At 37.6% G+C, this 57,671-nt stretch carries 55 protein-coding genes and 3 pseudogenes (2 of these 58 cut by a window edge); 18 read left to right on the forward strand and 40 right to left on the reverse strand.

What is annotated here, in order from left to right:
• From hisA to hprK, 11 genes are all read right to left on the reverse strand, one after another.
• Positions 1–133, reverse strand: partial view of a 1-(5-phosphoribosyl)-5-[(5-phosphoribosylamino)methylideneamino]imidazole-4-carboxamide isomerase gene (hisA, locus tag C8K15_RS04165; RefSeq protein ID WP_108585176.1) — the start only. It extends 611 nt beyond the left edge of the window; 133 of the gene's 744 nt are visible here — the first part of the coding sequence; its start codon is at positions 131–133; its stop codon lies off the left edge, out of view.
• Positions 130–783, reverse strand: coding sequence for an imidazole glycerol phosphate synthase subunit HisH (gene hisH, locus C8K15_RS04170; protein WP_108585177.1), 654 nt, complete (start codon positions 781–783; stop codon positions 130–132). Before hisH ends, hisA begins: the two co-directional genes overlap by 4 nt.
• Positions 780–1,370: an imidazoleglycerol-phosphate dehydratase HisB gene (gene hisB, locus C8K15_RS04175; protein WP_108585178.1), complete on the reverse strand. Its 591-nt coding sequence runs from the start codon at positions 1,368–1,370 to the stop codon at positions 780–782. Before hisB ends, hisH begins: the two co-directional genes overlap by 4 nt.
• 2 nt (positions 1,371–1,372) lie before the next feature.
• The gene (gene hisD, locus C8K15_RS04180; protein ID WP_108585179.1) at positions 1,373–2,653 is read right to left on the reverse strand and encodes a histidinol dehydrogenase; all 1,281 of its coding nucleotides are present in this window, start codon (positions 2,651–2,653) and stop codon (positions 1,373–1,375) included.
• Positions 2,654–2,669: 16 nt separating this feature from the next.
• A complete protein-coding gene (gene hisG / locus C8K15_RS04185) occupies positions 2,670–3,293 on the reverse strand; it encodes an ATP phosphoribosyltransferase (RefSeq protein WP_108585180.1) in 624 nt (207 codons plus the stop codon).
• The gene (locus C8K15_RS04190) at positions 3,286–4,470 is read right to left on the reverse strand and encodes an ATP phosphoribosyltransferase regulatory subunit (protein ID WP_108585181.1); all 1,185 of its coding nucleotides are present in this window, start codon (positions 4,468–4,470) and stop codon (positions 3,286–3,288) included. The genes hisG and C8K15_RS04190 overlap by 8 nt, the downstream gene beginning before the upstream one ends.
• Positions 4,471–4,622: 152 nt before the next feature.
• Entirely contained in the window at positions 4,623–5,129 is a 507-nt protein-coding gene (locus C8K15_RS04195; RefSeq protein ID WP_108585182.1) for an acyltransferase, read from the reverse strand.
• Positions 5,126–5,782: a pyrophosphatase PpaX gene (gene ppaX / locus C8K15_RS04200; protein ID WP_108585183.1), complete on the reverse strand. Its 657-nt coding sequence runs from the start codon at positions 5,780–5,782 to the stop codon at positions 5,126–5,128. Before ppaX ends, C8K15_RS04195 begins: the two co-directional genes overlap by 4 nt.
• Complete coding sequence (locus C8K15_RS04205) at positions 5,779–6,717, reverse strand: nucleoside recognition domain-containing protein (protein ID WP_108585184.1); 939 nt, start codon at positions 6,715–6,717, stop codon at positions 5,779–5,781. Before C8K15_RS04205 ends, ppaX begins: the two co-directional genes overlap by 4 nt.
• Positions 6,718–6,734: 17 nt before the next feature.
• A complete protein-coding gene (gene lgt, locus C8K15_RS04210) occupies positions 6,735–7,547 on the reverse strand; it encodes a prolipoprotein diacylglyceryl transferase (RefSeq protein WP_108585185.1) in 813 nt (270 codons plus the stop codon).
• Between the two features lie 26 nt (positions 7,548–7,573).
• Positions 7,574–8,509 (reverse strand): HPr(Ser) kinase/phosphatase, encoded by a 936-nt coding sequence (gene hprK / locus C8K15_RS04215; protein WP_108585186.1) that lies wholly within the window; start codon positions 8,507–8,509, stop codon positions 7,574–7,576.
• A 143-nt stretch (positions 8,510–8,652) separates the two neighbouring features.
• On the opposite strand from hprK, the gene C8K15_RS04220 reads away from it, so the two are divergent.
• Positions 8,653–9,198 carry an N-acetylmuramoyl-L-alanine amidase gene (locus tag C8K15_RS04220; protein WP_108585187.1) on the forward strand — a complete coding sequence of 182 codons (546 nt, stop codon included), beginning with the start codon at positions 8,653–8,655 and terminating at the stop codon, positions 9,196–9,198.
• 225 nt (positions 9,199–9,423) lie between these two features.
• Here C8K15_RS04220 and hxlR read toward each other — a convergent pair whose 3' ends face one another.
• A complete protein-coding gene (gene hxlR, locus C8K15_RS04225) occupies positions 9,424–9,789 on the reverse strand; it encodes a transcriptional activator HxlR (RefSeq protein ID WP_108585188.1) in 366 nt (121 codons plus the stop codon).
• Positions 9,790–9,973: 184 nt separating this feature from the next.
• Here hxlR and hxlA point away from each other — a divergent pair, with 184 nt between their 5' ends.
• The 3 genes from hxlA (at position 9,974) to C8K15_RS04240 (ending at position 12,337) form a co-directional block, all read left to right on the forward strand.
• Positions 9,974–10,606 carry a 3-hexulose-6-phosphate synthase gene (gene hxlA, locus C8K15_RS04230; protein WP_108585189.1) on the forward strand — a complete coding sequence of 211 codons (633 nt, stop codon included), beginning with the start codon at positions 9,974–9,976 and terminating at the stop codon, positions 10,604–10,606.
• A gap of 8 nt (positions 10,607–10,614) precedes the next feature.
• On the forward strand, positions 10,615–11,172 hold the full coding sequence (gene hxlB, locus C8K15_RS04235) for a 6-phospho-3-hexuloisomerase (RefSeq protein WP_108585190.1): 558 nt from the start codon (positions 10,615–10,617) through the stop codon (positions 11,170–11,172).
• A 172-nt stretch (positions 11,173–11,344) separates the two neighbouring features.
• A complete protein-coding gene (locus C8K15_RS04240; RefSeq protein ID WP_108585191.1) occupies positions 11,345–12,337 on the forward strand; it encodes a Gfo/Idh/MocA family protein in 993 nt (330 codons plus the stop codon).
• Positions 12,338–12,537: 200 nt separating this feature from the next.
• Here C8K15_RS04240 and C8K15_RS04245 read toward each other — a convergent pair whose 3' ends face one another.
• The 3 genes and pseudogenes from C8K15_RS04245 to zwf all read right to left on the reverse strand — a co-directional run bounded on the left by C8K15_RS04245 (position 12,538) and on the right by zwf (position 16,071).
• Positions 12,538–13,875 (reverse strand): glucose-6-phosphate isomerase, encoded by a 1,338-nt coding sequence (locus tag C8K15_RS04245; protein WP_108585192.1) that lies wholly within the window; start codon positions 13,873–13,875, stop codon positions 12,538–12,540.
• A gap of 140 nt (positions 13,876–14,015) precedes the next feature.
• Positions 14,016–14,424: pseudogene (locus C8K15_RS04250) on the reverse strand (phosphogluconate dehydrogenase (NAD(+)-dependent, decarboxylating)); the annotation flags it as partial.
• Between the two features lie 192 nt (positions 14,425–14,616).
• Positions 14,617–16,071, reverse strand: a complete 1,455-nt coding sequence (gene zwf, locus C8K15_RS04255) for a glucose-6-phosphate dehydrogenase (RefSeq protein ID WP_108585193.1) — start codon at positions 16,069–16,071, stop codon at positions 14,617–14,619.
• 535 nt (positions 16,072–16,606) lie between these two features.
• Between zwf and C8K15_RS04260 the strand changes: the two genes are divergently transcribed.
• Positions 16,607–17,224: a cyclase family protein gene (locus C8K15_RS04260; RefSeq protein ID WP_108585194.1), complete on the forward strand. Its 618-nt coding sequence runs from the start codon at positions 16,607–16,609 to the stop codon at positions 17,222–17,224.
• 21 nt (positions 17,225–17,245) lie between these two features.
• A pseudogene (locus C8K15_RS21310) lies at positions 17,246–17,350 on the forward strand (HAD hydrolase family protein); the annotation flags it as partial.
• Positions 17,351–17,549: 199 nt separating this feature from the next.
• Here C8K15_RS21310 and C8K15_RS04270 read toward each other — a convergent pair.
• From C8K15_RS04270 to C8K15_RS04285, 4 genes are all read right to left on the reverse strand, one after another.
• Positions 17,550–18,710, reverse strand: a complete 1,161-nt coding sequence (locus tag C8K15_RS04270) for a DUF4097 family beta strand repeat-containing protein (protein ID WP_108585195.1) — start codon at positions 18,708–18,710, stop codon at positions 17,550–17,552.
• 79 nt (positions 18,711–18,789) lie between these two features.
• Positions 18,790–21,690 carry an excinuclease ABC subunit UvrA gene (uvrA, locus tag C8K15_RS04275; protein ID WP_108585196.1) on the reverse strand — a complete coding sequence of 967 codons (2,901 nt, stop codon included), beginning with the start codon at positions 21,688–21,690 and terminating at the stop codon, positions 18,790–18,792.
• A 6-nt stretch (positions 21,691–21,696) separates the two neighbouring features.
• Positions 21,697–23,679: an excinuclease ABC subunit UvrB gene (uvrB, locus tag C8K15_RS04280; protein WP_108585197.1), complete on the reverse strand. Its 1,983-nt coding sequence runs from the start codon at positions 23,677–23,679 to the stop codon at positions 21,697–21,699.
• 568 nt (positions 23,680–24,247) lie between these two features.
• Positions 24,248–24,487 (reverse strand): IDEAL domain-containing protein, encoded by a 240-nt coding sequence (locus C8K15_RS04285; protein ID WP_108585198.1) that lies wholly within the window; start codon positions 24,485–24,487, stop codon positions 24,248–24,250.
• A gap of 187 nt (positions 24,488–24,674) precedes the next feature.
• Here C8K15_RS04285 and C8K15_RS04290 point away from each other — a divergent pair, with 187 nt between their 5' ends.
• Positions 24,675–25,223, forward strand: a complete 549-nt coding sequence (locus C8K15_RS04290; RefSeq protein WP_108585199.1) for a competence protein ComK — start codon at positions 24,675–24,677, stop codon at positions 25,221–25,223.
• 63 nt (positions 25,224–25,286) lie between these two features.
• On the opposite strand, the gene C8K15_RS04295 is transcribed toward C8K15_RS04290, so the two are convergent.
• A complete protein-coding gene (locus tag C8K15_RS04295; RefSeq protein WP_108585200.1) occupies positions 25,287–25,652 on the reverse strand; it encodes a YhjD family protein in 366 nt (121 codons plus the stop codon).
• A 199-nt stretch (positions 25,653–25,851) separates the two neighbouring features.
• A complete protein-coding gene (locus C8K15_RS04300) occupies positions 25,852–27,474 on the reverse strand; it encodes an ABC1 kinase family protein (RefSeq protein WP_108585201.1) in 1,623 nt (540 codons plus the stop codon).
• Between the two features lie 116 nt (positions 27,475–27,590).
• Here C8K15_RS04300 and C8K15_RS04305 point away from each other — a divergent pair, with 116 nt between their 5' ends.
• A complete protein-coding gene (locus C8K15_RS04305; protein ID WP_108585202.1) occupies positions 27,591–28,367 on the forward strand; it encodes an enoyl-CoA hydratase-related protein in 777 nt (258 codons plus the stop codon).
• Between the two features lie 39 nt (positions 28,368–28,406).
• On the opposite strand, the gene C8K15_RS04310 is transcribed toward C8K15_RS04305, so the two are convergent.
• The 7 genes from C8K15_RS04310 to C8K15_RS04340 form a co-directional block, all read right to left on the reverse strand.
• On the reverse strand, positions 28,407–28,787 hold the full coding sequence (locus C8K15_RS04310; RefSeq protein ID WP_108585203.1) for a hypothetical protein: 381 nt from the start codon (positions 28,785–28,787) through the stop codon (positions 28,407–28,409).
• Between the two features lie 127 nt (positions 28,788–28,914).
• Positions 28,915–30,048: a bifunctional cystathionine gamma-lyase/homocysteine desulfhydrase gene (locus C8K15_RS04315; RefSeq protein WP_108585204.1), complete on the reverse strand. Its 1,134-nt coding sequence runs from the start codon at positions 30,046–30,048 to the stop codon at positions 28,915–28,917.
• Positions 30,045–30,983: a PLP-dependent cysteine synthase family protein gene (locus C8K15_RS04320; protein ID WP_108585205.1), complete on the reverse strand. Its 939-nt coding sequence runs from the start codon at positions 30,981–30,983 to the stop codon at positions 30,045–30,047. The genes C8K15_RS04315 and C8K15_RS04320 overlap by 4 nt, the downstream gene beginning before the upstream one ends.
• A complete protein-coding gene (locus C8K15_RS04325) occupies positions 30,983–31,453 on the reverse strand; it encodes an S-ribosylhomocysteine lyase (RefSeq protein WP_108585206.1) in 471 nt (156 codons plus the stop codon). Before C8K15_RS04325 ends, C8K15_RS04320 begins: the two co-directional genes overlap by 1 nt.
• Positions 31,454–31,465: 12 nt before the next feature.
• The gene (locus tag C8K15_RS04330; protein WP_108585207.1) at positions 31,466–32,101 is read right to left on the reverse strand and encodes a class I SAM-dependent methyltransferase; all 636 of its coding nucleotides are present in this window, start codon (positions 32,099–32,101) and stop codon (positions 31,466–31,468) included.
• A 146-nt stretch (positions 32,102–32,247) separates the two neighbouring features.
• Positions 32,248–32,790 carry a GNAT family N-acetyltransferase gene (locus C8K15_RS04335; RefSeq protein ID WP_108585208.1) on the reverse strand — a complete coding sequence of 181 codons (543 nt, stop codon included), beginning with the start codon at positions 32,788–32,790 and terminating at the stop codon, positions 32,248–32,250.
• An 11-nt stretch (positions 32,791–32,801) separates the two neighbouring features.
• Positions 32,802–34,778 (reverse strand): S9 family peptidase, encoded by a 1,977-nt coding sequence (locus C8K15_RS04340; protein ID WP_108585209.1) that lies wholly within the window; start codon positions 34,776–34,778, stop codon positions 32,802–32,804.
• Between the two features lie 234 nt (positions 34,779–35,012).
• Between C8K15_RS04340 and C8K15_RS04345 the strand changes: the two genes are divergently transcribed.
• Positions 35,013–36,560 (forward strand): FAD-dependent oxidoreductase, encoded by a 1,548-nt coding sequence (locus C8K15_RS04345; RefSeq protein WP_108585210.1) that lies wholly within the window; start codon positions 35,013–35,015, stop codon positions 36,558–36,560.
• A gap of 152 nt (positions 36,561–36,712) precedes the next feature.
• A pseudogene (locus tag C8K15_RS04350) lies at positions 36,713–36,934 on the forward strand (alcohol dehydrogenase catalytic domain-containing protein); the annotation flags it as partial.
• Between the two features lie 102 nt (positions 36,935–37,036).
• Here the strand turns inward: C8K15_RS04350 and C8K15_RS04355 are convergent.
• Positions 37,037–37,246, reverse strand: coding sequence for a hypothetical protein (locus tag C8K15_RS04355; protein ID WP_108585211.1), 210 nt, complete (start codon positions 37,244–37,246; stop codon positions 37,037–37,039).
• A gap of 237 nt (positions 37,247–37,483) precedes the next feature.
• Between C8K15_RS04355 and C8K15_RS04360 the strand changes: the two genes are divergently transcribed.
• Positions 37,484–38,773, forward strand: coding sequence for a helix-turn-helix domain-containing protein (locus tag C8K15_RS04360; RefSeq protein ID WP_108585212.1), 1,290 nt, complete (start codon positions 37,484–37,486; stop codon positions 38,771–38,773).
• Between the two features lie 100 nt (positions 38,774–38,873).
• Here C8K15_RS04360 and C8K15_RS04365 read toward each other — a convergent pair whose 3' ends face one another.
• Positions 38,874–39,170: a DUF3006 domain-containing protein gene (locus tag C8K15_RS04365; protein ID WP_108585213.1), complete on the reverse strand. Its 297-nt coding sequence runs from the start codon at positions 39,168–39,170 to the stop codon at positions 38,874–38,876.
• A 266-nt stretch (positions 39,171–39,436) separates the two neighbouring features.
• Between C8K15_RS04365 and C8K15_RS04370 the strand changes: the two genes are divergently transcribed.
• Both C8K15_RS04370 and C8K15_RS20200 read left to right on the forward strand, forming a co-directional pair.
• Positions 39,437–40,726: a helix-turn-helix domain-containing protein gene (locus C8K15_RS04370; RefSeq protein WP_108585214.1), complete on the forward strand. Its 1,290-nt coding sequence runs from the start codon at positions 39,437–39,439 to the stop codon at positions 40,724–40,726.
• Positions 40,726–40,866, forward strand: a complete 141-nt coding sequence (locus C8K15_RS20200) for a hypothetical protein (protein ID WP_158268254.1) — start codon at positions 40,726–40,728, stop codon at positions 40,864–40,866. The genes C8K15_RS04370 and C8K15_RS20200 overlap by 1 nt, the downstream gene beginning before the upstream one ends.
• Positions 40,867–41,276: 410 nt before the next feature.
• On the opposite strand, the gene C8K15_RS04375 is transcribed toward C8K15_RS20200, so the two are convergent.
• The gene (locus tag C8K15_RS04375; protein WP_369973704.1) at positions 41,277–42,413 is read right to left on the reverse strand and encodes an IscS subfamily cysteine desulfurase; all 1,137 of its coding nucleotides are present in this window, start codon (positions 42,411–42,413) and stop codon (positions 41,277–41,279) included.
• A 110-nt stretch (positions 42,414–42,523) separates the two neighbouring features.
• Between C8K15_RS04375 and nadB the strand changes: the two genes are divergently transcribed.
• Genes nadB through nadA form a run of 3 tightly spaced genes read left to right on the forward strand, consistent with a single transcriptional unit; the run spans position 42,524 to position 46,007 of the window.
• Complete coding sequence (gene nadB, locus C8K15_RS04380; RefSeq protein WP_108585216.1) at positions 42,524–44,065, forward strand: L-aspartate oxidase; 1,542 nt, start codon at positions 42,524–42,526, stop codon at positions 44,063–44,065.
• On the forward strand, positions 44,062–44,916 hold the full coding sequence (gene nadC / locus C8K15_RS04385; protein ID WP_108585217.1) for a carboxylating nicotinate-nucleotide diphosphorylase: 855 nt from the start codon (positions 44,062–44,064) through the stop codon (positions 44,914–44,916). The genes nadB and nadC overlap by 4 nt, the downstream gene beginning before the upstream one ends.
• Complete coding sequence (gene nadA / locus C8K15_RS04390; RefSeq protein ID WP_108585218.1) at positions 44,913–46,007, forward strand: quinolinate synthase NadA; 1,095 nt, start codon at positions 44,913–44,915, stop codon at positions 46,005–46,007. Before nadC ends, nadA begins: the two co-directional genes overlap by 4 nt.
• Positions 46,008–46,195: 188 nt before the next feature.
• Here the strand turns inward: nadA and C8K15_RS04395 are convergent, their stop codons facing one another.
• From C8K15_RS04395 to lplA, 6 genes are all read right to left on the reverse strand, one after another.
• Entirely contained in the window at positions 46,196–47,749 is a 1,554-nt protein-coding gene (locus C8K15_RS04395) for a fatty acid--CoA ligase family protein (protein WP_108585219.1), read from the reverse strand.
• A 163-nt stretch (positions 47,750–47,912) separates the two neighbouring features.
• Positions 47,913–49,850 carry an FtsX-like permease family protein gene (locus C8K15_RS04400; RefSeq protein WP_108585220.1) on the reverse strand — a complete coding sequence of 646 codons (1,938 nt, stop codon included), beginning with the start codon at positions 49,848–49,850 and terminating at the stop codon, positions 47,913–47,915.
• Complete coding sequence (locus C8K15_RS04405) at positions 49,822–50,595, reverse strand: ABC transporter ATP-binding protein (protein ID WP_108585283.1); 774 nt, start codon at positions 50,593–50,595, stop codon at positions 49,822–49,824. The genes C8K15_RS04400 and C8K15_RS04405 overlap by 29 nt, the downstream gene beginning before the upstream one ends.
• A complete protein-coding gene (locus C8K15_RS04410; protein WP_108585221.1) occupies positions 50,573–51,616 on the reverse strand; it encodes a sensor histidine kinase in 1,044 nt (347 codons plus the stop codon). The genes C8K15_RS04405 and C8K15_RS04410 overlap by 23 nt, the downstream gene beginning before the upstream one ends.
• Complete coding sequence (locus tag C8K15_RS04415) at positions 51,616–52,320, reverse strand: response regulator transcription factor (protein ID WP_108585222.1); 705 nt, start codon at positions 52,318–52,320, stop codon at positions 51,616–51,618. Before C8K15_RS04415 ends, C8K15_RS04410 begins: the two co-directional genes overlap by 1 nt.
• A 225-nt stretch (positions 52,321–52,545) precedes the next feature.
• Positions 52,546–53,538, reverse strand: coding sequence for a lipoate--protein ligase (lplA, locus tag C8K15_RS04420; protein WP_108585223.1), 993 nt, complete (start codon positions 53,536–53,538; stop codon positions 52,546–52,548).
• A gap of 139 nt (positions 53,539–53,677) precedes the next feature.
• Here lplA and yhfH point away from each other — a divergent pair, with 139 nt between their 5' ends.
• Positions 53,678–53,803 carry a protein YhfH gene (yhfH, locus tag C8K15_RS04425; protein WP_108585224.1) on the forward strand — a complete coding sequence of 42 codons (126 nt, stop codon included), beginning with the start codon at positions 53,678–53,680 and terminating at the stop codon, positions 53,801–53,803.
• A gap of 76 nt (positions 53,804–53,879) precedes the next feature.
• Here yhfH and C8K15_RS04430 read toward each other — a convergent pair whose 3' ends face one another.
• From C8K15_RS04430 to C8K15_RS04440, 3 genes are all read right to left on the reverse strand, one after another.
• A complete protein-coding gene (locus C8K15_RS04430) occupies positions 53,880–56,066 on the reverse strand; it encodes a YhgE/Pip domain-containing protein (RefSeq protein WP_108585225.1) in 2,187 nt (728 codons plus the stop codon).
• Positions 56,067–56,147: 81 nt separating this feature from the next.
• Positions 56,148–56,717, reverse strand: coding sequence for a TetR/AcrR family transcriptional regulator (locus tag C8K15_RS04435; protein ID WP_108585226.1), 570 nt, complete (start codon positions 56,715–56,717; stop codon positions 56,148–56,150).
• Positions 56,718–56,821: 104 nt separating this feature from the next.
• Positions 56,822–56,998 (reverse strand): hypothetical protein, encoded by a 177-nt coding sequence (locus C8K15_RS04440; RefSeq protein WP_233260374.1) that lies wholly within the window; start codon positions 56,996–56,998, stop codon positions 56,822–56,824.
• A 264-nt stretch (positions 56,999–57,262) separates the two neighbouring features.
• Here C8K15_RS04440 and C8K15_RS04445 point away from each other — a divergent pair, with 264 nt between their 5' ends.
• Positions 57,263–57,671 carry the beginning of an NAD-dependent epimerase/dehydratase family protein gene (locus C8K15_RS04445; protein WP_108585228.1) on the forward strand. The gene runs 509 nt beyond the window's last position, so the window shows 409 of its 918 coding nt (coding positions 1–409); the start codon lies at positions 57,263–57,265; its stop codon lies off the right edge, out of view.

Genomic DNA, 57,671 nt, shown 5'->3' on the forward strand with positions numbered 1-57,671 from the left:
GCTTTGCAAAGGACTCAGCCATTTCAAAAGGAGAGTCTGCATAAATGGTTTCTTGATTGTAATCACCCTTAAACAATCGTACACACTTGCCTCCACGCATATCAATTGCTGGATATATGTCAATCGATGTCATAATCGATCTCTCCTCTCCTGAACTTGTTGAACCCATTTAGCCAACAAGTATTTACCAAACGGTCCTGACTTTTCCGGATGAAACTGCATGCCTGTGAAATTGTCTTTTTGAACGAGACCAGGTACGAAATGACCAGCATATGTACTGCTTGCAACTACTTCATTTTGTCGTGTATTTTGAGCTAAATAAGAGTGCACGAAGTATACATGTGTTGAGTCTTCTTTTTCAAGACCATTTAGCCATTCTGGTTGATGTGCAAAAGATAGTGGATTCCAACCCATATGAGGAATTCTCACTTGATGTTGTTGTGAATCCAGTGCATCAAACTTTTGAATATTGCCCTTAAAAATGCCTAACCCTTTAGTTAAGCCATTTTCTTTACTATCTTCATACAGCAGTTGCATACCTAAACAAATACCTAGCAGTGGTTTATTCGTTTTTGCAAGATCTTTAATATAATCATCCAAACCAAATTCACTTAATTTATTCATTGCATCGGGATATGCCCCTACACCTGGTAACAGGTAGCCATCCATTTGATCTAGCGTATTAATATCGGCCGTAATGAATACTTCACATTCGAGTCGAAGCAAGGCCTGTTCGACGCTATATAAGTTACCCATCCCATAATCAATTACACCAATCTTCATGTCAATAACCCTTTCGTAGAAGGCACGCCTTTTACACGTGGGTCGATTGAGACAGCTTCATCAAGTGCTCTGGCTAAAGCTTTGAAAATAGCTTCAATTATATGATGAGTATTGTGACCGTAGTGTACAATAACATGCACATTCATTCGTGCTTCAAGTGCAAACTTCCAGAGAAACTCATGAACAAGTTCAGTGTCGAAATTGCCGACTTTTTCATTTGGAAGAACAGCTCTATACTCAAGGTGTGGACGGTTTGAACAATCTATCACTACTTGAGCCAACGCATCATCCATAGGAACAAACGCATTCCCATATCGACGAATTCCTTTTTTATCACCTAGTGCTTCTTTTATTACTTGTCCTAATACAATTCCAATATCTTCAGTTGTATGATGATCATCTATATGTGTATCTCCAGAAGCTTGAATGGTCGCATCAAAGAAGCCGTGTTTGACAAATAAATCGAGCATATGGTCCATAAAAGGAACGCCTGTATCTATCGTCGCTTGTCCTTCTCCGTCAAGTTTAAGTGTGATATTCACTTGTGTTTCATTTGTTTTTCTATTAATAGTTGCTTCACGTGACATGATTAGTCCATCTCCTTTGTCCATCCTCGGGATTCTACTGCTCGTGCATGACCTTCTAAACCTTCCATTCTTGCAAGACGGGCTATTTTTGGTGCGTGCTGCTGCCAAGTCTTTTCTGTGTAATAAATGATACTTGTCTTTTTAATAAAATCATCTACTGAAAGCGGACTTGAAAAACGAGCTGTGCTATTCGTCGGTAAGACATGATTTGTTCCAGCAAAGTAATCTCCAATTGGTTCTGAACTGTAGCGTCCAATGAAAATCGCCCCAGCATGACGAATTTGTTGGGCAACTTCTTTAGAGTTTTTCGTCATGATTTCTAAATGCTCAGGTGCTAATTTATTTACTGCTTCCACAATATCTTCTAGTGTCTCAGCAACATATATTTTTCCGAAATTTTCAATTGAAGCACGAGCAATTTTTTCACGCGGGAGCTTTGTAAGTTGTTTTTCAACTTCATGTGCAACTTCATGTGCGAAAAAATCACTTGTTGTTAGTAATATTGGACAAGCCATTGGATCATGTTCTGCTTGAGATAATAAATCTGCCGCTACTTCATCTGCATATGCTGTTTCATCAGCAATGATTGCTATCTCACTAGGACCAGCAATCATATCAATAGCAACTACTCCATAAACTTCGCGTTTAGCAAGTGCTACAAAAACATTCCCCGGACCGGTTATTTTATCCACTGCCTTGATTGACTCTGTGCCATATGCCAATGCCGCAATTGCCTGAGCACCACCAATTTTATAAATTTCTTTAACCCCTAAAATTGACGCGGCAACTAACACCGCATTAGGCAAGGCACCTTGATTGTTCGGAGGAGAAACAATGACAATCCGTTCCACACCGGCCACTTGAGCCGGAATTACATTCATTAACACCGATGATGGGTAAGCCGCGGAACCTCCTGGAACATATAAACCTACAGCATCTAGAGGGCTCACACGCTGTCCGATAAACGAGTCATTTTCCACATCCACCTCATAAGATGAACGCTTTTGTTTTTCATGAAAAACTCGAATATTATGGGCAGCTTCTTCTAAATCCTTTTGAAGGTCAGGGTCAAAATTAGCCTTTGCATGATTGATTTCTTCTATAGAAACGCGGAAATCCTGTAATTTAACGCCGTCCCACTTCTCGCTGTATTCTGCAATAGCTACGTCACCACGATTGTGTACATCAGCTAATACCGATTTAACCGTCTGCAATTGTTCTGCGTTACCCATTTCTATTGGTCGTTTTAATGAAATATCTTTTGATAAAGAAACGATTTGCATGTAACATCCTCCTTCCTTACTCCATTGAATCTTTCAGCCGTTTCACCATATCTCGAATTCGTTCACTTTTTAGTCGGTAACTGACTGGATTAGCAATTAATCTAGATGTTACATCCACAATGTGTTCGTATTCAACTAATCCATTTTCCTTCAATGTTCTACCTGTTGATACGATATCTACAATTCGATCGGCAAGGCCAATCATGGGCGCCAATTCAATTGAACCATTCAAACCGATAATTTCGACTTGCTCGCCTTTTTCTTTATAAAAATTAGAAGCAATCTCTGGATATTTCGTTGCTACTCGAGGAGCAATATCATTCATAATCGTATTTGGTAAGCCAGCCGATGCGATATAGCATTGACTAATTTTTAAATCAAGCAATTCATGCACGCTACGTTTTTGCTCTAATAATACATCTTTGCCCGCTATTCCGATATCTGCTACCCCATGTTCTACATAAACGGGGACATCCATTGGTTTTGCTAAAATAAATCGAATTCTTTCATCAGGAACTTCAACGATAAGTTTTCGAGAATCTTCTAAATCATCGGGTAACTGAAAACCTGCTTTTTGAAGCAAAACATACGCTTCTTCAAAAATGCGTCCTTTCGGCATCGCAATTGTCAGTTCACTCATTATTGCCATCTCCTTCTATTAACCACACCACATCCGTAAAGTTTGCTAGAAAAGCTTCCTTGTCTTCAACATTCCCTATAAATTGTATAGTCGTACGAATCCCTTGATTTCTTAATTTTTTCGCTTTATGAACAGCATTCACGTAATTAGCTGAATCAAAAAAGATTAGGGTATGAGGTTCGCGATTCATTGTAGTAGTCATCACTTCAAGCAGTCGATCAACTCGTAATCCAAATCCAGTCGCACCTACATCGGAATTGAATTCTTGTAATAACCCATCATATCGACCACCATTACCAATAGCGAAGCCTGAGCCACTCGCAAAAACCTCGAATAACATCCCTGTGTAATAACTCATTTCACTCGTTAGTGTCAAATCATATGTGACCAACTTTGCAAGTCCTGCATTTTCTAATAACGAGGACAATTCGCTAAGATAAGAATACATTGTGACTTGTGAATCATTCGTTTCATCAATAAATGGACGTAACTGCTGAATTGATTGCACATTAGAAGCCTGTCCAATAAATTCAATAAAACGCTGCTCCTCTTCATTTGAAAGTCCAAATGTTCTCACCGCTTCTTCAAAGCCAACCATATTTTTCTCAACTAGTAATTTACGCAATTCACTCACTTGTTGATCTGATTGAGTAAGCTGTGTCAAAATGGATTGCAATAATCCCGCATGTCCAACTGTTAACCGATACGAATTTATCCCCAATTCCTGAACCAATTCAGAAGCCGTGATAATCATTTCTGCATCTGCAAAAACAGAATCATCGCCGATTAACTCCACTCCCATTTGTTCAAATTCAGCTGGTCTCCCACCTTCATGTTCTTGTGCACGAAAGACATTCGCAAAATAAGCAAGTCGTAATGGGATTTGTTCTTTTAATAGTTTAGATGTTGCGACACGAACTATTGGCGTCGTCATATCTGGTCTTAAAACCAATGTCTCTCCTTGACGATCTACTAATTTAAATAAAGATGAGTCTGGAATGGCGGATGCTTTTCCAACCGTCTCATAATACTCAACTGTGGGCGTTTTAATAAAATCAAAACCACGCAATTGGAAAAATCGTCTACCAATACCACGTACCTTTTCCTTTTTCTCATTAATTAAAGGGAAAGAGTCTCTCATACCAAGTGGTTTTTCAAATTTTCGTATAGGTGTCATTCATTACACACTTCCTAAATAAGGATATTTTACTTTAGTACACTAGCATGCTACTATAATGAAATAAAATTTATTTTAACGTATATGACCAGGTGCGTCAATACAAAAGACCCCATGAAGCATTGGAAATCTCTTCATGAGGTCTTTTCTGATTACAAACGACGGGTCGCCATTTCTTCAGCTGTATAAATTACTTTCATCGGGTTTCCACCGACAAAACTTCCTGCTTGAACATCTTTATGCACTAAAGTTGCTGCCGAAACAATGGCACCATCCCCTATATTTACTCCTGGTAAAATCGTCGAATTTGCCCCAATAAGAACCTGATCTCCAATCACAACGTCTCCAATGCGATATTCATCTATCAAGTACTCATGTGCCAAAAGAGTTGTATTATAGCCAATGATTGAATTTTGTCCTATTTTTATTCTTTCTGGAAACATCACATCTGGCATAACCATTAAAGCGAATGAAGTTTGGTCTCCAATCTTCATATGTAAATAGCGACGATAAAGGAAGTTTTTGAATGGCAATGAAGGACTATATCTCCCTAGTTGTATAACGATAAAATTTTTCATCACTTTCCATAACGACACTGTCTTATAAATATGCCAAAGTGAGTTTGCACCTTCGACAGGAAAACGTTCCGTCCTTCTCATACCGATGGAGCCTCTACAATCTCAAGTAATTCTGAAATATGTTGCAACATATAGTTTGGCTTAAAAGTTGCTAAATATGCTTCTCCCTTAACGGTCCATGAAACCCCAGCAGTACGAACAAAAGCATTTTGACCACCTTCGATATCATGCGAGTTATCACCAATCATTAATGCTTCTTCTGGCTTTGCATTTAATCTATCAAGGGCTAACAAAATGGGTTCAGGATCTGGTTTTGGATTAACCACGTCATCCAAAGCAATTACTACTTCAAATACATCCTCTATCCCCATTAACTTTAAACCACGGCAAATAATATCATGCTTTTTCGTTGAAACAATGGCCAGTTTAACTCCGCGTGCTTTTAATAAGCGAAGTGTTTCACTTACACCATCAAATTCGACCGCCATCTGATCGTGCATTTCAATATTCCATGCACGATATTCCTGAATCAACTCTTCAGTTAAACCTTCGTCAATGTTATCGAATGTTTGTTTCAAAGATGGTCCAATAAAGTGTAGGACATCTTCTCTAGTGAAACGTCCTGGATACCTTTTACCCAAAACACTTAAAAAAGTTTGTATAATGAGCTCATTCGTATCAAGCAAAGTTCCATCAAAATCGAAAAGAAGTGTAGTAATCGGTTGAGTAATCATGCAGTAAATACTTCCTTTCGTTTCGTTTGTTCAGCTCTTTTCCATATCGTCGCAACCACAATCGTTAATACAAATGCTATGCCAAGTCTTAATAAGAATAATGGCCAGATTGGGATCCCAAGTGGAATAAAGATAAGAGTGTCTTCTACAACTGCGTGACAGGCGACTAAAAAGATAAAAACAAGCGTTGCATCTTTTTTACTTACACCGTCATCTTGAACAGCTTGAATCATTACACCTGCACCAAATGCTAAGCCAATGACCAATCCTGAAACAAGTGTCATTGATGCATTAGGTTCAATGCCAAGCACTTTCGTGAAAGGTGCAAGCTTTTGTGAAAACTTTTGTAAATACTGTTTATCTTTTAAGTATTGAATAACAATCATAAGTGGAATAACTACCATTGCAAGCTGTAATACCCCAAAACTAGCTTTTTGTAACCCTAATAAAACAATCTCCATCCAGCCTTCTGGAAGATCAGACACTTTAGGCGCCATACCATACTGCGCAATATCTGAACCACCTGACCAAACTAGGTTAATTACAATTGCTGAAATGGCTGATAGTCCGAAACGTACGAGCAAGACTACCCATAGTTTAACCCCAACTTTTAAGGCCACTCCTGTTTCGATAAAGATATTATGTGAAAAGGACAACATGACAGCTAAAATAAAGACTTCTTTTACCGTTAATTCTAATGATAGAATTCCAGCTATCCCTGCATACAAGTTAAGTACATTTCCTAAAACAAATGGAATCGCAGCATCTCCCCGTAATCCAAATATGCCCATTATAGGTGATACAAATTCGATAATCCATGGCAACACTGGTGTATGCTGCAAAATAACGAGCAACAGTGTTATGGGAAATATAATCTTGCTTAGTGTCCAAGAAGTATTTAATCCAGCTCGTAACCCAGTTTTTAGTGTAGACATCTTTATAACTTCCTCACTTATTCGTCTTTATACCGCACTGGTTCTTTAATCGTCACGCGTCGATATACGATTATGATAACTGCTACAACTAATGCAATAATTGACACTACTTGAGCGGTGCGAATTTCACCAATTAAGTAGAGACTATCAGTACGCAGTCCTTCTATAAAGTATCTTCCGAATGAGTACCAAATGATATAGAATAAAAACATTTCTCCACGTAATAAGTTGACACGACGTAACAAGATTAAGATTATGACGCCTGTAAAGTTCCACAACGATTCATATAAAAATGTGGGGTGATAATAGGTGCCATCAATACGCATTTGATTAATAATCCAATCCGGTAAAAACATATTTTCTAAGAAAGCACGTGAAACTGGGCCACCATGAGCTTCTTGGTTAATAAAGTTACCCCAGCGCCCGATTGTTTGACCAATTAAAATACTAGGCGCCGCAATATCTGCTAATTTCAAAAATGATACATTACGTTTCCTTGTAAATACATAAGCGGTGATAAATGAGACAATTAATGCTCCGTGTATTGCTAGGCCACCTTCCCATACTTGAAGAATTTGACCAGGATTTTGTGAATAATATTCCCATTTCGAGAAAACGTAGTACATTCGGGCACCTAAAATCGCTAATGGTACAGCCCAAATTAATAAATCAGTTAAAAAATCCGGATGAAACTTTCTTTTCACCATTTCTCTTTGTGCTACAAGAAAAGCCAGGACGATCCCACACGCGATAATTACTCCGTACCATCGTACGTCTATCGGTCCTAAAGAAATGGCAATCGGATCAATTGCTCCAAGTAAAAAATTCATGTTATACCCCTTCCATACTGTTGACTTTAATATGTAGCATCTTCGTTTTGACTAATCACATCATTTAAACGGTTGGAGAATTCTTCTGCAGCATTGACACCCATTCGTTTCAAACGGTAATTCATAGCTGCTACTTCAATAATAACTGCTAAGTTTCGACCAGGTCGAACGGGAATTGTCATTTTAGTCAAATCTGTATCGATAATTTTCATTTTCTCTTCTTCGATTCCTAGTCGGTCATATGTCTTGTTTTTATCCCAAATTTCTAAATCAATAACAATTGAAATTCGTTTAAAACTACGCACGGCACTAGCGCCAAATAAAGTCATAATGTCGATAATTCCAATTCCACGAATTTCAAGTAAATGTTCAATAAGTTTTGGGGCATTTCCAATCAGCGTATTTTCTGCTTCTTGTCTAATCTCCACGCAATCATCAGCAACGAGTCGATGGCCCCTTTTCACAAGTTCCAATGCCGTCTCACTTTTACCCACACCGCTTTTCCCAGTAATTAAGATTCCTACACCATAAATATCCACAAGGACACCATGTACTGCTGTCGTAGGTGCTAGTTTACTTTCAAGAAAGTTTGTCAGCAAACTTGAAAAACGAGTGGTGGCCATTTTGGCTGTGAGGACGGGCACATGTTCTTCATTTGAAGCAATCTTTAATTCTTCTGGTACCTTCATATCATGCGAAATGATAATTGCAGGTGTTTCAGGTGAACATAATTTTTTCATTCGATCTATTCGTTCATGAGGCAACAACATATCATAAAATGATAGTTCTGTTTTGCCAAGTAGTTGGACGCGGTTAGCAGGATAGTGTGTAAAATAACCAGCCATTTCTAAACCAGGACGTGAAATATCACTGATGGCGATATGTCTGCCGATGCCCTCTTGACCACTAACAAGTTTTAAATCAAACATTTCCATAACGTCTTTCGTAGTCACTTGCTCCAAAAACATCACCTACTTTCTTCGAAAATCGAATTAACCGATATGTTCTTTATTTTATCATGCGGACTGAAAATTGAAATGAATTTCTCTTTACGTTGTCTCTTTTCCAGTATTTCTTCCTATTTAAGCTGTAGGAGGGATGTACAATGCAGAAAATTATTGTTGATGCAGGACATGGACCACATACAGCTGGCAAACGAACGCCTGATGGAACACTTAGAGAATTCATGTTTAATGAAGCTGTAGCTATTCGAGTCAAGAAACTTTTAACTGCCGAAGGGCTTACGGTCATCTTTTCTCATGATAATAGCCGAGACGTGGCTCTGTCGGAGAGAATTTCTTTAGCAAACAAATTAAAGGTGGATGCATTTATCTCGATTCATGCGAATGCGTATGGAACAGACTGGAATACAGCAAATGGAATTGAAACCTACACATGTTTACAACCTAGTAAAGCTTCAGTAATAATGGCAACCCATGTTCAGCAAGCATTGCAAATGCGCACCTACAGAAAAGATCGCGGAATTAAAAAAGGCAATTTTGCAGTACTGCGTGAAACGACCATGCCGGCTATTTTAATTGAGTGTGGATTTATGACCAATACAGAGGAAGCGAAATTATTAAAGAGTACAGATTATCAACAACAATGTGCACAAGCAATTGCTTTTGGTGTCCTATGTTGTTTGACATAAAATAGCAAGAATCCTTTTTCCGAACATCGGCTATTCACTTACCCGATATTCGGTTTTTTTGTTCATTCTTAAATCATAAGAGCTTAAATAACTTCTATATAAAGTACAACTTCAAATATTTTACGTCTTTAATACAAAAAACACGGCCAGCACCTTTTTAAAAGGGCTAACCGTGTTTTAAAACTGCAGCATGCGTTTTCGAATCTTCAAGAGAACATTCTTTTTCTATTGTATGGAATCCTTGTTTTCCGTTTCCTCTTCCAAAACGTTCTCAATATAATTTTTCCCCCAATCATACATAGCATCCAGAATCGGCATTAGACTTCTTCCCTGCTCAGTAAGTGAGTATTCAACTTTCGGTGGAACAACAGGATAGACTTCACGATGTATGATCAAATGATCTTCCAGTTCGCGTAATTGATTGACAAGCATCCTTTGTGTAATACCCGGAATGAGGGTCTTAAGTTCACCAAACCGTTTCGTTCCTTCCTTACCTAGATGCCACAATATAAGCATTTTCCATTTTCCACCAATAACAGAAAGAGTTAATTCTTTTTCACAATTAAACATTTTCTCCCCTAAATTCGGCATTCACTTCTCCTCCAAATCCTTATGGAATACAATAGTATACTTTTTAGCACTATATATAAAAAAAGTGCGTACTTTCAATGCGATAACATACTAAGTATACTAAACCTAGCATTGGTAGTAAATATCCAGTAACTGGATTCACTAATGTTACGTACAAAAAAATATATTATTGGGAGAGATAAATATGAAACTTCAATTAGCTATAGATCTTGTAGATACTCAAGGAGCAATCGAATTGGTCAAAGAAGTAGGAGAGTACATTGATGTAGTAGAAATTGGCACACCGGTTGTAATAAATGAAGGTCTTAGAGCGGTTAAAGAAATGAAAGCTACATTCCCTAACCTGACTGTTTTGGCTGATCTTAAAATCATGGATGCTGCTGGATATGAAGTAAGCCAAGCTGCTGCTGCAGGCGCTGACATCATTACAATTCTTGGTGCTGCAGAAGACGAGTCCATCAAAGGTGCTGTCGAAGAAGCAAAAAAACAAGGAAAACAAATCCTTGTTGATATGATTGCTGTAAAAGATATTGCAACACGTGCAAAAGAACTTGATGAACTTAATGTAGACTATATCTGTGTTCATACTGGTTATGATCTTCAAGCTGTCGGACAAAATTCTTTCGAAGACCTTGCAACCATCAAGAGTGTTGTTAAAAATGCGAAAACTGCAATTGCAGGCGGAATCAAAATGGAAACACTTCCGGAAGTTATTAAAGCTCAACCGGATCTTATCATCGTAGGTGGCGGGATCACTGGCAAGGAAGATAAAAAAGCTGTAGCAGCTCAAATGCAAAAAATGATTAAACAAGGGTAGTGACCAATATGCAGGCGACTCAATATTTAGCTAAAATCATAAAAGAGTTAAACCAGACAGTCGACTTGATTGCTGATGAAGAGGCTGAAAAACTGGTAAACAAGATTCTTGAATCAAAGAAAGTTTTTCTGGTTGGGGCGGGTCGATCTGGATTTATGGGCAAGTCTTTTGTGATGCGAATGATGCACATGGGGATTGATGCCTATGTAGTCGGTGAAACCGTAACAGCTAATTTAGAAAAAGACGATCTGTTAATCATTGGTTCTGGTTCTGGTGAAACGAAAACCTTGGTCTCAATAGCAGAAAAGGCAAAAGGCTTAGGTGGGACAGTCGCAGCTGTAACGATTTTCCCTGAATCCACGATTGGGAAATCAGCTGACATTATAGTTAAATTGCCTGGTTCACCAAAAGATAAATCAGAAAGTGAATACATGACCATACAACCGATGGGGTCACTTTTTGAGCAAACAATGTTATTATTTTACGATGCATTAATTTTGCGTATCATGGAGAAAAAAGGATTAGACTCTAATAAAATGTATGGCAAACATGCCAATCTCGAGTAGATTTCAATAAAAAAATATGTAGACATGAAGACCGCATTAATTTCTTTTAGAAATTTGTGGTCTTTAATGCATGTCTGCATGAGATTATATTAGATGAAGGATTTCTATATATAATTAAGCAATGGTGAAGTCTATAATAAAAAGTGTGAAACAAAGAAAAGAGGTTGGTTAAATGGTTCGAATCGGCGTAATTGGTACTAATATGATTACAGAAAGATTACTTGAAGCAGCAAGTGCTGTAGAAGGTTCTGAACTAACAGCAGTTTATTCTCGCACTAGTGAGCAGGCAGAAAAATTTGCAAGCAACTACGGAATAACAAAACTATTTACAAACCTAGAAGAAATGGCAGGTAGTGAAGAAATTGACGCGGTGTATATTGCTACTCCCAACTCATTTCACTCTGAACAAGCTATTTTATTTTTACAAAATGGCAAACATGTATTATGTGAAAAACCATTGGCAGCCAATGCAGCCGAAGTAAACAAGATGATCCAAGCTGCAAAAGATCATAATGTCCTATTAATGGAAGCTATGAAATCAACATTACTTCCTGGGTTCAAGGCCATTCAAGACAACTTAAATAAAATTGGTACGATTCGTAGATACTTTGCTAGTTATTGTCAGTATTCTTCTCGTTATGATAAATTCAAAGAAGGAATTGTACTCAATGCTTTTAATCCAAAGTTTGCGAATGGTGCATTAATGGACCTTGGTGTTTATTGTTTGTATCCACTTATCACTTTGTTTGGTGAACCCAATGAAGTAAAAGCAACTGGCATAATGCTTGATTCAGGTGTAGATGGTGAAGGTAGCGTCGTTCTAAGATATGACGATAAAGATGCGGTTGTCATGTATTCTAAAATATCCAATTCTTCTTTACCAAGCGAAATTCAAGGCGAAAACGGCAGCATGATAATTGATAAAATTAGCTCTCCTGAAAAAATAGTAATCCGTTACAATGACGGGACTACCGAACAATTACCTATAGAACAATCACATCCCTCTATGTATTATGAAGTGAAAGAATTTGTTGAGTTAATCAACCAAGGGAAAATGGAATCCGATATAAACTCACATAAAAACTCTTATACCACGATGCTAGTAATAGATAGAGTGCGAGCTGAAATAGGTCTTAAATATCCAAGTGATAAAAAATTAACCTAAAAAGTTAATTGCTTGTAAAAAAAGAAGAATTTCTGCTATACCCTTTTTTCAAAAAAGTAGTTTTTATAGTCCTTATTAAAAAAAGTCATGTTAGCAACAATTGGAAAGTTGCTAACATGACTTTTTCTATTTTAATCTCTTCATTAGTGTTTTATCATGTTCGTCTTCTATATTACTGAATGATATCGAGTATGAAAATGTTATTTGGTTAAACGCTTCATAAGAGCAATTTTCTCAGCTTCAAAACCCGGTTTACCAAGTAAAGCAAACATATTCTTCTTGTATGCCTCGACTCCAGGTTGATCAAACGGGTTCACTCCAAGCAAATATCCGCTTATCCCGCAGGCTTTTTCAAAAAAGTAAACCATCTCACCGTAAGTGTATTCATTCAATTCATCAAATTCAATTACTAGATTAGGAACTCCACCGTCTATATGTGCTAACAATGTACCCTGGAATGCATTTTTGTTGACTTCATCCATCGTCTTACCAGCCAAGAAATTTAATCCATCAGTATCTTCGGGATCCTCTTGAATTATCATTTCAATTCGAGGTTTCTTCACCTGAAGAACCGTCTCTAGAAGGTTCCGTCTACCTTCCTGAACATATTGCCCCATCGAATGCAAATCGGTTGAAAAATCAACCGCAGCAGGAAAAAGACCTTTTTGATCTTTTCCTTCACTTTCGCCAAATAACTGTTTCCACCATTCAGATACATAATGAAGTGAAGGCTCATAGTTAACAAGTAATTCAATGACTTTCCCTTTATTGTAAAGTGCATTTCGAACTGCAGCATACTGATAACTAGCATTAGTAAAGAGATCGGGATTGTTGTATTTAAGAGCAGCAGCTGCTGCCCCTTCCATCATTTGATCAATATTTAGTCCTGCTACAGCAATCGGTAAAAGACCAACTGCTGTAAGAACAGAATATCTTCCGCCTACATCATCAGGAATAACAAAGGTTTCATAGCCTTCTTTATCCGCAAGCTCTTTTAATGCGCCTTTTGACTGATCCGTGGTAGCGAAAATACGATTTTTCGCCTCTTCTTTTCCATATTTTTTCTCCATATAATCACGGAAAATACGGAAAGCAAGGGCTGGTTCTGTAGTTGTTCCTGATTTAGAAATGATATTGACAGAGATATCTTTGCCTTCTAATAACTCAAATAAATGGGTTAGATAAGTAGAGCTGATATTTTGACCAGCAAAATAAACTTGGGTGTTATTATTCATTTGGTTATGAAAACTATGAGACAGAGCCTCAATGGCCGCTCTAGCACCTAGATAAGAACCACCAATACCGATTACAATAAGAGCATCTGATTGGTTCTTGATTCTCTCTGCTGCTTGTTTGATTCTCACAAATTCATCCTTATCATAATTGAGTGGTAAATCAACCCAACCAAGATAATCAGAACCTGGACCTTTCTTTTCATGAAGCATATTATGTGCCACTTTTACAAATTCACTTAGATTATCCACTTCACTTTTTTCCATAAATGATAAAGCATTCGTGTAATCAAAAGAAACAGTCATACATTTTTTCCCCTTTCGAATGAACTAGTTATTATTCTATCTGGTATTTATCCGTTTATTATTTAAATCTTTTCTGGATATAGCTGTTTGTTCAACTAACAGTAGGCGTTATTGACTCATCCCTCATTTGAAGTTTCATATTATGCCTTCTTTTCTACAGCATGTCCGCCAAATTCGTTTCGTAGAGCTGCTACAACTTACCTGTAAAAGTATCGTTTTCCAACGAACGATAATGCATCAATAAGCCATAGCGATTACAGGAGTCGTAGTTTGTAAGTCCAAGGCTGTTTCGACTGTCCATTTACCTTCGCCGGAAGAATGCATAATCCCTTTAATTTCATCTAATTTTGCATCTTTGGAGAACGCATTTTGTGTTAATTCCATTAGCCATGAACAGATTACTGAACCATTATTCCACACGCCTGCAACTTTTTCATAGTCATAGTCGAATTCACTTTTTTCCAAAAGTTCAAATCCTTCACCAATAGCAGCCATCATCCCGTATTCTATTCCATTATGGACCATTTTCAAGAAGTGGCCGCTGCCTGCTTACTACATTATGCTTGCGGTCCAACAAGTTTTGACCTAAATTTAATCCCATTTTCCCAAACCAATTAAGCCGAAATATCTTCATTAACGAAAACTTCTTGATAAAATCATGTGCTTTTTATTGGTTTATAGCTTTTTTTATCCCAACAGCCAATCATTAGACCGGAATGATGTTTTCTATTAATTTGTATTCTACCACCATTTAAATCCGTCCTCTTTCAATAATCTATTAGAAGATTCTGGTCCCATCGAACCTGATTGATATGGATGGAGTGGAAGAATATTTTCCTCAAACGCCTCTAAAATAGGTTGTACCCATTTCCAAGATAATTCAACTTCATTCCAATGGGCGAAGAAGTTAGAGTCTCCACGAAGTGCATCAAAAATTAAAAGTTCATACGCTTCGGGGACATCTTTTTCACTCGCTATAAAGTCAACAATTATTGGTTCTAATTTTCCGTTTACAGGGTTTTTGCTATTTAATTGCATCGATACACCTTCATTTGGACTTATATTGATAACCAATAGATTGGGTTCAGCATTTTGGTTTTCGTTTCTATACAAATTCTTTAATGGATTTTTATATTCAATCACAATCCGTGTTGATTTTTCCTTCATTCTTTTTCCAGTCCGGATATAGAACGGCACGCCATCCCAGAAAGTATTATCAATCCATAAACGAGCAGCCACAAATGTATCGTTTTTGGAAGAAGCATTGACGCCAGGTTCTTCACTATATCCAATTACGGGTTCACCCTGGATTTCTCCTTGATCATATTGTCCGCGAACCACGTGCCCAACTACCTCATTTTTTTGCAATGGTCGGAGAGATTCCATGACTTTTATTTTTTCATAACGAATGTCTGTGGAAATTATCTGTGTCGGGAGGTGCATAGCCGTCATCATCAGAAGTTGTAGCATATGATTTTGAACCATGTCACGAATCGCACCGACTTTGTCATAATAACCAGCTCTGCCTTCTACACCAACCGTCTCACTAGCGGTAATCTGGACATTGGCTATATGCTGATTGTTCCATAATGCTTGAAGAATAGGGTTGGCAAATCCTAAGGCTTCAAGGTTTTGAACCATCGGCTTTCCAAGATAATGATCTATCCGGTAAATTTCGTCTTCTTCAAAAGCATTGCTTAATTTTTCGTTTAAATGTTGTGAAGATTTCAAGTCATGCCCAAATGGTTTTTCGATAATCAATCGTTTCCATCCATTCGTTGAGCTTAATCCACTCTCCTTGATGTTCGATGCAATTACATCAAAAAATTCAGGGGCAACTGATAGATAAAACATTCGATTTTCTGTAATTTTTCTTTCTTTTTCACTTTGTTGAACTAGTTCAAGTAAATTGTTATATTCTTCAGCATTCGTTACATTTAAACGGCTATAACGAAATGCCCTGATAAACTCTTTTATTTGGGATTTGTCATTTATCAAATGTCTAGAGTAAATTATTAACGATTCTTTTACGCGTGTTTGAAAATCATCATCAGTTATTTCGCTTCTTCCCACACCAACAATCAAAAAAGAATCCGGCAATTTTTTATTTAGAAATAAATTAAACAAGGCTGGGTAGATTTTTCTCTTAGCTAAATCCCCTGTAGCCCCAAATAAAACAAAAGTCATAGAATCCACTTTTTTATTCCTCCACTTTTCAAAACATTCCTCAACTCGAAAAATGTTTATATTCTTTTTATTTTATAAAAAACCAGTATTACGACTTTTCGTTAACCTATCCTGAGTCGTATTTTTAGTACAGAAGTAAGTATAATATCTATAATCATTTTTTGTAAGTACGCACTTTATTATCAGCTAGTTACTTTTAACATATATAGTAACTAAAAATATACTGTATTTTCCAAATAGCTATTAAAGGTCATATGTTGTTAATGCTTAAGTATCTCGGGGGAAAATATTATTAAAAAGAATACTCTTATCAAAAGAACATGCGATATTAAAAATTGACTATTACTTGTACAGTCGTAATATACCCAATCAGTGGAGATAAACACTACACTATTCATGCCAAGAGTCAAAAAGCGAGAAACCATTAATATATTACACTGCTTTATTCAATTGACAAAGTAGTTTTACTAGACAGCTTAATAAAGAACATGCGAGGATAACCTTATTGCTTTTGAAGAAAATAAATTTAGGATGTGCTGATAAAATGAAAATGTATGATGTAACAGGAACAATTTATGAAGAAATGACCGTTTACAAAAATAAACCGGAAAAACAACCAAAATTGAATCAAGTAACGACTGGATATGTCACGGAAACTCGGCTTGAGTTAGATGTACATACAGGTACACATATTGATGCACCACTTCACATGGTTGTAGGTGGCGATACGTTTGAAACGATCGCAATGGACGATCTTGTGGGGCAATGTAAAGTTTTCGATTTAACACAAGTGGACGATGGAATTTCGAAAAAGGATTTAGAAAAATTCGAGATTCAAAAAGACGATTTTGTTTTTTTAAAAACGAAAAATTCTTATGAGGAAACATTTAATTTTGATTTCATTTATCTTGCACAAGACGGAGCAGAATATCTTACTCAGTTAGGTGTACGAGGTGTAGGAATAGATACACTTGGTATCGAAAGAAGTCAAGAAGGGCATCCAACCCATAAAACATTATTTGCAAAAAAAATTATTATTATTGAAGGACTTCGCTTAAAGGAAATTAATCAAGGGGAATATTTTATGGTTGCTGCACCACTTAAATTAGTGGGTACAGACGGTTCACCTGCAAGAGTGTTGTTATTTGAGGGATTAAGATAAGCTTCTCTATTCCTTGCACAAAAGCTTGGCATCGATCGATCGGAAATTATCGGTATAGGTGACAACCACAATGATTTCGAACTTATTAAGACTGCCGGTCAAGCATTGCAAAGGGTAATGGGGTAATGGAATTGAAAGAAATCGCTGAATATATCTCCCTCACCAACAACGAAGAGGGCGTACGCCATGTGATAGAAAAATTCATTTTAGAGCCTATGGGCGTGATTATAAAATAAGAGTTCATCATGTTTTCTATTAATGAACGATGGTGTGTAAAAACAAAAAAATAAGCTAATTCCCTTAGAGGAATTAGCTTATTTTCGCATTATTCAGAAGAGATGTAACGAACGAGAACTGAACCGGTTTTGGCTTCACCTTTAATATAGAGAGGAGCAACAGTAGATTCTGCAATTTCTTTTGTAAAACGAATGTTTTTTTGTAAGAAATGCTCTTGTTCATTTACTCGTGTTACATCGGGTAATGCAACATCCATTTTCCCAAAGTTAGAAGCTATTTCGCCTTGTAGACCAACTGTGGAAGGAATATATATTTCTACTGCCCCAGCTACCGCGCGTCCTTCAATTTTACGAGCATCAGGATTTTTCGTCGTAACGACGACATTTCCGTTAACCGATTGAGCCTCAATGTCTACTAAATGACCATCGATATATATTTTCCCATTGATCGTTTCAGCATCAATTTTATTCCCTTTAGCGTCTTTTATCAGAATCGCGCCATTTGCAGTTTGAATTTCTCCATCTTCGAGTTGAACATCTTTCAGTTCAATCTTGCCATTCGCTGTCTTCACTTTCAGACGATCCACTTCTAAATGTTTTCCGATAAATGAACCATTAAATAATCGAACTGAAATTGAATCGTACAGTTTTGTAGGTACATATAAAACAACATTTACAGACGTTGTTTTTAAATCACTAATGATTCGTAATCGTTGTTGATCAACCACAAATACAAACTTCTCAAGAAATTCTTTCTTTGTATCTTCTTCAGAAGATGAACGGTAGACCTTCACATGACATTCTGCACGTACTTGCCCATCTTGTGATGGATATATTTCGAATTTACCATTGGCTATATCAACGGAAATCTCTTTAAAATCAACGTTTTCTTTCGTATCGGTGTGGTGAAATTCATTCGGTTCACCAAATGGCATATCGAAATCAAATGATTTCATTTTCCCAACAGTTGTTTGCATAAACTGCATGAAGCGGTCACTGAATTGAGTGAAATCTCGTTTAATATCGTCCATAAAATCTTCTGCTTGAGAGGAGGTGGATTTCTTGTTGTGTGTTTCTGAATTCGAGTGTGTTGAATGAGTTTTTGATTCAGACTGACCTGTACTAGCAAATGATGATGCTAGTGGTTTCGTCCCCTCATTACCTAGAGCCTCTAGCAATATTAACGCTTCTTGAGCAGATATCGTCCCTTTTTCGACTGAATCTAAAATGCGTTTACGTTCTTCTTGCATATATTTGGCCTCCTTCAAAGCCGCTTTGCGCGGTACTTTGTTCTTCCCTTATACATACGGATAATTAACTAGAAAGGTTTCATTTTAAGGAAACTGTTTCTTTTTTCGTCTTTCTTTTCGATGATGCTTTTGCGATTTTCTCTTCCATTCGCAGGCTGTCACGTTCAAGTATTGGTTTTAAATAGTGACCTGTATAAGAGTTTTCAACTTTCGCAATTTCTTCAGGAGTTCCGATAGCTAAAATCGTTCCACCTTTGTCGCCACCTTCAGGGCCAAGGTCAATAACGTAATCTGATGTTTTGATTACATCTAAATTATGTTCAATAACAAGAACCGTGTCACCGCTCTCTACTAATCGTTGTAAGACTATAAGTAACCGTGCAATATCATGTGCATGTAATCCAGTTGTCGGCTCATCTAAAATATAGAAAGATTTGCCGTTCGAGCGTTTGTGTAACTCAGATGCCAGTTTCACACGTTGTGCTTCACCACCAGATAACGTCGTCGCTGGTTGACCAAGCGTCATATACCCTAGTCCAACATCGACAATCGTCTGAAGTTTACGATTAATCTTTGGTATATTTTCAAAGAATTTTACCGCATCCTCAACAGTCATTTTTAATACATCAGCAATGTTTTCACCTTTGTATTTTACTTCTAATGTTTCACGGTTATAACGTTTGCCGTGACAAATTTCACAAGGTACATAGACGTCTGGCAAGAAATGCATTTCGATTTTAATAATCCCGTCTCCTCGACAAGCTTCACAGCGACCACCTTTGACGTTGAAACTGAAGCGGCCTTTTTTGTAGCCACGGACTTTCGCTTCATTCGTCGATGCATATACATCACGAATATCATCAAAAACTCCTGTATAGGTTGCTGGATTTGATCTAGGCGTTCGTCCTATAGGGGATTGGTCAATATCGATAACCTTTTCAAGCTGTTCAATTCCTGTTACTTCTTTATGTTTTCCAGGCTTTGCCTTTGCACGATTTAATTTCTGTGCAAGTGATTTATGCAAAATTTCATTGATTAACGTACTTTTTCCTGAACCGGATACACCTGTAACAGAAGTAAAGACACCCAATGGGATATCCACCGTCACATTTTTTAAGTTATTTTCTGTTGCCTCTTTTATCGAAATCATTCGACCATCTGGTTTACGACGTTCACTAGGTAGAGGAATAAATTTCTTTCCACTTAAATACTGACCAGTAATCGATTTCGAACTCTTCATGACTTGAGTCGGCGTTCCCGCTGCTACAATCTCACCACCATGAACTCCAGCCCCTGGACCTACATCTATTAAATAATCTGCAGCCATCATTGTGTCTTCATCATGTTCAACTACAATTAACGTGTTGCCAATATCCCGCATATTTTTAAGAGTTTCAATTAAGCGGTTGTTATCTCGTTGATGTAATCCAATCGAAGGCTCATCTAAAATGTATAGGACTCCACTTAAACGTGAACCGATTTGAGTCGCTAAACGAATTCGCTGTGCTTCACCACCGGATAATGTACCCGCAGCTCTATTTAATGTTAAGTAGTCTAAACCTACATTAATAAGGAACCCTAAGCGTTCATGAAGTTCACGTAAAATGAGACGTGCAATTTGCATATCTTTTTCGGATAACTCTAATGATTTGAAAAATGCATCCGCTTCTTCAATAGAAAATGACGTTACTTGACCTATATGAAGTGATGCCACTTTTACAGCTAATGTTTCAGGTTTTAAGCGATACCCTGTACATGTTGGACAGTCTTGTTGTGCCATATATTTTTCCATTTGCTCACGAATATAATCTGAAGACGTTTCTTTATATCGGCGTTCGATATTTTTTAATATTCCTTCAAAATAAATTTGATTATCTCGGACTTGTCCAAAATCATTTTCGTAACGGAATCGAATTTTGTCTGTACCAGATCCATGAAGAATTTTATCCATTTGGTCTTTTGGCAGTTTTGCAACAGGCTTATTCATGTTGATTTTATAATGTTTGCACACAGCCGCTAATAATTGTGGATAGTACTGTGAACTTGTTGGTTCCCATGGAACAATTGCACCTTCACTTAAAGATTTCGACCAATCAGGAATGACGAGGTCTGGGTCAACTTCAAGCTTCGAACCCAGCCCATCACATTCTGGACATGCACCAAAAGGACTGTTGAATGAAAACATACGTGGTTCTAGTTCACCTATAGAAAATCCACAAATCGGACAAGCATGATGTTCACTAAACAGCAATAATTCGTGTTCCATGACATCGATTAAAACACGTCCATCGGCTAGTCTTAGTGCTGCTTCTAAAGAATCTGCCAGCCTCGGGGCAATATCTTCTTTCATGACAACACGGTCAATCACAATTTCAATGTCATGCTTTTTATTTTTATCCAAATTAATATCATCATCTAAATCCATTAAATCTCCGTTTACACGTACACGTACATATCCTTGTTTCTTAACATCTTCAAGCATTTTGGCATGTGTCCCTTTTCGACCAGATACAATAGGAGCTAATATTTGCATACGCGTGCGTTCTGGGAATTCCATCAACCGATCAACCATTTGTTCAATCGTTTGAGAAGAAATTTCGATACCGTGATTTGGACAAATCGGCTTTCCTACACGAGCAAATAACAATCGTAAATAATCGTAAATCTCGGTTACAGTACCCACTGTAGAACGGGGGTTACGACTTGTTGTTTTTTGATCAATCGAAATAGCAGGTGACAAACCTTCTATTACATCCACATCTGGTTTGTCCATTTGTCCTAAAAACTGGCGTGCATAAGATGATAACGACTCTACGTAACGTCGTTGACCTTCTGCATATATAGTATCGAAAGCAAGTGAAGATTTACCAGAACCTGATAAACCTGTCATAACAACAAGTTTATCGCGTGGAATGGTTAAACTGACGTTTTTCAAATTGTGTGCACGTGCACCTTCTATGCGAATTTCTTGATTTTTCAAATGTCTTCATCCTTCCACTTTCAGTTCCAAAATCGTATCACGCAGTTCTGCTGCACGCTCGAAATCGAGTGCCTTCGCTGCATCTTTCATTTCTTTTTCAAGTGTTAACAATAAAGTTTCTTTTTCATCTTTTGTTAATTTCTTACCTTTTGTCACTTTTTCCATATAAGTTGTTGTTTCTTCAGCATTATGAGATGCACGAATAACATCGCGAATTTTCTTTTGAATCGTTTTTGGTGTAATTCCATGTTTTTCGTTATAGGCGATTTGAATGTTGCGGCGACGTTCTGTTTCTCCAATTGCTTTTGTCATTGAATCCGTCATGCGATCAGCATACATTATAACGTGTCCACTGGAGTTTCTCGCTGCTCGCCCGGTGATTTGGATCAGTGAACGTTCTGAACGTAAAAATCCTTCTTTATCCGCATCAAGTATTGCCACGAGTGAAACTTCTGGAATATCTAGACCTTCTCTAAGTAAATTAATTCCTACTAACACATCATACGTTCCCATTCGAAGTTCTCTAATAATTTCTATTCGCTCAAGTGTTTTAATTTCTGAATGTAAGTAGTTAACTTTAATTCCGATTTCTTTTAAGTAATCCGTTAAATCCTCGGACATTTTTTTCGTTAACGTAGTAACAAGCACACGTTCGTTAAGTTCAGCCCGTTGACGAATTTCATCAATTAAATCATCAATTTGCCCTTCAATTGGGCGAACGTCGATTGTTGGATCTATGAGTCCTGTTGGTCGAATTATTTGCTCCACCATCTCTGGTGTGTGCTCCAGTTCATAAGGTCCTGGTGTAGCTGAAACGAAAATCGCTTGTTTCATGTGTCCCTCAAATTCTTGGAATGTTAACGGTCGGTTATCCATTGCAGATGGTAAACGGAAACCATGTTCTACTAACATTTTTTTACGTGCTTGGTCTCCATTGAACATCCCGCGCACTTGAGGTAATGTTACATGGCTTTCATCGACAACCACTAAGAAGTCGTCTGGGAAGTAATCTAATAATGTATAAGGAGTTGCCCCTGCCTCACGGAGTGTTAAATGTCGCGAGTAGTTTTCTATCCCTGAACAAAAGCCCATTTCTCGCATCATCTCTAAGTCGTAGCGAGTCCGTTGTTCTAGTCGCTGCGCTTCTAGTAACTTATCTTCGCCTCGAAGCACTTTTAATTGCTGCTCTAATTCAACTTCAATATTTTCAATCGCTACTAGCAATTTTTCTTCACGTGTTACGAAGTGGGAGTTCGGGAAGATGGCGACGTGTTCCCGTTCACCGATGATTTCACCAGTTAAAGCATCGACTTCACGAATTCGGTCAATTTCGTCTCCGAAAAACTCAACACGAATACAACGTTCATCTCGAGAAGCTGGGAAAATTTCAACGACATCTCCACGCACTCGGAACTTTCCACGCACAAAGTTCATATCATTTCGTTCATATTGAATATCGACTAATTTACGAAGCAACTGATTGCGTTCAATTTCCATTCCCATACGGAGGGACAACACCATATCACGATATTCCTCAGGATTCCCTAAACCATATATACATGAAACAGATGCAACTATTAATACATCATCTCGTTCAAATAAGGCCGAGGTCGCAGAGTGACGCAACTTATCAATTTCTTCATTAATACTTGAATCTTTTTCAATGTACGTATCTGTTTGAGGTACATATGCTTCTGGTTGATAGTAATCGTAGAAACTAACGAAGTACTCCACCGCATTGTTTGGAAAAAATTCTTTAAACTCACTATATAGTTGTCCGGCAAGGGTTTTATTATGAGCCATGACCAATGTCGGCTTTTTAATTTCGGTTACTACATTCGATACGGTAAATGTTTTACCTGTTCCTGTCGCACCAAGCAATGTTTGATATTTCCGACCTTCTTCAATTCCTTTTACCAATTCCCTAATCGCCTGCGGTTGGTCTCCATCTGGTTTATATGGCGCCTGTAAATCAAAAGATTGTTTCATGGTTTCTCTCCTAACTTAAACGCTTAAATCAATTTTTTTTATTCTTTTCGTTTATTTTCAGTATTGTTCATATTTTATCATATTCCCCATTTGAATACGAACAAAAAGCGAACGTATGTTTTTCGAAAGAAAAGTGTAGCGCGCCTAGTTAGCTCGACACCGGTGCTGGAAGAAGCGAATCGGAAACCCGTTTCCGAATGAGTCTCTGAAGCTTAGGTGCGGGCTGACGCTTGAAGCTAGACAAAAAGAAAAGTGGAGCTGGGTGTCTTAAGTTGACGCCGGCGCTGGAAGAACTGAATAGAAAACTCGTTTTCGCATGAGTTATAGGAAGGAAGGCTAACTTCGTGACATCGTGCTCCTGCGGTTACTCATCGCAAAATGCAGTGCTAAGAAATCTTGTCGCGACGCCTTCATGACCCACTTCCCGTGGGCCTAAGCGGAGGTGCGAGCTGTGCTTTGGAACTAGACACTGAAAGGTAAAGAACGCCTTATGAGCAGATTCGACTTGGACATAAAGAAAATCCGCTCTTCGAAAAGAGCGGATGATTCACGATCTATGGAATCAAAATTACACACTATCTTGCTGCAACTGACATAGTTCGTTTGTGTACGCCACAAACGATCCTTTATCTTTTTGATCGAGCGCATTATCAATGAGAGTCAATAAACGGTCTTTTCGTTGTTCTCTATGTACATGGTTTAAAAATAAATCCATGTAGATTTCGTTCAACAGTTTTTCCGCTTCACTAACTGTTTGATTTCGCCCCATCGCTTTTAGAAAATCAGCATATGAATAATACTTATCCATTGCAATCACCTCGGATGCCTTTTTTCTATTATAAGTAATAACGGGTGGAAGTTGCAAATGTTTTTTCTGAAAATTCAACATGTTTTATTTTTTTCTAAATATTTATAATTATTAGGAAATTAGTGTTGATTAATTACCAATTTTCTCTATAATAGGGTTTGTAGTCTAATAATAGGGGAGTGAATACATGGGGGAAAAGTTTTCCGCAACATCTAATTACCTAGTTTCATTCAATACAATTGCACTTGTACCAATTTGGATAGAGAATAATCTCTATACTAGAGTCATCGAAAATCATACTGAATTTCTTGTCAAAATGAAACCTAGTGCAATAATAAAGAAATCACTCGTTTTTTATGGAACTTCTTATAAACACGCTACTTTTTTTTCACGAGAATCCATTGGACGTTTACACAAACTTCCTCTCATGATTTCACATGATTTTGGAGTCCCTTTAATTATGATGCCTACACTTTCCGCTGAATCTGAAGGGAATATTTGGATTTCTTTTTCTGCTGTTGATCGCTATTCCATTAATTCGCACAGTCAATGTTTGGTACATTTCACTAATTCTCAAGTTCTACCAGTAAATGTTTCTCATTCTACGATGTGCAGGCAATTTGTTCTTTCCTATTTCTTGACAAATCATTTTCAAAAAACGCGTGACATGATGAATCATCCCTTTTCCCAATCAAAACTTACATATACGCCAACTCGAAAAAATCCTAAGAGATGATACATAGACTTAAGCCCTTCGCTAAAGGGCTTTTTATTATGACTTGCACCTTCGTTACTTCCCTCAATTCGCTTGTTTGGCAATCGATAAATACACGCCAAGCAATTCCTCCACTCGATTCCGCAATCTTACGTTTAAGTACCGACGATGCTCTTCGTATCCACTGTGGAAGAAAACGTATTCGGTAAAGGTATCGTCGCGATTGCCACGAATGACTTTCATGTTATGTTGGCGCAAATAGAGCTTAGTATCTTTTAGTTCCCGCTGCCCTTCTTTTACTGCATGGTCAATCATCGCAACATAAGGTCTCTTCAGTTTGAACGGGCTTTTTTCAACGATTTCTCGATCACGCTCCAAAATGGTTAATACCATCGGCAAATAAATCATTTTCTCGAAATAAGGTAAACTTTCGGATGGAATGAGTGGCATGTTCTAGCCTCCTTCAAGAACGTTTGTTCGTATTTTATATTGTACGCTTATTTCAAGAAATTACAAGTGGGAATTTAGGGTATTTTTCATTCAAAGCCTTGGTATATCTCACTTCAAGTTAACTTGTATGTGAGATAGCTAGAGTCATCCAGCTTAAAAAGACATCAAAAAAAACCATCTACAAAGAGATGGCTTTTTATTATTTAGGTGATTTCCCTTTAAAAACAAAGATTGCTACGATAAAGAAAAATCCAGATGTGGCAATTAGTGGAATATGTTCATTCCACACTCCAAAGAATGTGGTTGCTAAAGATACCACCGAAACAATTCCTGCAAACATACGTGTTTGCAGTCTAGAGCGCTCTACTTCCAGACCTGCATCTCGGATTTGCATGTATTCCCTCATGCGTGTAGGTTCATCAAGGTAGCTTAGTATTTTTTGAGGGATGGCACGTAATGGGCCAATTGCATTTAAGGCAATGCGCAGTGCATCATCTTTTGAAAATGACGTTTCTCCACCTTTTTGCATCGCTACCCACTCCAAAACGCGAGGACGTGCAATTGCCAGTAAATCCACCTTCGGATCTAACACATGGAGAACACCTACGAACGTAGAAACAGCGCGTCCAAAAAAAGCAAACTCTGCAGGAAGCTGTACCGGTTGTGTCCGTACAATTCTTTTAATATCAGCTAACAATCGGTCAACAACAAAACTGTCCATTTGGGTCAATTCTTGTGACTCATATGCTGCCACCACTCTAGAAATCGCATCAGCAAGTAATCGACGATCCGCATGTGGCAACAAGAATCTCAACTCTTCTAATCCATCGATTACTTGATCAAAGTGTTTGAAAAGGATGCCTTCCACAACTTTTAATACGGAACGTGCTTCTTCTTTACTAATGGACCCAACCATTCCAAAATCGATCAACACGATGGTACCATCTGGTTTAATTAGTATATTTCCACCGTGTGGATCAGCATGGAATTGTCCACCATCCAGTACTTGTTCTAAAAACAACCTGAACAATCGCTCCGATAAGTCACGACGAGTTAATTCATTCGCGTCGATAAATGCTAGATCAGTAATACGTGCACCTTCAATCCATTCCATTACTAGGACACGTCGCGTAGAGAACTCGTCGTAATACACAGGAAAACAGACACCCGGCATCTCTTCAAAACGATCTGCAAAACTGCGTCCATTGCGTAATTCTTGTAAAAAATTAAGCTCCGCACCAATAGTATTAATCATTTCACTATACAAAAGATTAAAATCGATTTGTTTGCCAAAAGCCGTAAAGCGTTTCACTAACCAAATGACGATTTTCATTGCACGGAAATCCGCCCGTAAAATCCGGTCAATATCTGGACGTTGAATTTTAATTGCAACAGGTGTACCGTCTTTAAGTGACCCTTTGTAGACTTCCCCAATAGAAGCAGAAGCGACCGGTTTATCAGAGAGGTTTTCGACATAATCGTTATGTGATGTATTCCATTCTTCTTCTAGTAGAGCAATTGCATCTTTTCTTGGAACAGCCGGGACTCGGTCTGTTAACCCTTCTAGCTCTGCAATAAACGATGGTGGCATAATGTCTGCACGTGTTGATAAGAATTGTCCCATCTTAATCATTAATCCACCTAGTTTAAGAGCGGTACGTTTATATTCTTTCGCTTGTTTTGTAACCAATCGTTCCCATTTTTCGTTTATAACTGGTGTCCATCGGCCTTTATAGCGGCGCTGAAAAAGTGTTACTTGTGAAAAAAACTTTACGGACATCCACACAATGCGATAGATCCGATAAATTGCTAAACGATCCATTTCAAGCGCCTCCTCTGACCTCCATTATAAGGAGTGATGGCAACAACGTCCAAATAGTGATATGTTTTGTATGAGAAAAACTTTCTAAATTGTGAATATTATAAGGGGGATTTATTATGGAAGCGGTCCATTATGAACAAAAGGGGAATTTAGCCATCGTCACATTAAACCGTTCTGAGTCGATGAACGCTTTTAACTATGAAATGTTGAGTGAACTTGGTCAAATAGCAGAGTCCATCCGTATTAACCCAGACATTCGTGTCGTTGTTTTCACTGGGGCTGGGGAAAAAGCCTTCAGCGTGGGTGCCGATTTAAAAGAACGTAAAACACTAACAGAGCAAAAAGTGAAACGTAATATATACAAAATAGGCGAAGTGTTTTCAACAATTGAAAATTTACCACAACCTACTATCGCTATGATGAACGGCTACGCTTTTGGTGGCGGCATGGAACTTGCTCTTGCATGTGATTTCCGTATTGCAGCAGACGATGTTGTCCTAGGGTTAACTGAAACAAGCTTAGCCATCATTCCAGGAGCAGGGGGTACACAACGTTTACCTCGCTTAATCGGTGAAGCTAAAGCATTAGAATTAATCTTAACAGCTCGTCGTTTGAAAGCAGAAGAAGCTTTGGCTTATGGCATGTTAACTAAAGTGGTTTCTCGAGAAAGTTTACTAGACGAGACTGGAAAGTTTGCTGATTTAATGCTTGCAAACGGACCGATTGCTTTGCAACAAGCGAAATTTGCCATTAAACACGGCATGAACGCTGATTTACATACAGGCTTAAACATTGAACGCAAAGCTTATGAAATAACAATTCCGACAGAAGACCGTGTCGAAGCACTTATTGCTTTTGGTGAAAAACGTAAACCGATTTTTAAAGGGAAATAACAAAAAGCGATTGTAGAGCTGAGCTTCTACAATCGCTTTTTATTTTTCACTTGCTTCCATCGGCACATCCCATAAAAAATAATTCCCCGTAAAAAGCTTCGTCTCAACAAAGATGATGTCTTTATCTTTTTGAAAGAAGAGCGCTGCTCCTTCTTGGGTTTTGTAAGTCCAACCTAAGTCGCTCAAGACTTTTTTGATAACATCATATCTCGATTCACCGCTGTTTTCAGAAACGTACCGCGTAACGAAAATTGTTTCATCGAATTTCACAAAGTCACGGGAAGTGGAATCTAGGATAGAGATAGCGGCAACAAGACGAATCGTTCCTTCATCTTTCGTTAATAAATGTCCGTAGCGAAAACCTATAAGTGCAAAGAAAACCACCAATATCGCACAGAGCCACAAAGTAAACTTTTTCATTGCACAGCCCTCCTTCCCGTACTTTAGAATATGTTTCAATAGGTGATAAATAGTATAGGTCTGTCTTTAATAGTTCACACAAAAAAGCCACCCAAAATTATTTTGAGTGACTCATTGTAACCAATATTTAAGCTAACCCTTGCTCTAAATCTTCAATTAAATCTTCAACGTCTTCAATGCCTACCGAAATACGCACCAATCCATCTAAAATACCGAGTTCTTGGCGGCGTTCTGCCGGAATTGACGCATGCGTCATCCGTGCCGGCGTGGAGATCAAGCTTTCCACTGCTCCCAGACTTTCTGCAAGTGTGAAGTATTTCAATTTCTTGATCAAATGATCGGCTTTTTCAGTACTGCCTACATCAAAAGAAATCATGCCTCCGAAACCACTTGCTTGTTTTTTCATGATGTCATACCCAACATGTGATTCCAATCCTGGATAGAACACTTTTCCAACCGCTTCATGCGCAACAAGGTAATCAGCAATGCGCTTCGCATTTGAATTCGTTTCTTCCATGCGGATTCCAAGTGTCTTCAAGCCACGGATCAATAACCATGAATCTTGTGGTCCTAAAATCGCACCTACTGAGTTTTGAACAAAGTGTAGGTCTTTCGCTAACTCTTCTGTCGCAACAACTACCAACCCAGCAACTACATCACTATGGCCTCCGATATACTTCGTTGCACTATGCAAAACGATATCTGCACCAAGAGACAATGGTTGTTGCAAGTATGGTGTCATGAACGTGTTATCAACAATCGTTAACAATCCTTTTGCTTTTGCCAATTTAGCAATTTCCGCAATATCCGTTACTTTTAATAATGGATTGGTTGGAGATTCAATAAAGACTGCTTTTGTGTTTTCTTTAATTGCCGCTTCAAATTCAGCCGCGTTTGAAGAATCTACGAATGTTGATTCAATACCGAAACGATTTAATACTTTTGTCATGACACGGTATGTACCACCGTAAACATCGTCAGTCATAACGATATGATCTCCTGCATTAAAAAGCATCATTACTGAACTGATAGCTGCCATTCCTGAACCAAAAGCAAAGCCAGCATGACCGCCTTCTAAATCACTAATTAAAACTTCAAGTGCATGACGAGTAGGATTGCCTGTACGTGAATATTCGTATCCACGGAAGTCTCCTACAGCATCTTGTTTATATGTGCTTACTTGGTAAATCGGTGTGGAAACGGCACCTGTTGTTTCGTCCCCAACGATACCCGCGTGAATTAATTTTGTTTTTGGTCTCATTGTGCTTCGTCCTCCTTCAATAATTCATAAACATTTTGGCTTAAATAACGTTCGCTTGAATCCGCAAAAATCGTCACGATATGGCTTCCTGGTTCCGCCACTTTCGCTTCTTCAAGTGCCGCATAAAAAGCAGCACCTGAAGAACTGCCGACAAGAAGACCTTCTTCTTTAGCTAATACACGCATTTTTTCAAAAGCATTTTTGTCAGTAACTGTATGAATAGCATTAAAATACGTTTTATCCATATAGCCTGGTAAAAACTCCATACCGATACCTTCTGTGTAATGCGAACCAGGTTCACCACCATTTAAAATCGAGCCTTGTGGTTCAACGATTACTGTTTTAATATCTACATTTTGATTTTTTAAATACTTCGCCGTTCCCATAAATGTTCCACCTGAGCCAGCACCTGCTACAAAGACGTTAATTCTACCATCTAAATCGCGCCATAATTCAGGTCCTAATGTGTGTACATACGTTTCTGGATTTGCAGGATTTGAAAACTGGGAAGGTGAAAAAGCACCTGGCGTTTCTTTTACAAGCTCCTCAGCTTTTGCAATGGCACCTTTCATTCCAAGTTCCGTGGGTGTATTCACGATTTCAGCACCAAGTGCACGCATCAATGTTTGTTTTTCCATACTGAACTTTTGTGGCACAACAAATTTCACCGTGTAGCCTTTGCCAATTGCCGCTAAAGCTACACCGATTCCTGTATTACCAGCTGTTGGTTCGATAATGGTTCCACCTGGTTGTAGCTTTCCAGATTCTACAGCATCTTTTAATAAAGATACACCTAAACGATCTTTCACACTACCACCAGGATTCATGAACTCAAGCTTTGCAAATATGCGACAATTATTCGGAATATCAATATTGTTGATCTCTACGACTGGTGTATTGCCAATCAATTCGTGAACGCTTCCGTAGACATTCATTATACTTCCTCCGCGAATACCGTACGCCATTCATCTTTCTTAGAGAGCATCTCGCGTGCAATCTCTTTGGCGCCTTCTAAACTATGATTGGCAGCCCAGCCACATTGTACTTCATTACAAGCAGGTACTTCAGTTGCTTGCATGACATCTTCAAGCGTTTTTTCTAAAATCATTAAAATTTCGTCGAAGTCATCATGATTAATAACAGCTAAATAAAATCCTGTTTGGCATCCCATAGGGCTCATGTCTACCACTTGATCTGTATGGTTACGAATGTTTTCAGCCATTAAATGCTCAATAGAATGGAGTCCAGCCATTTCCATATGTTCTTTATTCGGTTGCTTAAAACGAATATCATACTTTAAAATTTCGTCTCCATTTGCGCCCATTTTACGTCCAGCTAATCGTACATATGGTGCAACTACCTTAGTATGATCTAAGTTAAAACTTTCTACATTCATTTGTTTCATCTTTTCCACTCCTTATTTTTTAATCGCGTCCATTAACCACACAAAATCATTCATCTGTTCAAACTGAACATCGAATCCTGCTTTTTCAAATGCATGCGTCAATACAGGAATCGTTGTGTAGTACTCCCGTTCTAAGTCGTCCGCCACGTTATTAAAACCACGTGCACGTTCTTTTGAAATCTGTGCTTGTTTCGCTTCCTCTGATGTAAAAACGGTATCTGCAAATACAATTTTGCCACCCACCGGCAATATACTAGCATATGTTAATAATGCTTTTTCTTTCTCACTATCTTTTAAATGGTGAAATACATACGTACTAACGAACGTTTCGACCTTTTGTGGTTTCTCAAAATCTAATAAATCACCGTCTATTAACACTAAGTCAGGAAAACGCTTCGCCGTGACTCGACGCATCGCATCGTTTGGTTCAATTCCAATAACAGAATGACCCGCTTCTAATAACTTCGCCGTTAAGTTGCCAGTTCCTGTTCCGAATTCAACAACTGCCCCTAAAGACTTATTTGTAACTGCAGAAAGTATCTCATCATATTTTTCAAATACATCACGATATTCAGGATCTTGTCCTGAGACTGATGCATCATAAGACTCTACCCATTTATCAAAAATCTCTACGAATTCACGCCCCATAGTAAATTCTCCTTTTTATTTATATATTATTCCTACCTGATTACTTGGCATTAGGTTAACAGACTTATTTATAACATATTTCAAACGTTATTTCTACTCTTGTACCCAAAAAACCCCTTTCGAATTATGCGAAAGGGGTCTTGATTTTATATTTTAGTAGCTTCCCATTCTTCTCGTAAAATACCCATGCGAATGGAGTCATAATATTTACCTTCGTAATAACGAACTTTGCGGATCCGTGCTTCCATTGACATGCCGAGTTTTTCACCGACGCAAATCATTCGATCATTTCCAGACCAAGTGGTAAATCCAACGCGTACGAGAGGCATTGTTTTAAACAAGCGATTCATCCATTGTCTAATTGCTTCTGTACCATAACCCCCGCTCCAATATTCAGGCTTAAATATGACGATTCCCATTTCAAGCCATAAAGAAGGTTCATGTTCCCAATAGTAAGACACCATGCCGACGAGTTCTTCATTTATTTCAATAGCGAAAATATGTTCTTTTCGAAGATAACGATCTTTATTTGATAGAAATTTTTCTAATGTTTGTGGTTTGTATGGATAATAAGGTGCATCCCATTTCTTCCACTCTGGATTTTCTTCTTTCGCACTCATTGCCCAAAGTGTACATAAATCGTCTTCATAAAAAGGTCGCAAATGAACCTTTGTTGATAAATCAGTCAAGAACTATCACCTCATAAATACTTTTTAAACCAACCTGTAATTTGCTCAAGTCGTGCATAACGTAGATTTGGATAGCCAGTACGCGACAAGTTGTGGTCAGCATCTGGGAAACGAACAAAGCCTGTCTCTTTTTTCATTTGTTTTAATGTGATATACAGTTGTTCTGCTTGCTCAATAGGACATCTGAAATCTTTTTCACTATGCAAAATGAGTAACGGTGTTTCAATGTGTTTAGCATATTTTAGAGGAGAATGGTTCCATAGTTTTTCTACATCTGTCATATCTGCTCCAATTTGCCATTCATTAAAATAATAGCCGATATCTGAAACACCAAAGAAACTTACCCAGTTTGAAATGGAGCGTTGTGTCACTGCTGCTTTAAAGCGATTTGAATGACTAACGATCCAGTTAGTCATAAAGCCACCATAACTACCACCAGTTACACCTAGACGATTTTCATCAATCCAGTCATTATCAGAAAGGACTGAGTCAACGGCTGCCATGATGTCTTCATAATCACCACCACCATAATCACCCCGAACTGCGTCGACAAACTGCTGACTGTAACCATGACTACCACGAGGATTAATATACAGAACACCGTAACCTTGTGCGGCCAAAAGCTGAAGCTCATGGAAAAACGTGTTAGCGTACATAGCATGCGGACCACCATGAATCTCCACAATTAATGGATAATTCTGTCCTTCAACAAAGCCTGCTGGTTTCATTAACCATCCATGAACAGCCCACTCTTTAGCTCCTTGAAACATAATCGCTTGTGGTTGAACAAGTTCAACTTCATTTTCAAATGATTCATTGAATGATGTTAGCGCATTGCGTTCACCAGTTGCAATGGTTTGTAAATAAAGTTCACCGATTTTCGTTGAATTTGAAACGGTGACGAGCGCAAACTCTCCAGACTTCGCAACATCATAGCCGTATACATGTTCATCATCTGCAGTGGCTGGATACATCTCCCCTTCTAAAGATGCGGCGTATAAACGAACGTCACCCATTGTAGACACTTGGAAGTACAAAAGATTGTCTTCCGTCCATACCACGCTTGGTGCATTTGCCCCTTGTTGATGGTCTGCAACAACATAATCTCCAACCGGTGCATCGATGCCTTCCGTTAGAATTTCTCGAGAGCCAGACTTTAGATCATAGACATACAAATCTGTATGCGTAGCATTTTTGTAAGCAGAATCACTTCCGACAAATGCTAGCTTTTTATCATCCAAAGAAAAAACTGCACCGCCAAAGTAACCATCTTCGTCAATGATTAACTTCTCTTCTTTCGATTCACTATCAACCAAATATAAAGCTTGTCGGAATTCGAAATCCAAACTTTCAGAACGATTGACACTGAACACTATTTTCTCCCCATTATGAGAAATAGCCTGTAAATCATAAAGATGATTACCTTGAGTAAATTGTTTCACTTCCTCAGTTTCGAGATCAATTACACCAATATGCTTATAGATGTCTTGAGGGAGTAAACCCGCTCCGTCCATTTTGTATTTCATTTTATTTACTATATAAGGTTCAGGATTTTTCTTCTCTTCTTTCTCTGGCTCGTCTGTAAAGTTCTTTCCTTCTTTTACAGGAGCCAAAAACCATATCTTCTTTCCACAAGGAGACCATAAGAAACTGCTGACACCTTTTTCAAACGAAGTAACTTTACGTGCTTCTCCACCTCTTGTGGATAAAACATATAATTGATTTTTGTCATCACGCGTAGATAAAAACGCCAACTGACTTCCATCTTGCGAATAGCATGGACTAGAAATTTTCTCCTTGCCATGTGTCCATTGTGTCAATTTCTTTGTCTCCAAATCTACATGCCATAAATTTGCTTGATAAGTATTATCTTTGTCATTGATTTTCGTTTGCACAAAAACTGCTTCTTGTTGATTGGGTGCTAAAGAAGGCTGAGTAACTGAAATCAACTTACTTAAATCTTCTATTGTTAATTTACGTTTTGTCATGATAATTCCTCCAAATGTTGCCGTATACTATCTATTTCAACAACCGTAAGATTTTCCCTTTAATTATATAGCATAAATTTTCCATCGATTATCATTACATACTCAAGTTGTGGGCTGGAAATCGTTTGAATAAGAACCGATTAATCCACTGTTGGAAATATGAAAACATAGGATGATGATTGTATTTTCTAAAAATGGGTAATAATGAAGGAACTACTGTCGGGAGGAATTCTTATGTGTCCACTTGAACTACCAAAAGTCACAAAATCCTATTGGAGAAAAGAAAGATCTAATAAAACTTATCCACCTTTAACAGAAAACCTTACAACAGATGTATGTATAATTGGGGCTGGAATTGCTGGGGTCACAGCTGCCTATGTGCTCGCAAACGAAGGTGTAACGGTACATGTTATAGAAGGAAGTAAAATCGTCAGCGGTACTACTGGATTTACAACAGCTAAAATAACTGCACAACATGGGGTTATTTATGATGAATTAATTCAGACGTTCGGAAAAAATGAAGCAAGTCAATACTTTGATGCCAACCAAAAGGCAAGAGAGCAAATAAAAAAGTGGATTGATTCACTCTCCATTGATTGCGACTTTGAAGAACGTCACGCTGTTCTCTATGCACAAACTCCTGAAGGTGTTGAAAAATTACATACAGAGAAAGCGGCCTATGATCAACTAGGCATCCTAGGTGAACTGTCAACTTCTAAAGATGAACTTCCATTTTCTGTAAGTGAAACGTTAACAATACCTGACCAAGCTCAATTTCATCCGGTCAAATATATTAACGGGTTAGTTAAAGAAGCACAGAAACTTGGTGTGACTTTTTACGAAGATACCCGTGCTAAATCACTTAGAGAAGATGATGACGAAGTTTTCATCGAAACCATGGAAGGTCATATCATTAAGGCCAAACAAGCATTAGTAACTAGTCACTTCCCCTTTAACGATAAAGAAGGCTTCTATTTTTCACGACTGTCTCCCCAACGTTCCTATGCAGTTTGTGTAAGGGTTCCAAGTGAACAAATGACTGGAATGTATATTAATGTTGAAAAGCCTAGCCGCTCCATTCGTACAGCAAAAGGAGACAAAGGCGAAAGCTATGTGATAGTTGGCGGAGAAGGACATAAAACAGGGCAACATGATGACGATTCTCATGATGAATCCACTGTTCAACGATATGAAACGCTCACCCAATTTGCAAAACAGCATTTCCAAGTTGAATCAATCGATACGCATTGGTCTGCACAAGATTATGAGACACTCGACCGTCTTCCCTATATTGGAGAAATGTCTAGTAGCTCGTCACATGTATTTTTAGCAACCGGTTTTTCCAAATGGGGTATGACGAATGGTACCACTGCTGGATTGTTGCTTGCAGATCTTGCGCAAAATAAATTCAATCCATGTAAAGACTTATACTCACCAACTCGATCAAAAATAAAAAAAGAAGACGCTAAACATTTTGTGAAGATGAATGCCAATGTCGCAAAAGAATTAGTAACCGGTAAATTCGACCGCCCAACAGATTCAGTAGACGATTTAAAAAATGACGAAGGACGCATCGTAATGGTAGATAACCACAAAACCGGTGCATACAAGGATAAAAACGGGCAATTACACTTAGTAAAACCTACTTGTACCCATTTAGGTTGTGACGTGCACTGGAATGATGGAGAACGTACGTGGGATTGTCCATGTCACGGCTCAAGGTTTTCTTACAAAGGTGAAGTGTTAGAAGGACCTGCGGTAAAACCATTGGAACGCAAATAATTGAAGCGCCAATTTCTATGTTAAATAGAGATTGGCCTTCTTCTTTTTAAAAAGCTTAAAGCATGGCATTTAATGTTTCATGTTGAAAAATACGGGTAAATTTCTTAAAACATGTAAAACCATTTTAGGAACTATTCCAAGGAGGATGACCTATTAAGGCAGTTACATTTCAAGGAACGAAAGATATCCAAGTAAAAGAAGTTGCAGATCCCCTACTTCAAAAACGAGATGATATTATCATACGAATAACATCCACAGCCATTTGCGGTTCAGATCTTCACATTTATCAAGGAGCACTTCCAGTTAGAAAAGACTACGTGATTGGACATGAACCAATGGGTATCGAAGAAGTTGGCTCAGAAGTGACCAAAGTTATATTTAACGACCATGAAGATGAAAGCATTAAGTTTGTCTTGAAACCATAGAAAAATCCTCTTTAGCAAGTAATGACGCTAAAGAGGATTTTTTCATTATTGTTAAAAGCGAAACACATCTGTGTTCATATGCTTTTTGACTTCAATTACACCTTCACCCAGTATAGGAAGTACCGAAGTTATGGTGTAGATTAAAAACATCACAAAAAATGTCAAGGCAATAAAGTTTATAGGCTTGTTCACAATTCCAAGCATACGTAATAGCATCCAATCTATTGTGACTTCCATAAACTCTTGTGCAGAATATTTCATGACATCTCACCCTTCTTTTTACGACCTATTTTCAATCATTTATTTCTATAGACTTATTCTACATGAAAAAAACGTCGAAAAATGTCGAAAATGTTGGGAAAGTTTTCACATTTAGAACCTAATAATCGTGAATATATGAAATAAATTTCTTAATTATGCTTTTGTTTATAGTTCTGCCAACGTATAGTAGGATTAAGATTAGAATTGTAAAATGTAGCAAATTAGGAGACTACGCCCATGAATAATTTTGGACACGTCATCAAACTTGAAAGAATTAGAAGGAACATGAAGCAAATAACACTTGCTCAGGGAGTTTGTACGCCCTCATACCTTAGTAAAATCGAAAATAATTCAATCATTCCAAGCCAAGAAGTTATTGATTTACTTTTAAATAGACTTGAACTATCTATCACCCAAAACAAAAATTTGGATGATGATAGTTATCTTGCACATATACGAGAAATTTATTTCAATGCCATTATGAACAAAGATCGAGAACTCGTAGCTCAGCAGCTAAAGAAAATTAATAATGAACATTATTTGTTTAGTGATTCAAGCAACTATTATACATATCAACTTATGGTTTTAAGACTAACTCTTATCGCACAAAAAACGCGTGATGACACAAGTGAGTTGATTTTGGCTTTATCCGAGCTATCAAGTAATTTTAATGACCACCAGACGTTTTTATTTCACACATGTGTAGGTAATTTCTATTATTTTAAACATGATTATGCATTAGCATTAAAAGCTTTTGAGCAAGCTTATAATGCTCATCAAAACGCATCTGCTTTAGATTGGGAAACTGCAGATTTTTATTATATGCTGAGCTTAATTTACCTCAATCAGCAACGACTAGTAATTTGCATTGAATTTATTCAAAAAGCATTATCTTATTTCAAAGATAATTTCTATTATCACAGAGCAATTGAGTGTTATTTAGTATTGTCCGTCGCTCAAAAGAGATCGTTTAAACTTGACGAAGCTCAAGAAACATTACAATTAGCTAAAAGAATTACAATCCAACTTAATTTAGAAAAACACTTTTTTATGATTTTCCATAATCTTGGGTCCATATTGGCACAACGAGGAGATTGGGAAAAAGCAATTGAGCATTATATAGAAAGTATGACTTTAAGTGATGAAGCTGAAGTGAAATTGATGAGTATCATATCAATTGTTCAAGAGTTTTCAAAACAAGGGAATGCCAATAAAGTAATTGAATGGGCTCAAAAGGGAATACAAATATCGTTAGATGAAGAAAATCCAGACTTGCAACTGTATCACCATCACTTAAATATATATATTTCTAAATACTCTGATTACCTAAACTTTGAACAGATTATATTAAAAGCTATTCAATTCTTTAAAAATACAAATGATTACATTTATATTTATAAATACTATACGTTTTTGGCAGAATATTTTTACGAAAAAAATAAATATAAAAATGCAGCTAAGTATTATTCAGCTGCAAATGAATATTTATTCTTAATTAATAATTATTCCTCGTGGGAAGATTTATAAATGCAAAAGCCTGTAACTAGTTCCCGAGGTCGGGGGAACTAATTACAGGCTTTTCTGTGTATGTCAGAGACATTGGCGAAGATGTCTTTGAACGCAATGATTAACTTGCTGTCGTATAGACTAAACAACCATGTTCATAGTCTATATAATAACTGTCAATTTTTTGTGAAGGACAAAGCGATTCTGCGTTCTTGTGTTTATTCGCAGTACGTTTGTTTACCTTCGAAATTATAAATCCTTCTTCTTTTATGTCTACTAATAATATGTCGCCAACTTTCATTCCATGCTTTAAATCATCCGTTGGAACCACTAATACGTTTGAATCACTAGGAAATTCTAAAAGTACTGCTAAATCATCTTCAAACCGATCCAATTTGTACATTCTCCCTGTAAACATAATGAACAGCTCCCTTTTAAAATGATGTTTTGCTTGAAGAAAGTTATTAATTGCTAAATATTCTTAATAAACGTAGAATTTGAAGAATATTAATTGATTAACTAGTTACAATATAATCATAATTCGTTAAGATAGAATAAGAAAGAAAAACAGGTTGGGAAACTTTTTTCCAAAACACGCGTTTTTTTATAGGTATTCCTATAATGTTTCCCAACCTCGTGTAGTAGATATGACTCAATTACTCTAGTAGTATAAAAGGTGGATATATGAATAATATTGGTTTACTAATCAAAATGGCACGTATCCAACAGAATATGAAGCAAGTTAGTCTAGCCAAAGGTATTTGTTCCACATCCTACTTAAGTAAGATTGAGAATAACCAAACAATACCTAGTGAAGATGTACTACAACTTCTTTTGGAAAGACTGGATTTAGATTATGAAGATCTTTCCACTGAACAAGAATTGAAGTTTTTATCTGAACTTTATTCGCTCTATAGAGAAGCAATTATTGAAAGAAATAAAAGCGAGATATTAGAAAGGCTAACTACATATAATAAAAGAAATTTTCTTTTTGTAGATGAAAGTAACTTTTTTACGTATAATCTCTATTTATTTCGACTATATTTAATTACAGAAGCTGATAATGAAACAGTAAAAAATCTGATGAATGCATTAGAACAAATGCAAGAAAAGTTTAACGATCGCCAAAAGTTTATTTTCAATAATAATTGTGGTTTATATCTTTATTTATTGAACGATTATAAAGTTGCTTTAAATCATTTCGAAATTGCCCTCGAAAGCGTTACAAACTTTCATCTAGATGAATGGGAACTTGCTGACTTTTACCATGCTATTAGTATGGCCTATCTTTCTAATAACCACTTATTAAACACAATTGAATATTCTACTAAGTCATTAAATTATTACAAAGACAATTTAATTTTTGCTAGGGCAATTGATTGTTATATCGTTACCGGTGTTGCACAAATGATGACATCCAAATTTAAGAGTGCCGAAGAATGTTTTTTACTCACAAAGAAATTGGCAAAAGATATTAGATTAAATAAATATGAAGGTATTATTACTCAAAACTTGGGAGCTCTGTATTCTTTACAAGGAAATTGTGATAAAGCAATAGAATATTTCATCGAAAGCCTTGATTATTGGCATGATACAGATGGTGAATTAATAACGATTTACTCTATTGTTAAAGAATATTCTAAGAAAGAAAACATTGAAAAGGTTATTGAATGGTGTGATAAAGGGCTTGCTTCAATTGAAGAGAATTCGTCGGAAAAGCATAAGTCATTTTTCTATCATTTTAGTATATATAAAGTCATAAAAGAAATGGATTTAAACTCTGAACAACTGATTCTCTCTGCAATCCAGCATTTTGAAAGTGTTAAGGATTATCGCTATGCTAACAAATATTCAATTTTGTTGGGTAACATTTATAGTGAAAATAGGAAATATAAAAACTCTGCCTTAATTTATCAAAAAGCTGTTTTTTACCAGTTTCAATTGAAATCTATTAATTCATTGGAGGAATTATAATGAAAAAGAAATTATTGGTTACATTTATCGCAGCGGTAATTATTATTGCATTTAGTCAACAAGGTATTACATTAGCTGAAAATGTGCTTCCAAGAATCACAGGCACACCAACAACTACATTTGTCACATTAAGCAACTAGTCAAAAAGCAGCAACGACTTGATTCAATTCAAGTCGCTGCTGCTTTTTTTATTTAATTTGTCTTTTGGATACTCCATCAGAGAGTGAGTGTTCTATTTGGTTGAGTTTATTTTTACGTTTTTTCATTGAAATGAACATAAAGATTAGTAGGCCAATGATGATCAGAGGAATTATGAAAACTATGATTGTGATAATGACAACACTAAGATTCAATTTGATTCACTCCCTTCCCTCTAATTCTATATATGTATATAATACGCAATTGCTTATGTTTCAGTTTCATGAAATATCAAAATTTAGTTTGGCATACATCAACTATTGCCCATTATGAGTTTCGAGTTAAACTTGTTGTGTTAAAGAGCAACGTAACGCAATTATTTAAATGAACAATATAATAAAAGCCACCTAGTTCATAGTGTGGCTTTTATTATGTCATTTAGTGATTGTTTTACGACTTTCAAAAATATCTCTACTTCTTGAGATGTTGTATGTTGGTTAAAAGAAATACGGACAAATTTTCTTGCCTCGTCACTGGCATAGCCAATTGCACTCATTGCAGACATTGCCTCTCCAAATCCAATTTTACAAGCAGTACCTGTCGAAATGGCGATTTGCTGGCGATTACATTCAAGCATCATCCATTGCCCTTCCACGTGAGGCATAATAAGTCCTAAAATAAACGGGGACTTAGTGTATTTATCACCGACCAATTGGACACCTTTTGGTAAGTTCTCCAACACAAAAGTTTGCAATCGTAGTGCCTGTTGAAAAGCTTCTGCTTGATCAGACAATGCATATTTAGCTGCGATTGTTGCCGAAACAATTGCCGGAACGTCGACCGTGCCTGATCGAAATCCATGCTGATGTGTGGTGCCTTCATAAACAGATTCCCAGTGTACCGAAGGATTTATATAAACGATTCCGACACCTTTTGGTCCCCCGATTTTATGCGCTGAGCACACAATAGATGTTACGCCCAGGTCAGTCACATCTAGAGCAATTTTCCCCAATCCTTGGACGATATCACAATGAAAAGGAACGCCTAAATGCTTGGCATAATTGGCACATTCTTTAACTGGTTGAATGGCACCCATTTCCGAGTTAACTAACTGCATGACAATTAACGCGGTTTGATGATTTACAGCTTGTTCAAATGCTTGGATATCTATAACTCCAAAAATATTAACTGGAATGTAATGAATGCGATATCCCTCTTTTTCTAATTCGTGCATCGTGGTTAATACAGAGGCATGTTCTAACTTTGTCGTTACAATGTCCTTGAACTCCGGAGGTCTTCCTCTTAAAAGTGATCGAATCGTTAGTTGATTTCCTTCTGAAGCATTTGCTGTAAAGTAAATTCCTTCTTCACGTCCATTAAAAAAACGTCCCCACATTTGTCTACACGAAGCAACATAGTCAGCTGCAGTACAACCAGCATCATGCAAACTTTGAGTGTTTCCAAAAGCCGAGGTAGCAGCTTCTATATAAGCGGCCAATGCTTCTTTTCTCATAGGAGAGGTGGCAGCGGAGTCTAAGTAAATCATCATCTCATCACCAAATTCCTTCCAAAAATGATTTTCTTCTTGTAATCACTGTATCTTTATGTCATTAATAGTGTCAAGACACTTGTAAACTTTCAGTAAAGTTGGTGTAAAAAATGTTTGATATATGCATAGTTGGTGGTGGTGTTGCAGGGTTGATGTTAGCTTATTCTCTCCCCTCTTCAATGTCTATTGCCATCCTCACAAAAGAAGATCCGTTGACGAGTAATACTGCGCTAGCTCAAGGCGGGATTGCAGCTTCTTTATCTCCCTTTGACTCACCTTCGACACATGCCGTTGACACGATGCTTGCCACTGCTAATCATGCACATTTAGAACGAGTTGACATCCTCGTTCAAGAAGGGAAAATACTCGTCGAGAAACTGATGTCACAAGGACTCCCTTTTGACATGACTACGAGTGGAGCTCCTAATCTAGGTCAAGAAGCCGCACACACTCATAGAAGAATTTTACATGCAGGTGGAGATCAAACCGGAAAGATGCTGATGCAATATCTGCTTAAACATACTCAAGAAAAAGTAACTCGTCTCCCTTTTCATACCGTCTTACAATTACAACTCCAAGAAGGTCGTTGTACAGGGGTAATAGTAGGTGACGAACACGGGAGAAGACATGAAATACAAGCGCGACATATTGTACTAGCGACAGGAGGAATTGGTCAACTTTACAGTCAAACATCCAATTCATCTGTTGCAACTGGCGACGGGTTATCGCTTGCCTATCATGCTGGGGCCGTTTTAGAAGATTTAGAATTTGTTCAATTCCACCCCACTATTTTTACGTTAAAGGGAAAATCTTGTGGTCTTATTTCCGAGGCTGTAAGAGGTGAAGGTGCTTTTCTAGTTAATCAAGACGGGGTACGTGTGATGAAAGACGTTCACCCTTTACTCGAGCTAGCACCAAGAGATATTGTAGCCCGTGTTATTGAGTGGCACTGGCAAAAGAATGATCCGGTATTTTTAGATGCACGACATATTTACCGATTTGATCAAAAGTTTCCATCTATTTTCGCAAATTGCTTAAGTCATGGCCTAAACCCTCTTCATGAATTATTACCAGTACGCCCAGGTACCCACTTTCATATGGGCGGCGTAAAAACGAATGATGTCGGGGAAACTTCTGTTTCACAATTGTATGCGATCGGTGAAATCGCTTCAACTGGTGTCCACGGCGCCAATCGTTTAGCCAGTAATTCATTATTAGAAGGTCTTGTCTTCGCACAAAGATTGGCTAAAAGAATAGAAGGAACAGTGATTCGTCAAGTAAACAAACATTCCATAAGGATTAATTCGAAGTTGTTGAATCAGCACAAATTCACTGAAATGGAACTGCGGATGACCGAGCAAGTTGGGATTATAAGGTCTGAAAAGGGATTAAATGCATTCGTTAACGATTTCCCTCTTTATCCTTTAAATCTTGCTGAATATACGAATCAGGAAATACCATTTATCCATCGTTATACCGCAAGCAGTTTGATTGCAAAATCCGCTTTGCTTCGAACTGAAAGCAGAGGTGGTCACTATCGTCATGATTACCCGACCTCTTCAGATGAATGGACAGGAAAAGTAATTGAACAATCCATCCAAGGGGTGTCGATTGGGACGCGCAAAATTGAACGTAAGGAGACTGTCAAATGAACCGGTTGAAAGTAGAAGAAGCATTAAAACATTTCTTGATTGAAGATATAGGCGATCGTGACGTGTCTTCAGTCATATTCAGAGAAACGGATATTGGAGAAGCAATTGTCCGGTTTAAAGAAGATGGAGTAATTGCCGGTTTGCACTGTTTTAAATGGGGTTACGGCTTACTAGATGAAGGCGTGAAAGTTGAATTATTAAAGTCAGATGGTGATTACGTAAAGTCTGGTGAAGCTATAGTTCGTTTAACTGGTCCTGTAGCGTCATTACTTTCAGGCGAGCGTGTGTTGTTGAATTTGGTTCAACGTATGAGTGCTATAGCGACATTAACAGCACAATGCGTTGAGACTTTAGGTTCTTCCCGAACTCGTATTGTAGATACACGTAAAACAACACCTGGTCTTCGAATGTTCGAAAAATATGCGGTTCGGGCAGGTGGAGGTTTCAACCATCGTATCGGCCTATACGACGCTGTCATGCTAAAAGATAATCATATTGCTGCGGCAGGTTCCATCACGAAGGCTGTAGATAGAGTTCGTGCTTCGCTAGGTCATATGGTGATGATCGAAGTCGAAGTCGAAACGGAACAACAATTACAAGAAGCAATTGCGGCTCAACCACATGTCATTATGTTTGATAACCAGACACCAGAAACAATGACACGTTGGGTAAAACTAGTCCCTTCATCTATTCGAACTGAAGCCTCAGGGGGAATAGATTTAAACAAATTGGCAGCATATCGAAACACAGGAGTCGATGTTATTTCCATTGGTGCATTAACACATAGTGTATCAAATATAGATATCAGTATGAATTTGTCAGTTTCGAGTAAGGAGGCTGTATTCGTTTGACGTCTTTACTAGAAGAATTACAATTAGCTGATGCGATGCCGACTCACTATTTAAACGCATCTACAGAAGAACTTCATAACCGAGCGCTACACGCAAAAAATCTCCTCGGTGATCGATTATATATTCTGGGACACCATTATCAAAAAGATGAAGTGATTACTTATGCAGATGTTACAGGCGACTCTTTACAACTGTCTCAAATCGCGTCAAAACAAACGGCAGACTACATTATTTTTTGTGGCGTTCATTTCATGGCAGAAACTGCAGATATATTATCCACAGTCAAACAAGCAGTCATTCTTCCTGATATGCGTGCAGGTTGTTCGATGGCCGATATGGCGAATATTGATCAAACCGAACGTGCTTGGATCGAATTACAAAAAGACTTTGGAGACACAATCGTCCCGTTAACTTATGTCAATTCGACCGCAGCCATTAAAGCATTTGTCGGCCGCAATGGTGGTGCAACCGTAACTTCTTCCAACGCGCAAGGAATGGTGGAATGGGCATTGACACAAAAACAACGAATGCTATTTTTACCAGATCAACATTTAGGTCGGAATACAGCGGTTAAACTTGGTATTCCCTTAGAACAAATGGCTATTTGGGACCCAATAAAACAAAAGTTAGAACACCAATGTGCTCTTGAAGATGTCCGTGTAATCTTGTGGAAAGGTCATTGTTCTGTACACATGAATTTCTTGCCAAAACATGTCGCGAATTTACGTGACAAAGAACCGGACCGCCAAATTCTCGTTCATCCTGAATGCACGTATGAAGTCGTAAATGCATCTGATTTTGCAGGCTCAACTAAATACATTATCGATATGATTGCCGCATCAGAAGTTGGTTCTAAATGGGCTATAGGTACAGAAATGAATTTAGTAAACCGACTAATCTCAACTTATCCTGATCGTGATATAGTATCCTTGAACCCTTTTATGTGTCCTTGTTTAACGATGAACCGAATTGACTTGCCACATTTAACGTGGGCACTAGAAGAACTTGTTGAAGGTCGGATTATCAATCAAATTATGGTAGATGACAAAACTTCCGAAGAAGCGAAAATGGCTTTGGAGAAAATGTTATAAGTGAAAAACCATTCCGCATTTGCATTTGTGGAGTGGTTTTTTCATGTGGAATTTCAAGGTAAATTCGCGGTAGCTATAAAAAGAAATTGGATACTTGCAAAGAAATCCCCAAGGTACAGTGAGTACTAATATAGAAAGTGATATCTTTGCAATAAAAAACCAGACACTTAAATGTGTCTGGTAATCTATTATTTAGTTAGTGCTAAATCTTTTAACGAGCGACGTAAAATTTTGCCAGTCGTGTTCTTTGGTAATTCAGTTAAAAACTCGAAGTTGCGAGGTACTTTGTATTTCGCTAAATGTTCGGCGCAATATGCACTTAAAGTTTCAGCATCAATGCTCCCATCTTTTACTACTACATACGCATGAATTGCCTCGCCGAAGTTTGCATCTGGCATCCCAATTACAGCAGCCTCAACTATATCTGGATGTGCAAATAATACTTCCTCTATTTCACGAGGGTAAACATTGTAGCCGCCAACTATTACTAAATCTTTTTTACGATCCACTATATAGAAATAACCATCTTCATCGATTTTTGCTAAATCCCCTGTATATAACCAGCCATTGCGAATTGTTGCAGCTGTTTCTTCTGGCATTTTGTAGTAGCCTTTCATCACGTTTGGACCACGTACAATTAGCTCACCCACTTCCCCGATTTGAACATCTTCGCCTAATTCATTTACTATGCGGTTTTCTACATTAAGAATTGACGTTCCAATAGATCCAGCTTTACGTTCCCGATCGAGTGGGTTGAACAATGTAACGGGTGAAGCTTCAGATAGACCATATCCTTCTGAAACTCGCACTTTAAACTTGTTTTCAAAGTTATGTAGCAACGCTACTGGTAAAGAAGACCCTCCTGAAATTGCCAAACGTATCGTTGAAAAATCAGCAACATTCGCTTGCGGAGATTGATATAAGAAATTATACATTGTAGGAACCCCTGCAAAGACAGTAGCTTGTTGATTTTTTGCTATGTCAAAGACATCTTGTGGGCTAAAGCGTGGTACAAGTAAAATCGTTGCTCCTTTTAAAAGTGGTGCATTTACAACAACAGTTAATGCAAAGACATGAAATACTGGCAAGGTTGCTAACACTTTATCTGAATCAGAAAACCCTAAATAATCAGCAGTATCACGCGCATTTGAGAATAAATTCTCATGTGTTAAGATTGCTCCTTTTGGACGGCCTGTTGTTCCAGATGTATACAAGATGATTGCATTGTCATCTGGTGAAATATCGACTGGCAATACGTCTGGTGAAGATGATTTAATTAACTGTGTAAACGGTTTCACTTTTTCGCGAATGCCCTCAGGAAGAGAAGCTATCTTTTCTCCTGCATCTGGAGTTGTTTCACAAATGACATAAGTTAATACAGATGAGAATGCTCCTGCAACTTTTTCAATCAATGGCAATAACATATCAATCGCAATGACGGCTTTAGCATCACTGTTTTGAAGAATATAAGAAATCTCATCAGGTGTATAAATTGGGTTGATCGGAATTGCCGTTGCCCCTAAACGCATAGTTGCGTAAAGTGAAATTAAAAAATGTGGAGTATTACCTAGTAATAAAGCAACATGATCGCCTTTTTCCACACCTAATTCACGTAAGGCTGAAGCGAAGCGTGCAATTGATTGATCAAAATCAGCATAAGACGTATCGCTACCCATAAAATGAAAAGCTGTTTTATTCGGTTGTTCTAAAGCAGTTTCACGAACACAAGACACTAAATTCATATGTACTTCCCCTTCGCATTGAATGAATACTCATTCATTATTCAATGTCTTCATTATATAAGAAATGTTCTGACAATACAAGAAGCACCGTGAAATTCCACGATGCTCCTGCGGTTACTCGTCGCAGATAGGATTGCTCCTGCGGTTACTCGTCGCAGATTTCTTACGATGCTCGGACATGTGAAATATAGCGCCAGCGGATTAAGAAGTAATACACAACTTGAATGAGGGTAAATCCTATTAATACTAAAATCATCTCACTTAAAATAGAAACTTCAGCTAAATTTCTCCAAATTACTTGCAGTGACAAGAATGAAAACGCACTATGCAACATAGCAATTCCCCATGGCAAGAAAAACTGTGGGATGAGTTGACGATTGACTATTTTAATTAATTCTTGATCGGTTAATCCCATTCGTTTTAATAAATCAAATTGCCGTTTATCTCTTTCTAAACCAGTGTACAATTTGAAGTATACAAAACTACCCGCGGCTAATAGTAAGACGGCTGCAACCATTAACCCAGTAAATAACAACAAGGAAAACGTTGCTCGGATAACCGAGTAGTTCAAGCCAGGGTTTTCAAAATAAAACGGCAGATTGGTAAACCCATCATCATCAATTGCATCTGTCACTTGCGATTCAATATCTAATCCAATTGATTTTGTCCGTTCCCATTCTGCTACGTGGAAAGCAAAGAATTTATAGGAAGAATCCTGTTTTCTTTTCCCACTAAACGGTTCGACTATTAGTTGATAATCTTCGTCGCTGACAGCAATAATATTCGAACCAATAATCATAGAAGGAAACAACATTTGTGGGTATACACCGCGTATTTGAATTGGGACATTACTTTCTTCAAGTACTGTTTGAATTTCTCTATTGGTTAAACTATCGACCGATTCCTCTGAATACGGTATAAACATTGCCTCTCCTGTATCTAACTCAATAAGAGGTGATCCAAGTGCGATTGCCAAACTGTTCACATCGGACTCTCTCAAAATATCCACTGAATTCTGTGAAAAAGAAGATGTTTGTTGTTTTATTAAAAATGGCACAAGTGTATAGGACAATCCTTGCTCTTCTAATTCTTTTCGTAAGGTAGTAATATGGTCTGATTCGTATGGATTCGTCATTTCACTTGTATAAATGAGTGACAGTGGATTTAACTGACGAAATTGCCCAGTATAAGATGATAAAGATGTTAGGGTTCCTACAGAAAGAAATGCAACGGTTGAAACAATCGTAACGATAAAATACATTCGTGCATTCTCACGCAGTTTCACAGCAACTTCCGAAACAGCAATCAAACGATAGGGTCGCCAATAGAGTGACTTTCTTTTTCTGATTTGGTGAAGCAAAAAGAGTACGCTGTGGGTAAAGAAAAAGTATGTCCCTAGTGCCGCAAGAGGCGGTAAGACAATGGCAAATGCCAACACGACATTCTTCGAAGTAAAAGCGGCTGCCCCGTATACAAATAACAACATGCCTATCCCAAGATATGCTTTTACCGTTGAATAATTTTGCAGTTCATCTGTTTTCCAATATCCACGAATCAGTTCAATAATTTTTTGTTCACGAATAAACACCACGCTTGTCATCGCTATAATGATGAAAAGGCTAAAAAAGGCGCCTATTGTCAACGCAAACGGTTTATAAGATACATATAAAGGTAAGCTATCTAATTGCAATAATTCACGAACAATCATAAAGAAGAATTTAGAGAAGGCATATCCAAAAAAGATACCTATTGCAATGGATACCGCACCAATCAACATTGACTCAAGAAAAATCAACCGGTTTAATTGTTTCTTTTCCATACCAATTTGAAGAAGTAACCCAAATTCTTTTGAACGTGCTTGCAAAAAAGCGCTCATTGAATAAAACAAGAAAAATAAAGTGAAGATATATAAAATGATTTCCGCAACAATCATCCCGGATGCTGCAAATTCTCTTAAAAACTCGTCTTCAATTTTCGGGTGAAACAATAACATCGAGTACATGAAAAATACCATGACTGAGAAAATACTCGCCATGAAAAAGGCTGCATATATCCGTCTGTTTCGAATGACATTACGGTAAGCGAATTGTCGAAAGGTCATTGACATTGCCTCCAAGTAAAGACAATACATTCAAAATGCGTTGGAAAAAGGTTTGTCTTCGTTCATCACTATAAATTTCATTAAAAAACTCGCCATCTTTTATAAAAATCACACGATCGCAATAGCTTGCCGCAATTGGATCGTGAGTGACCATAAGAATGGTAGTTCTTTGATCTTGATTTACTTTTGAAAGTAGCTCTAGTACATCACGAGATGCCTTGGAATCCAAATTCCCCGTAGGCTCATCTGCTAAAATGAAGTTCGGTTTGTGGATAAGTGCGCGGCCAATTGCTGTACGTTGTGATTGTCCACCTGAAATTTCATTTGGACGTTTTTCAAGAATTTGATTCAAGTCTAATTTCTTAGCAAATTCCTTGATTCTACTTTTCATTTCATCTATAGGAATGCCATCTAATGTTAAGGGGAGCACCAAATTTTCTTCTACTGTTAGCATTTGCAATAAATTAAAGTCTTGAAAGACAAAACCGAGCTGCCTCCGACGAAAAAGAGCCAACTCGGTTTTAGTCATTTCTTCGGGACGCTGCCCATCAATTGTAATAGTACCGGAAGTGGCAGAATCAATAGTTGAAATCAGATTGAGTAGTGTCGTCTTGCCGCTTCCTGAAGGCCCCATCACTGCGACAAACTCTCCTTTATTAACTTCAAAACTTAGTTGGTTGATTGCACGGTGTGTCACTTTTCCCTCGTACACTTTGGTCACTTCATCCATTTTCAATATGGTCATCTTGGTCATCTTCCGTTACACCCCTCTCTATTCCTTCTTGATGTTGAAACAGTACTGAAACAACAGTTCCTTTTCCTCGTTCAGAAGTTATGCGCAGTTTATGACCTAGTTTCCCACAAATTTCATTGGCTAAATACAAACCCATTCCTGTACTTTCACCTGTCTTTCTTCCATTCTCACCTGTAAAGAAAGCTTTCATGACTCGTGGAAGATCAATTGATGGAATTCCGATGCCTTCATCTTGGACTTTCAGCAAAACTTGACCCTGTTGACAGGTTGCCTGAATATATACTTTCTTGCCTTCTTCAAATGTGTATTTTACTGCATTTGTAATGAACTGGCCGATGACAAATCTCATCCACTTTGCATCTGTAGGAATGATGAATTTTTCATCGATTGAAATGACGGGATACACATGATGTGTAATAAATAAGCGTTTATTCTCAGACACTACTTCTGATACCAATGTTTTTAATTGAACTTGTTCTATTTGCATATCTTGTTCAAATGTATCGATCCGAGCATTGATTAAAACAGAATCGAGTCCTCTTTTTAATCGATCGATTTCTTCTTGCATACTTTTTTTATCAAAGTCACCATCTTCTTGTAGAAGCAATTCTGCGACTGATACTGGTGTCTTCATTTGATGTACCCATTGATTCATAAATTGTAAATGACGATTTTGATTAGCGTACAAGGCTTCTACTTCTTTTTGATATAAACGGTATAACCCATGTAGATAAGTTTCAACTTGTTGTTGTTCCGGAGATTTTCCATCACGTTGCAAAGCAGCTTCCATTTGTTTAGGCTGTGACAATAATTTGTGGTAAAAGCTATAGCGCTTCACATACCTTCCCAGAAGGAAAGATAATATTAATAACGTACTAATGACCACAGAATAAATCGCGGTATCGATATTTCGGAAACCATCCAACCAATATAAGGACATAATGAAGAGCACCATAATCAGTTGGAAAATTACATACGCGACATGTTCTTTAACAAACAAACGAAAATTCATCATGACTCCTCCGCACTTAATACAAAACGATAGCCTGCTCCTCGCACAGTTTCAATCGTCGAAGTTATTCCATAGTCTTGTAACTTTTTACGAACACGAGTCATATTAACGTTTAAAGTATTTTCATCTACAAAAGCTTGATCATCCCATAATTCTTCGAGCAATTGCTCACGAGTTACCACTTTGGGTGACTGGCTAATCAATAACTCCAATATGGTACATTCTCGCTTTTGCAGAGGAATTTCAAGAGAAGAAAAATGAAGTTCCATACGTTCTAAATATAAACATAGTTTGCCAAGTTTAATGGTACGTTCTTCTTGTTTCATTGCATACTCACCGTATGTTCTTCGTAAATGACTTCTTATTTTGGCTAAGACGATTTCATAGTGGAAAGGTTTCGTTATGAAATCATCTCCTCCATTTTCTAATCCGAATACTTGGTCCATATCCCCTGACCTTGCTGAAATAAATAGGATTGGACAAGTCGTTTTTGTACGGAATTGACGGCACCAGTAGTATCCATCATAAGAAGGTAAATTAATATCGAGCAAAATGAGGTGTGGATCAAACGCTTCAAATTCTTCTAATATCAGATCGAAATCTTGAACTGTTTTCACTTCATAATGATATTTACGTAAGGTATCGGCAAGTAGTGAGGCGATTTTACGATCATCTTCAACAATATAAATTCGATGTGTCGACATCATGGCTTCACCCTTTACTCTTTTTCTTAATTGTACTTAAGAAAAGCCCAAAGTGCTACTCTTGCTAGAATTTGAAGACGGAAAGAGTGAATTTAACAGTGAAGTTGCTACAGGTTGACAGTTTGTCATTCCGAGTTGACGCTTTACCGTTCCAGGTTGTACAAAATACTATTTAGACGAATAAATGAAAAATAGCCTGACCGAAGTCAGGCTACACAAGGCTAATCAATAAATTAATTGAAGGAATTGTTCTTTAGTAATACCACCTAAATAAGTGGTGATTTCAAAATCCCCTATTGCGTCGGAAATAGCTGCTTTGTCATAAGACACACCAATCAAACGACTTTCGATGTCAGCTACGTCACCCACTCCAAAGAAATCGCCGTAAATATGTGCGTCTTCAATCAGTCCATTTTTAACTTGTAGACGCACATCGATTCCTCCAGTAGGGAAACGTTCAGAATGAGACATATTAAAAGCTGGAGATTTTCCATAATTCCAATCCCAGTTACCATAACGCTCTTTTGATAATTCTTTAATATTTGTCCAGTCCTCTTCAGTTAACACCATTTCTTTGACGTTCTCTTCGCTACCAAAAATCGAATGTAGTAGTGTTAATCGGAATTCTTCAATCGTTGTTTTCTGTTCCAAAAACTCAGTGATATTTGCTACACGGCTACGAATTGATTTTATTCCTTTTGATTCGATTTTATCTTTTCGTACTTTAAGTGCTGAAACAACTGCATCAATTTCTGTATCAAACATCAATGTTCCATGACTAAACATGCGACCTTTTGTAGTGAATTGTGCATTTCCTGAAATTTTACGTCCTTCCGCTAAAATATCATTGCGTCCAGATAGTTCTGCGTCAACGCCCATGTCTTTCAATGCATCGACAATCGGTTGTGTAAACTTTTTAAAGTTACGGAAGCTATCACCATCATCTTTAGTAAGGAAGCTAAAATTCAAGTTTCCAAGATCATGGTATACAGCTCCTCCACCTGATAAACGACGAATGACGTGAATTCCATTGATGTCCACAAAGTCCGTATTTATTTCTTCTATAGTGTTTTGGTTTTTGCCGATAATAATGGCTGGTTCATTGATATAGAACAGAAAAAAAGAATCTTTATCAACATCCATTGTTTTCAACGCATATTCTTCAATCGCTAAATTAATGCGAGGATCTGTAATTCCTTTGTTATCAATAAAATACATAAAGTATCGCTCCTTTTAAACGTGCTACATACACTATAAAGGAAAATTTACTTTTTGTGTTGACAAATGTTCAACTGTTATAATACACTACTATAAAGAGTAACAGTACTAGTACAGTATTAAAAAGGAGGTTAAGGGCATGATTGAAAACGTAATCGAATTCTTCAAAAATCTTCCACCCAAAAAATGCACGCAATGTGGAGATAAAATTGAAGAACAACATGAATGCTATGGTAACACTTGCGACAAATGTAATCACTTATAAGAAAAGCGTAAAACGCCACTCAAGATCGTCTCCATAAAAAATAGCCGTTCAGGATCTTCCCCTGAACGGCTATTTCTTATCCTTCTTGAATATGTGAAAAGCGTCGTTTAAATAAAACAATGAAGTAAGAAATGGTACATCCTACAGCACCAATAAAGAATGCCAACAAAACACCATTGTTCCATTGGATAAAACTAATATCTGTGGAAGATATCGCTGCTTTGAACCCTTGAACAGAATATGTCATCGGTAACCATTGATTAAAGATTTGCAAAGGTCTTGGGATTAATTCAAGTGGGAATGTTCCAGCACTTGTTGTTAACTGCAAGATAAGAACTAATATGGCCACAAAACGTCCACTATCACCCAGAACCGATACGAGCATTTGAACAATTGCTAAATACGTGAAACTGGTCATGATAGCGGTAGCTATAAACCAACCAAGATTGACTGGTTCCAGCCCTAAGCCGAATAGTAAAATGGCTACAGCCATCAATGCTTGTGCCACTCCTACAATACCTAGCACGACCATTTTACTTGTTGCCCATGCCCATCCACTTGTTGGTGGAATTGCTGATTGAACAAGTGGGAAAACAATAGAAATCATTAATGCACCCACAAATAGTCCAAGTGACAAGAAGTAAGGAGCAAATCCTGTTCCATAGTTCGGCACATGATTAATTGCAGATTTGGTTACGTCGACAGGAGAAGAAGCCATCTCAATTGTGCTATCTGTTGCGTTGACTTCATTCGCTTCAGTAGAAGCATCTGACATTTTATTTTGTAAAGTGGTTGTTCCTTGCGCAAGTTCCGCTGTTCCATCTACCAGCTGACTTGATCCATCTGCTAGTTCACCCGATTTCAAAGCAAGTTCAGATGTGCCTGAAGTTAGCTGTTCAGATCCTTGTACCAGTTCTTGTAAACCGCTAGAAAGTTTTTGGCTTCCAGAAGCACTACTAGCTAGCCCTTTTTGTAAATCACCTAACTTAGTCGTCAGCGTTTCACTTCCAGTTGCTAAGGATGAAGCTCCTTCATTTAATGTATTTGAAGACTGTGTTAATGTCTTCAGTCCTTTTGCTACTTCTTGATGGCCTGTTGCTAATTTTCCAGCTCCCGTTGAAGCTTGGCTCAAGCCACCGCTTAACTGTTCCGTTCCACCTTGGAGTGCACCTAATCCTTCAGAAACTTGTGAACTTCCTTGTTCCAGTTTTGCAAATGCACCTTTGAGAGCTACTTGCTGTTCTTCAGGTAAAGATGCTAAAATCGGCGCCATTTGTTGTGATAATGTCTCGATACCAGAAGTTACTTCAGATGCCCCTCCTGCTAATTGTCCAACTGATTGATTGGCAGTGGCTGCACCTTCTTGAAGTTGATTTAACGCGCCTACAAGTTGTAGCTCTTTTTCGTTTGCAGTAGCCATTCCAGACGATACTTGTGCAACTCCTTGTGTATATGAGGCAACTCCCTTTTGTAACTGACCAGCCCCAGAAGATACTTGACTAGAACCTTGTTGTATTTGTGTCGCCCCTGAAGACAGTTTGCCAAGTCCACTATTCAATTCACTCGCTCCATTTGATGCCTGTACAGTACCAGAAGCCAATTTAGTGGAACCATCTGCTAAATCGACAGAGCCGCTAGCTAATTGCTCTAAATATCCTTTTAAATCTGTTGCACCAGAAGATAACTTGTTTGCACCTTCTGTTAATTTCCCAGCACCGTCTGCTGCTTCACCGTAACCATCACCCATTTTCGAAATTGACGCAAAGAGATTTTCAGAGTAGCTTGCGACGACTTGTTTATTTACCTCCGAACGAATGCGCTCCATTGCGGAATCTCCAATTTGTGCTGATAAGAAATTAAAGCCTTCATTTGGTTTGTATTCAATCATTAATTTTTCAGGTTGTTCATCGAGAAGAGTTGTTGCGTGTTGTGAGAAATTTGAAGGGATTTCTATCACCATATAATAATCTTGATTTTCTAATGCTTCTTCACCTTGCTCTTTAGATACTTCTACAAAATGAAATTGTTTTGATTCGATGAGATTCTTTGTAACATCTTTCCCCACCGACAAGTGTTCTCCTTCCAATTCAGCTCCTGCATCTTCATTAACTATAGCCACTGGTAACTCACTCAACTGTTCATAAGGATCCCAGAAAGCCCACAAAAACATTCCTGCATATAAGACAGGGATGAAAAGAACTGCTAGTATCGGAATAAGTAATTTTTTGTTCTTGAAGATATTTAGAAATTCTTGTTTTATCATTAAAATTCCCTCCTAATAAGGTATTGTCAAAACTTATTGACTAAAACGTCCAATTGGTCATAATGCTCCAAAAAAAGAGTCTCACTTGATGAGACTGCGAAATATAGTATCGCGAAATACGTCTACAATCTTTTCTTCTGATAGGACGTGTTCATGCGTTACTTGCCAATCTACTGCAAAGGCCATATAGGCTTTAAATAATAAATATGCAACAAGTTCGACATCTACTTGTCTTATTTCTCCTTTAGCAATAGCTCGTTCGATGTGTTCTGCAATAAAGCCTACTATTTCTTGTTCTACTTTAACAAGAACTGCTTGAACGATCGGTGTTTGCATATCTTTTTCTTCAGCAATTAACTTAGATAGCAATGCATGACGCTCACGGAATTCCAGCATTTTCATTAATACAAGATGGGCATTTTCCTGGAACGAACACTGCCCAGAAATAATCGCATCTTTTTCTACTTTCATTTCATTTATCATTGTAAAGACGATTTCATGAAACAATTCTTCTTTATTGGAAAAAAACGTATAAATCGTTCCTTTACCAACATTCGCAAGCTTTGCTACTTGGTCCATCGTAGTCGCTTTATAGCCGAATAAAGAAAATGATTTTGTCGCAGCTTCTAAAATTTCTCGTCGCCGATTCATTAACCTCACCTCTCTTTAATAAAAATGACCAAAAAACCACTTCAGTCACTCAGTCATTATCATAATTGATATTACGTAAATTTGCAACAACAAATTAAAATGTATTAAAGATCTTCAATTAGTCTAATTATGTAATACGTCGTTATTACGGCAAATGCAGTTGCAATTACCGAACTAAAAAAACTCATCATTAAACTTCCTGATCCAAAACGATCAAAAATGATGAAACCTAGTAAGAAGTCATATATATAGATTAGAATAAAGAAAATTAAAAACTTCATGATATTGAACATCCACTTTTCATCTCTTCTCTGTTCAGTTTTCTCTTTCACTAACAAATATACACGATAAAACTTTTGTTCTAAAAATAAATCGATTTAATCAAATGCCTACTATTCCCTCGCAAATTCATGAAAGAGCTTGTAGATTACCACTTTTCAATCCCTCCATGTAACTCAATGTTGACGATATATTTAAGAGTTACCTGCCTAATCTCATATTCTCTCTTATACATATAATAAAAAAAACAAAAGGGTGTATGAAGTATGAAAGTTATCGTTACAGGGGGGGCAGGGTTCATAGGTTCCCATTTGGTTGATGCTCTCATTTTAAAAGGCGCAGAAGTTCATATCTTGGATAATCTCGTTGCGGGTCAACTAGTGAGTGTAAATCCGAAAGCAGAATTACATGAAGTCGATATCTGTAGTGAAGAAGCCAAGAGCATTATTTTACACGTTAAGCCAGATGCTGTTTTTCATTTAGCTGCCCAGGCAGACGTTGGAATGTCCGTTCAAAATCCAAAATACGATGCAGATGTAAATATAAAAGGCACAATCAATATTCTAGAAGCTAGTCGTGACGCAAGAGTTAAAAAATTTATATTTGCCTCTACATCAGCAGTTTACGGTAACTTAAAAAAAGAATTCCTTTCTGAAAACGAGACGACGATTCCGG

The sequence above is a fragment of the Paenisporosarcina sp. OV554 genome (genome assembly GCF_003058165.1).
GTDB lineage: Bacteria > Bacillota > Bacilli > Bacillales_A > Planococcaceae > Paenisporosarcina.

Bases quoted from the DNA above. Each gene is read 5' to 3' on its own strand.
- C8K15_RS04405 (WP_108585283.1), bottom strand. From the start codon at position 50,595: ATGACCATATTGAAAATGGATGAAGTGACCAAAGTGTACGAGGGAAAA.
- C8K15_RS04270 (WP_108585195.1), bottom strand. From the start codon at position 18,710: ATGCAAGAAGAACGTAAACGCATTTTAGATTCAGTCGAAAAAGGGACG.
- C8K15_RS04365 (WP_108585213.1), bottom strand. From the start codon at position 39,170: ATGTTTACAGGGAGAATGTACAAATTGGATCGGTTTGAAGATGATTTA.
- C8K15_RS04245 (WP_108585192.1), bottom strand. From the start codon at position 13,875: ATGACTGTTTCTTTTGATTACACGAATGCTTTATCATTTATGGAAAAA.
- hxlA (WP_108585189.1), top strand. From the start codon at position 9,974: ATGAAACTTCAATTAGCTATAGATCTTGTAGATACTCAAGGAGCAATC.
- C8K15_RS04195 (WP_108585182.1), bottom strand. From the start codon at position 5,129: ATGAGAAGGACGGAACGTTTTCCTGTCGAAGGTGCAAACTCACTTTGG.
- C8K15_RS04345 (WP_108585210.1), top strand. From the start codon at position 35,013: ATGTGTCCACTTGAACTACCAAAAGTCACAAAATCCTATTGGAGAAAA.
- C8K15_RS04295 (WP_108585200.1), bottom strand. From the start codon at position 25,652: ATGCCACTCATTCCATCCGAAAGTTTACCTTATTTCGAGAAAATGATT.
- C8K15_RS04310 (WP_108585203.1), bottom strand. From the start codon at position 28,787: ATGAAAAAGTTTACTTTGTGGCTCTGTGCGATATTGGTGGTTTTCTTT.
- C8K15_RS04325 (WP_108585206.1), bottom strand. From the start codon at position 31,453: ATGAAACAAATGAATGTAGAAAGTTTTAACTTAGATCATACTAAGGTA.
- nadC (WP_108585217.1), top strand. From the start codon at position 44,062: ATGAACCGGTTGAAAGTAGAAGAAGCATTAAAACATTTCTTGATTGAA.
- C8K15_RS04240 (WP_108585191.1), top strand. From the start codon at position 11,345: ATGGTTCGAATCGGCGTAATTGGTACTAATATGATTACAGAAAGATTA.
- C8K15_RS04375 (WP_369973704.1), bottom strand. From the start codon at position 42,413: ATGATGATTTACTTAGACTCCGCTGCCACCTCTCCTATGAGAAAAGAA.
- C8K15_RS04305 (WP_108585202.1), top strand. From the start codon at position 27,591: ATGGAAGCGGTCCATTATGAACAAAAGGGGAATTTAGCCATCGTCACA.
- C8K15_RS04415 (WP_108585222.1), bottom strand. From the start codon at position 52,320: ATGTCGACACATCGAATTTATATTGTTGAAGATGATCGTAAAATCGCC.
- C8K15_RS04370 (WP_108585214.1), top strand. From the start codon at position 39,437: ATGAATAATATTGGTTTACTAATCAAAATGGCACGTATCCAACAGAAT.
- C8K15_RS04315 (WP_108585204.1), bottom strand. From the start codon at position 30,048: ATGAGACCAAAAACAAAATTAATTCACGCGGGTATCGTTGGGGACGAA.
- lgt (WP_108585185.1), bottom strand. From the start codon at position 7,547: ATGAATTTTTTACTTGGAGCAATTGATCCGATTGCCATTTCTTTAGGA.
- C8K15_RS04355 (WP_108585211.1), bottom strand. From the start codon at position 37,246: ATGAAATATTCTGCACAAGAGTTTATGGAAGTCACAATAGATTGGATG.
- C8K15_RS20200 (WP_158268254.1), top strand. From the start codon at position 40,726: ATGAAAAAGAAATTATTGGTTACATTTATCGCAGCGGTAATTATTATT.
- C8K15_RS04400 (WP_108585220.1), bottom strand. From the start codon at position 49,850: ATGACCTTTCGACAATTCGCTTACCGTAATGTCATTCGAAACAGACGG.
- hisH (WP_108585177.1), bottom strand. From the start codon at position 783: ATGAAGATTGGTGTAATTGATTATGGGATGGGTAACTTATATAGCGTC.
- C8K15_RS04205 (WP_108585184.1), bottom strand. From the start codon at position 6,717: ATGTCTACACTAAAAACTGGGTTACGAGCTGGATTAAATACTTCTTGG.
- C8K15_RS04220 (WP_108585187.1), top strand. From the start codon at position 8,653: ATGCAGAAAATTATTGTTGATGCAGGACATGGACCACATACAGCTGGC.
- C8K15_RS04440 (WP_233260374.1), bottom strand. From the start codon at position 56,998: ATGAAGTTTTTAATTTTCTTTATTCTAATCTATATATATGACTTCTTA.
- C8K15_RS04340 (WP_108585209.1), bottom strand. From the start codon at position 34,778: ATGACAAAACGTAAATTAACAATAGAAGATTTAAGTAAGTTGATTTCA.
- C8K15_RS04285 (WP_108585198.1), bottom strand. From the start codon at position 24,487: ATGGATAAGTATTATTCATATGCTGATTTTCTAAAAGCGATGGGGCGA.
- C8K15_RS04300 (WP_108585201.1), bottom strand. From the start codon at position 27,474: ATGGATCGTTTAGCAATTTATCGGATCTATCGCATTGTGTGGATGTCC.
- C8K15_RS04320 (WP_108585205.1), bottom strand. From the start codon at position 30,983: ATGAATGTCTACGGAAGCGTTCACGAATTGATTGGCAATACACCAGTC.
- hisG (WP_108585180.1), bottom strand. From the start codon at position 3,293: ATGAGTGAACTGACAATTGCGATGCCGAAAGGACGCATTTTTGAAGAA.
- lplA (WP_108585223.1), bottom strand. From the start codon at position 53,538: ATGTATTTTATTGATAACAAAGGAATTACAGATCCTCGCATTAATTTA.
- C8K15_RS04435 (WP_108585226.1), bottom strand. From the start codon at position 56,717: ATGAATCGGCGACGAGAAATTTTAGAAGCTGCGACAAAATCATTTTCT.
- C8K15_RS04430 (WP_108585225.1), bottom strand. From the start codon at position 56,066: ATGATAAAACAAGAATTTCTAAATATCTTCAAGAACAAAAAATTACTT.
- nadB (WP_108585216.1), top strand. From the start codon at position 42,524: ATGTTTGATATATGCATAGTTGGTGGTGGTGTTGCAGGGTTGATGTTA.
- C8K15_RS04260 (WP_108585194.1), top strand. From the start codon at position 16,607: ATGAAAATGTATGATGTAACAGGAACAATTTATGAAGAAATGACCGTT.
- hisB (WP_108585178.1), bottom strand. From the start codon at position 1,370: ATGTCACGTGAAGCAACTATTAATAGAAAAACAAATGAAACACAAGTG.
- uvrB (WP_108585197.1), bottom strand. From the start codon at position 23,679: ATGAAACAATCTTTTGATTTACAGGCGCCATATAAACCAGATGGAGAC.
- C8K15_RS04395 (WP_108585219.1), bottom strand. From the start codon at position 47,749: ATGAATTTAGTGTCTTGTGTTCGTGAAACTGCTTTAGAACAACCGAAT.
- hisD (WP_108585179.1), bottom strand. From the start codon at position 2,653: ATGCAAATCGTTTCTTTATCAAAAGATATTTCATTAAAACGACCAATA.
- hxlB (WP_108585190.1), top strand. From the start codon at position 10,615: ATGCAGGCGACTCAATATTTAGCTAAAATCATAAAAGAGTTAAACCAG.
- C8K15_RS04360 (WP_108585212.1), top strand. From the start codon at position 37,484: ATGAATAATTTTGGACACGTCATCAAACTTGAAAGAATTAGAAGGAAC.
- C8K15_RS04190 (WP_108585181.1), bottom strand. From the start codon at position 4,470: ATGACACCTATACGAAAATTTGAAAAACCACTTGGTATGAGAGACTCT.
- yhfH (WP_108585224.1), top strand. From the start codon at position 53,678: ATGATTGAAAACGTAATCGAATTCTTCAAAAATCTTCCACCCAAAAAA.
- hxlR (WP_108585188.1), bottom strand. From the start codon at position 9,789: ATGCCGAATTTAGGGGAGAAAATGTTTAATTGTGAAAAAGAATTAACT.
- C8K15_RS04290 (WP_108585199.1), top strand. From the start codon at position 24,675: ATGGGGGAAAAGTTTTCCGCAACATCTAATTACCTAGTTTCATTCAAT.
- ppaX (WP_108585183.1), bottom strand. From the start codon at position 5,782: ATGATTACTCAACCGATTACTACACTTCTTTTCGATTTTGATGGAACT.
- C8K15_RS04330 (WP_108585207.1), bottom strand. From the start codon at position 32,101: ATGGGGCGTGAATTCGTAGAGATTTTTGATAAATGGGTAGAGTCTTAT.
- C8K15_RS04410 (WP_108585221.1), bottom strand. From the start codon at position 51,616: ATGAATTTTCGTTTGTTTGTTAAAGAACATGTCGCGTATGTAATTTTC.